This window comes from Bradyrhizobium zhanjiangense (assembly GCF_004114935.1).
In the GTDB taxonomy this organism is placed as follows: Bacteria; Pseudomonadota; Alphaproteobacteria; order Rhizobiales; family Xanthobacteraceae; genus Bradyrhizobium; species Bradyrhizobium zhanjiangense.
In genome coordinates, this window is record NZ_CP022221.1 from 8,952,506 (window position 1) to 9,010,176 (window position 57,671).

The 57,671-nt window shown below is 64.2% G+C and carries 45 protein-coding genes and 2 pseudogenes (2 of these 47 running past the window's edge); 17 read left to right on the plus strand and 30 right to left on the minus strand.

The features are described 5' to 3' along the window. Window positions 1–788, plus strand: the 3' portion of a protein-coding gene (locus XH85_RS42805; protein WP_164939758.1) for an MBL fold metallo-hydrolase. It extends 64 nt beyond the left edge of the window; the window shows 788 of its 852 coding nt (coding positions 65–852); its start codon lies off the left edge, out of view; its stop codon occupies window positions 786–788. A gap of 6 nt (window positions 789–794) precedes the next feature. Here XH85_RS42805 and XH85_RS42810 read toward each other — a convergent pair whose 3' ends face one another. Further along, window positions 795–1,748 carry an IS110 family RNA-guided transposase gene (locus tag XH85_RS42810; protein WP_128930866.1) on the minus strand — a complete coding sequence of 318 codons (954 nt, stop codon included), beginning with the start codon at window positions 1,746–1,748 and terminating at the stop codon, window positions 795–797. Between the two features lie 428 nt (window positions 1,749–2,176). Between XH85_RS42810 and XH85_RS42815 the strand changes: the two genes are divergently transcribed. The 6 genes and pseudogenes from XH85_RS42815 to XH85_RS42840 all read left to right on the plus strand — a co-directional run bounded on the left by XH85_RS42815 (window position 2,177) and on the right by XH85_RS42840 (window position 8,755). Next, window positions 2,177–3,019, plus strand: coding sequence for a fumarylacetoacetate hydrolase family protein (locus XH85_RS42815; protein WP_128936739.1), 843 nt, complete (start codon window positions 2,177–2,179; stop codon window positions 3,017–3,019). Window positions 3,020–3,163: 144 nt separating this feature from the next. Continuing rightward, window positions 3,164–3,775, plus strand: a complete 612-nt coding sequence (locus tag XH85_RS42820; protein ID WP_128937622.1) for a glutathione S-transferase family protein — start codon at window positions 3,164–3,166, stop codon at window positions 3,773–3,775. A 15-nt stretch (window positions 3,776–3,790) separates the two neighbouring features. After that, a complete protein-coding gene (locus XH85_RS42825; protein WP_128936740.1) occupies window positions 3,791–4,660 on the plus strand; it encodes an MBL fold metallo-hydrolase in 870 nt (289 codons plus the stop codon). Window positions 4,661–4,872: 212 nt separating this feature from the next. Beyond that, entirely contained in the window at window positions 4,873–6,021 is a 1,149-nt protein-coding gene (locus XH85_RS42830) for an alpha/beta hydrolase (RefSeq protein ID WP_128936741.1), read from the plus strand. Between the two features lie 65 nt (window positions 6,022–6,086). Next, window positions 6,087–7,058, plus strand: coding sequence for an iron exporter MbfA (gene mbfA, locus XH85_RS42835; protein ID WP_128936742.1), 972 nt, complete (start codon window positions 6,087–6,089; stop codon window positions 7,056–7,058). Between the two features lie 250 nt (window positions 7,059–7,308). Further along, window positions 7,309–8,755 (plus strand): annotated as a pseudogene (locus XH85_RS42840) (amidase). A 224-nt stretch (window positions 8,756–8,979) separates the two neighbouring features. Here XH85_RS42840 and XH85_RS42845 read toward each other — a convergent pair. Both XH85_RS42845 and XH85_RS42850 read right to left on the minus strand, forming a co-directional pair. Then, complete coding sequence (locus XH85_RS42845; RefSeq protein ID WP_128936743.1) at window positions 8,980–10,068, minus strand: Zn-dependent alcohol dehydrogenase; 1,089 nt, start codon at window positions 10,066–10,068, stop codon at window positions 8,980–8,982. 73 nt (window positions 10,069–10,141) lie between these two features. Next, window positions 10,142–11,926, minus strand: coding sequence for an acyl-CoA dehydrogenase family protein (locus tag XH85_RS42850; RefSeq protein ID WP_128936744.1), 1,785 nt, complete (start codon window positions 11,924–11,926; stop codon window positions 10,142–10,144). 222 nt (window positions 11,927–12,148) lie between these two features. Here XH85_RS42850 and XH85_RS42855 point away from each other — a divergent pair, with 222 nt between their 5' ends. Together XH85_RS42855 and XH85_RS42860 are read left to right on the plus strand one after the other, a co-directional pair. After that, window positions 12,149–12,850, plus strand: coding sequence for an SDR family oxidoreductase (locus tag XH85_RS42855; protein WP_128936745.1), 702 nt, complete (start codon window positions 12,149–12,151; stop codon window positions 12,848–12,850). A 156-nt stretch (window positions 12,851–13,006) separates the two neighbouring features. Then, the gene (locus XH85_RS42860) at window positions 13,007–13,837 is read left to right on the plus strand and encodes an enoyl-CoA hydratase (RefSeq protein ID WP_128936746.1); all 831 of its coding nucleotides are present in this window, start codon (window positions 13,007–13,009) and stop codon (window positions 13,835–13,837) included. Between the two features lie 96 nt (window positions 13,838–13,933). Here the strand turns inward: XH85_RS42860 and XH85_RS42865 are convergent, their stop codons facing one another. Further along, window positions 13,934–14,506 (minus strand): GNAT family N-acetyltransferase, encoded by a 573-nt coding sequence (locus XH85_RS42865; protein ID WP_128936747.1) that lies wholly within the window; start codon window positions 14,504–14,506, stop codon window positions 13,934–13,936. Window positions 14,507–14,574: 68 nt separating this feature from the next. Then, complete coding sequence (locus tag XH85_RS42870; protein ID WP_128936748.1) at window positions 14,575–14,778, minus strand: DUF1127 domain-containing protein; 204 nt, start codon at window positions 14,776–14,778, stop codon at window positions 14,575–14,577. A 110-nt stretch (window positions 14,779–14,888) separates the two neighbouring features. Here XH85_RS42870 and XH85_RS42875 point away from each other — a divergent pair, with 110 nt between their 5' ends. Next, a complete protein-coding gene (locus tag XH85_RS42875; protein ID WP_128936749.1) occupies window positions 14,889–15,788 on the plus strand; it encodes a transcriptional regulator GcvA in 900 nt (299 codons plus the stop codon). Between the two features lie 147 nt (window positions 15,789–15,935). Next, window positions 15,936–16,070 (plus strand): annotated as a pseudogene (locus tag XH85_RS42880) (citrate-proton symporter); the annotation flags it as partial. 189 nt (window positions 16,071–16,259) lie between these two features. Here XH85_RS42880 and XH85_RS42885 read toward each other — a convergent pair. The 4 genes from XH85_RS42885 to XH85_RS42905 all read right to left on the minus strand — a co-directional run bounded on the left by XH85_RS42885 (window position 16,260) and on the right by XH85_RS42905 (window position 20,422). Further along, window positions 16,260–17,428 (minus strand): IS3 family transposase gene (locus tag XH85_RS42885; RefSeq protein ID WP_128936750.1). Its coding sequence is split into 2 segments (ribosomal slippage): window positions 16,260–17,140 and window positions 17,140–17,428, totalling 1,170 coding nucleotides; the frame shifts between segments, so codons are not numbered across the junction. Window positions 17,429–17,816: 388 nt separating this feature from the next. Beyond that, window positions 17,817–18,230, minus strand: coding sequence for a Rieske (2Fe-2S) protein (locus tag XH85_RS42895; protein WP_128936751.1), 414 nt, complete (start codon window positions 18,228–18,230; stop codon window positions 17,817–17,819). Continuing rightward, window positions 18,230–19,339, minus strand: a complete 1,110-nt coding sequence (locus XH85_RS42900) for an amidohydrolase family protein (protein WP_128936752.1) — start codon at window positions 19,337–19,339, stop codon at window positions 18,230–18,232. Before XH85_RS42900 ends, XH85_RS42895 begins: the two co-directional genes overlap by 1 nt. Before the next feature lie 24 nt (window positions 19,340–19,363). Next, window positions 19,364–20,422, minus strand: a complete 1,059-nt coding sequence (locus tag XH85_RS42905) for an amidohydrolase family protein (RefSeq protein ID WP_128936753.1) — start codon at window positions 20,420–20,422, stop codon at window positions 19,364–19,366. Between the two features lie 144 nt (window positions 20,423–20,566). Here XH85_RS42905 and XH85_RS42910 point away from each other — a divergent pair, with 144 nt between their 5' ends. Beyond that, window positions 20,567–21,049 (plus strand): CinA family protein, encoded by a 483-nt coding sequence (locus tag XH85_RS42910; RefSeq protein WP_128936754.1) that lies wholly within the window; start codon window positions 20,567–20,569, stop codon window positions 21,047–21,049. A 184-nt stretch (window positions 21,050–21,233) separates the two neighbouring features. Here XH85_RS42910 and XH85_RS42915 read toward each other — a convergent pair whose 3' ends face one another. From XH85_RS42915 to XH85_RS42980, 13 genes are all read right to left on the minus strand, one after another. After that, a complete protein-coding gene (locus XH85_RS42915) occupies window positions 21,234–21,500 on the minus strand; it encodes a DUF1488 family protein (RefSeq protein WP_244551202.1) in 267 nt (88 codons plus the stop codon). A 178-nt stretch (window positions 21,501–21,678) separates the two neighbouring features. After that, complete coding sequence (locus XH85_RS42920) at window positions 21,679–22,290, minus strand: tetratricopeptide repeat protein (protein WP_128936756.1); 612 nt, start codon at window positions 22,288–22,290, stop codon at window positions 21,679–21,681. Between the two features lie 154 nt (window positions 22,291–22,444). Then, the gene (locus XH85_RS42925; protein WP_164939786.1) at window positions 22,445–23,914 is read right to left on the minus strand and encodes an AMP nucleosidase; all 1,470 of its coding nucleotides are present in this window, start codon (window positions 23,912–23,914) and stop codon (window positions 22,445–22,447) included. A gap of 161 nt (window positions 23,915–24,075) precedes the next feature. Continuing rightward, window positions 24,076–25,410: an HlyD family type I secretion periplasmic adaptor subunit gene (locus XH85_RS42930; protein WP_128936758.1), complete on the minus strand. Its 1,335-nt coding sequence runs from the start codon at window positions 25,408–25,410 to the stop codon at window positions 24,076–24,078. Beyond that, window positions 25,407–27,155 (minus strand): type I secretion system permease/ATPase, encoded by a 1,749-nt coding sequence (locus XH85_RS42935; RefSeq protein ID WP_128936759.1) that lies wholly within the window; start codon window positions 27,153–27,155, stop codon window positions 25,407–25,409. The genes XH85_RS42930 and XH85_RS42935 overlap by 4 nt, the downstream gene beginning before the upstream one ends. A gap of 254 nt (window positions 27,156–27,409) precedes the next feature. Next, window positions 27,410–27,679: a GlsB/YeaQ/YmgE family stress response membrane protein gene (locus XH85_RS42940; protein WP_091890659.1), complete on the minus strand. Its 270-nt coding sequence runs from the start codon at window positions 27,677–27,679 to the stop codon at window positions 27,410–27,412. Between the two features lie 159 nt (window positions 27,680–27,838). Further along, complete coding sequence (locus XH85_RS42945) at window positions 27,839–28,816, minus strand: ABC transporter ATP-binding protein (RefSeq protein ID WP_128936760.1); 978 nt, start codon at window positions 28,814–28,816, stop codon at window positions 27,839–27,841. Continuing rightward, window positions 28,813–30,228 carry an amidase gene (locus tag XH85_RS42950; RefSeq protein WP_128936761.1) on the minus strand — a complete coding sequence of 472 codons (1,416 nt, stop codon included), beginning with the start codon at window positions 30,226–30,228 and terminating at the stop codon, window positions 28,813–28,815. The genes XH85_RS42945 and XH85_RS42950 overlap by 4 nt, the downstream gene beginning before the upstream one ends. Then, window positions 30,225–30,422 carry a hypothetical protein gene (locus XH85_RS42955; protein WP_091890669.1) on the minus strand — a complete coding sequence of 66 codons (198 nt, stop codon included), beginning with the start codon at window positions 30,420–30,422 and terminating at the stop codon, window positions 30,225–30,227. Before XH85_RS42955 ends, XH85_RS42950 begins: the two co-directional genes overlap by 4 nt. Next, window positions 30,419–31,480, minus strand: a complete 1,062-nt coding sequence (locus tag XH85_RS42960) for an ABC transporter ATP-binding protein (protein ID WP_164939785.1) — start codon at window positions 31,478–31,480, stop codon at window positions 30,419–30,421. The genes XH85_RS42955 and XH85_RS42960 overlap by 4 nt, the downstream gene beginning before the upstream one ends. Before the next feature lie 187 nt (window positions 31,481–31,667). After that, on the minus strand, window positions 31,668–32,570 hold the full coding sequence (locus XH85_RS42970; RefSeq protein ID WP_128936763.1) for an ABC transporter permease: 903 nt from the start codon (window positions 32,568–32,570) through the stop codon (window positions 31,668–31,670). Window positions 32,571–32,780: 210 nt separating this feature from the next. Beyond that, window positions 32,781–33,734: an ABC transporter permease gene (locus XH85_RS42975; RefSeq protein ID WP_128936764.1), complete on the minus strand. Its 954-nt coding sequence runs from the start codon at window positions 33,732–33,734 to the stop codon at window positions 32,781–32,783. A gap of 194 nt (window positions 33,735–33,928) precedes the next feature. After that, the gene (locus XH85_RS42980) at window positions 33,929–35,590 is read right to left on the minus strand and encodes an ABC transporter substrate-binding protein (RefSeq protein ID WP_128936765.1); all 1,662 of its coding nucleotides are present in this window, start codon (window positions 35,588–35,590) and stop codon (window positions 33,929–33,931) included. Window positions 35,591–35,790: 200 nt separating this feature from the next. Here XH85_RS42980 and XH85_RS42985 point away from each other — a divergent pair, with 200 nt between their 5' ends. Beyond that, window positions 35,791–37,386: an ABC transporter substrate-binding protein gene (locus tag XH85_RS42985; RefSeq protein WP_128936766.1), complete on the plus strand. Its 1,596-nt coding sequence runs from the start codon at window positions 35,791–35,793 to the stop codon at window positions 37,384–37,386. A 173-nt stretch (window positions 37,387–37,559) separates the two neighbouring features. On the opposite strand, the gene XH85_RS42990 is transcribed toward XH85_RS42985, so the two are convergent. Next, on the minus strand, window positions 37,560–39,791 hold the full coding sequence (locus tag XH85_RS42990; RefSeq protein WP_128936767.1) for a CHASE2 domain-containing protein: 2,232 nt from the start codon (window positions 39,789–39,791) through the stop codon (window positions 37,560–37,562). A gap of 146 nt (window positions 39,792–39,937) precedes the next feature. Then, window positions 39,938–45,829, minus strand: a complete 5,892-nt coding sequence (locus XH85_RS42995) for a VCBS domain-containing protein (RefSeq protein ID WP_128936768.1) — start codon at window positions 45,827–45,829, stop codon at window positions 39,938–39,940. A gap of 622 nt (window positions 45,830–46,451) precedes the next feature. Here XH85_RS42995 and XH85_RS43000 point away from each other — a divergent pair. Together XH85_RS43000 and XH85_RS43005 are read left to right on the plus strand one after the other, a co-directional pair. Next, complete coding sequence (locus XH85_RS43000; protein ID WP_128936769.1) at window positions 46,452–47,183, plus strand: transglutaminase-like cysteine peptidase; 732 nt, start codon at window positions 46,452–46,454, stop codon at window positions 47,181–47,183. Between the two features lie 291 nt (window positions 47,184–47,474). Next, on the plus strand, window positions 47,475–48,590 hold the full coding sequence (locus tag XH85_RS43005) for a lysozyme inhibitor LprI family protein (protein ID WP_128936770.1): 1,116 nt from the start codon (window positions 47,475–47,477) through the stop codon (window positions 48,588–48,590). A 297-nt stretch (window positions 48,591–48,887) separates the two neighbouring features. On the opposite strand, the gene XH85_RS43010 is transcribed toward XH85_RS43005, so the two are convergent. From XH85_RS43010 to XH85_RS43035, 6 genes are all read right to left on the minus strand, one after another. Beyond that, window positions 48,888–50,087 carry an ABC transporter substrate-binding protein gene (locus XH85_RS43010; RefSeq protein ID WP_128936771.1) on the minus strand — a complete coding sequence of 400 codons (1,200 nt, stop codon included), beginning with the start codon at window positions 50,085–50,087 and terminating at the stop codon, window positions 48,888–48,890. Between the two features lie 100 nt (window positions 50,088–50,187). Beyond that, window positions 50,188–52,026, minus strand: a complete 1,839-nt coding sequence (locus XH85_RS43015) for an AMP-dependent synthetase/ligase (protein ID WP_128936772.1) — start codon at window positions 52,024–52,026, stop codon at window positions 50,188–50,190. A 78-nt stretch (window positions 52,027–52,104) separates the two neighbouring features. Further along, window positions 52,105–52,893 carry an ABC transporter ATP-binding protein gene (locus tag XH85_RS43020; RefSeq protein WP_008541389.1) on the minus strand — a complete coding sequence of 263 codons (789 nt, stop codon included), beginning with the start codon at window positions 52,891–52,893 and terminating at the stop codon, window positions 52,105–52,107. 4 nt (window positions 52,894–52,897) lie between these two features. Continuing rightward, entirely contained in the window at window positions 52,898–53,656 is a 759-nt protein-coding gene (locus XH85_RS43025; RefSeq protein ID WP_060737253.1) for an ABC transporter ATP-binding protein, read from the minus strand. Further along, window positions 53,653–54,804 carry a branched-chain amino acid ABC transporter permease gene (locus tag XH85_RS43030; RefSeq protein WP_128936773.1) on the minus strand — a complete coding sequence of 384 codons (1,152 nt, stop codon included), beginning with the start codon at window positions 54,802–54,804 and terminating at the stop codon, window positions 53,653–53,655. The genes XH85_RS43025 and XH85_RS43030 overlap by 4 nt, the downstream gene beginning before the upstream one ends. A gap of 5 nt (window positions 54,805–54,809) precedes the next feature. Beyond that, window positions 54,810–55,685, minus strand: a complete 876-nt coding sequence (locus XH85_RS43035; RefSeq protein ID WP_128936774.1) for a branched-chain amino acid ABC transporter permease — start codon at window positions 55,683–55,685, stop codon at window positions 54,810–54,812. 251 nt (window positions 55,686–55,936) lie between these two features. On the opposite strand from XH85_RS43035, the gene XH85_RS43040 reads away from it, so the two are divergent. Together XH85_RS43040 and XH85_RS43045 are read left to right on the plus strand one after the other, a co-directional pair. Next, window positions 55,937–56,683, plus strand: a complete 747-nt coding sequence (locus tag XH85_RS43040) for an ABC transporter ATP-binding protein (protein WP_128936775.1) — start codon at window positions 55,937–55,939, stop codon at window positions 56,681–56,683. Next, window positions 56,680–57,671, plus strand: partial view of a permease gene (locus tag XH85_RS43045; RefSeq protein ID WP_128936776.1) — the 5' portion only. The gene runs 535 nt beyond the window's last position; only the first 992 of its 1,527 coding nucleotides appear in the window; its start codon is at window positions 56,680–56,682; its stop codon lies off the right edge, out of view. The genes XH85_RS43040 and XH85_RS43045 overlap by 4 nt, the downstream gene beginning before the upstream one ends.

Sequence of the window (57,671 nt, forward strand, 5' to 3'; positions counted from 1 at the left end):
CCCGCTTCATCCTGCCGGCAGCGACCCACGACGAAATCCGCAAACTGCCCTGGCTGATCACGCATTTCGCCACCGAAGAAGGCCGGCTGAAGATGTCGATCCACTCGCTGGTGGTGGAGACGCCTACGCGCCGGATCGTGGTCGACACCGGCCTTGGCAACGACAAGCAGGGCCGTAGCGTCCCGACCTGGAACAATCGCAGCACTCCGTTTCTGGAGACCATGACGGCGGCGGGTTTTCCGCCTGACAGCATCGATACCGTGCTGTGCACGCATCTTCACGTCGACCATGTCGGCTGGAACACGAGGCTGGTCGACGGCCGATGGGTGCCGACCTTCCCGAAGGCGCGCTACGTCTTCGGCAGAACCGAATATGAATACTGGCGCGATTACACGGCCGAACCGGATAAGGTTGCGGTGTTCAACGATTCCGTGAAGCCGGTCGTCGATGCTGACCGGGCCGAGCTCATCCCGAGCGATCACCGGCTCTGCGAGGAAATCAAGCTGATCCCAACCCCGGGCCACAGTCCCGGGCACATGAGCGTCCTGATCGAGTCCGGTGGCGAGCAGGGGCTTCTGACCGGCGACGTTGCCCATCATCCCTGCCAGATGGCGCATCTCGACTGGTGCTCGGTCGTCGATTCCGATCCCGCTCAATCGGCGGCGACCCGGCGCGAGATGTTCTCGCGTTTTGCCGACACGCCGACGCTGGTGATCGGCGGCCATTATTCGGCCGGGCATATCAAGCGGGCGGGAGACGCGTTCAGATTTGTGGCGTGGCAATCGTAGCAACCATTAAACGCCGAGGAGTTTTTCAGTCCACGGCGTTCCGCGTTGCACGACGGTGTTGGCATAGATGAGCAGCTTGCGCGCGCATGCGATGAGAGCGGCATTGTGAGCCTTTCCGGCCGCAGTCAGGCGGGCATAGAGGGCCATGACGGCCTTATTCCAGCGGAAGGCCGCAGGCAGGGCTGCCGCAAACAGAGAGCGACGCAGGCGAGCGCGGCCGCCGGCGATACGGCGTTGGCCCTTGTACTGCCCGCTATCGTTGTCGAAGGGAGCCAGCCCGGCAAGGGCTGCGACTTCCTCCCGGCTGACACGGCCGAGTTCAGGCATGCGGACCAGGAGGGCCAGTGCCGTGCGCTCACCGATCCCGGGAATGCTCATCACGAGGTCAAGGCGGACAGCGAGATCGTGGTGAGCGCGTAGTTGCTTGGCGATGTGACGGATTTGGGAGAGCCGCCTTGCCTTCAACCGGGCAATGTCATCCAGCACGATGCGGCGTAGCCCAGGCTTATCGAGATGCTCGAGCCGGGTCTTGAAGCGCTTGATGTCGTCCTCGATCTGCTCGAGGAAGGTGAGCTGCTCGGCGAGCTCCGCCAAGCGCGGATCCGGCGCACTCCTCACCTCTTCGAGCGATGCCGCGCAGGCAGCAATCAGCGCGGCATCCAGCGTATCGTTCTTGGCGCGACGCAATCGGGAGCGGCCGAACGCCTTGACCTGGATCGGCTGCAGCACCAGCACGATGACGCCGGCCGCACGCAAATGCTCCACTACCCCACGCTCGTAACCGCCGGTCGCTTCGATCCCGACTCGCTTGACGCCAGCTTTGGTCAGCAGTTGCACCAGCTTCCGCCAACCGGGAAGGTCGTTGGCGACCTCCCAACCCTCGTCTCGACCATGAACTACAATGTCGAGCTTCGCCTTGGACGTATCGATTCCCGCTGTCGTCGTGCTAGTCTGTGCCATCTTCGTCGACCCTGCCTTGTGAAGCGAACCTGATTGTTCCGGCAACCATCCGGGTCCGATGAAGGTGCTGGCGCGATCCTGCTACGGGGCAGCCACAAACTGCTCAGGGTGGGCGCGATCCGATCGCCAGCGGCCTGCCGCGGGTTGCAGCCGCGGCAGGCCATTCCTCACGGAACACGCCGACAATATCTGATTGCGCTATTACAAGGGTGGGCAAAACGACTTGTCCGCCGTAGCTCGAAGAGCGAAGGCGGAGGCCTGCCCACCAATGCAAGCCACCGATCGAATTGGAGGGCACGGCGCTCGGCGCCTTTGCCCACCCTCCAAGGATTGGCAGCAATGCGCTCCTCTCTAGGCGGTTGAATTTCCCGCCGCCCTGTTCCATGAAGCTGTTTAACCGATCGGTCCATTCCCAGGGAGAAACGAGAATGAAGCTTGTTCGTTACGGCGAGAAGGGTGCGGAAAAGCCCGGCCTGATCGATAGATCCGGCCAGTTGCGCGACCTGTCGGCGCATGTGAAGGACCTGACCGGTGAAGCCTATTCGCCTGATACCCTGAAGAAGCTGGCAGGCCTCGACCCCGCCTCGCTGCCCGCGGTGTCGGGCAAGCCGCGGTTCGGCGCACCGGTCACCGGCATCTCGAAATTCGTCGCCATCGGCCTCAATTACAGCGACCACGCCAAGGAGACCGGCGCTGCGATCCCGAGCGAGCCGATCATCTTCATGAAGGCGAACACCTCGCTGTCCGGCCCGAACGACGCGGTCGAGAAGCCGCGCGGCTCGACCAAGCTCGACTGGGAGGTTGAGATCGCCGCGATCATCGGCACCCCCGCCAAATATGTCTCGGAAGCCGACGCGCTGAACTACGTCGCCGGCTATTGCGTCTGCAACGACGTCTCCGAGCGCAACTTTCAGACCGAGCGCCTGGGCCAGTGGACCAAGGGCAAGTCGCACGACACGTTCGGCCCGCTCGGGCCGTGGCTCGCCACCAAGGACGAGATCAAGGACGTGCAGGACCTGTCGATGTGGCTCGACGTCAACGGCCAGCGTCGCCAGACCGGCTCGACCAAGACCATGATCTTCTCCATGGCGAAGTGCGTCTCCTACGTCTCGCAGTTCATGACGCTCCTGCCCGGCGACATCATCACCACGGGCACCCCGCCCGGCGTCGGCCTCGGCATGAAGCCGCCGACCTTCCTCAATGTCGGCGACGTCGTCACGCTCGGCATCGAAGGTCTCGGCGAGCAGCGCCAGGAGATCATCGCGGCGTAAGCTGCGACGACAGCTGTTGCCACACCGTCATTGCGAGGAGCGAAGCGACGAAGCAATCCAGACTATTTCCCCGGAGACAGCCTGGATTGCTTCGCTTCGCTCGCAATGACGAAACAACTGCCGGATATTCGTCAAGGTACTCACATGAAACTCACCTTCTCCCCCGCCTCGCCCTTCGCCCGCAAGGTGCGCATCGCGGCGATCGAGCTCGGGCTGATCGACAAGATCGAGCTCGTGCCCGCAACCGTCGCGCCGGGCACGGCCAATGAGGATTATTCGCGCATCACGCCGCTGAAGAAGCTGCCGGTGCTGATCACCAATGACGGCGACGTGATTTTGGACTCCTACGTCATCGTCGAATATCTCAACGAGATCGCCGGCGGCAGCCTGATCCCCGACTACGGGCCGCGGCGCTGGAAGGCCAAGACCAACCATTCGCTGCTCAACGGCATGCTCGATTCCATGCTGCTGTGCCGCTACGAGAAGATGGTGCGGCCGCAGGGCCTGCAATGGCAGGCCTGGTCGGACGACCATTGGAACAGGACCTGGACCGGCATGGCGCGCTTCGAGAACATGCCGGAGGTGCTGAACGGCCCGTTCGACATCTCGCAGATCGGCCTCGTTTGCGTGCTCGGCTATGCCGACTTCCGCTTCGCCGATTGCGGCTGGCGCAAGGCCTATCCCAAGCTCGACGCCTTCCATCAGAAGATGCTGGAGCGGCCCTCCGTGAAAATCTCGGTGCCGCCTCCAGCGTAAATCGCAGGAGCTCTCATGAGCCTCAAATACTCGGTCGGCGATCTCACCATCCATCGCGTCATCGAGCAAGAAGTCCCCTTCTTCTCGGCGCTGGAGTTCATTCCCGGGCTGACAGCGGAGGTGCTGGCCGAGAATCGGGCCTGGATGCGGCAGGCCAAGGCACTGGACGAGCAGGACACGCTGATCCTGTGCTTCCAGTCCTACGTGGTGAAGACGCCGCATTACACCATCCTGATCGACAGCTGTATCGGCAACGACAAGCCGCGGCCGCAGCGGCCGAAATGGCACTTGAAGACCGACGACACCTATTTGCGCGGCCTCGCCGCCGCCGGGGTTTCGGCGGGCGACATCGACTTCGTGATGTGCACGCATCTGCATGCCGATCACGTCGGCTGGAACACCCGGCTCGAGAACGGCCGCTGGGTGCCGACCTTCCCCAAGGCGCGCTATGTCTTCGCCAAGCGGGAATTCGACTACTGGACCGAGAACAATGCGAAGGCGGAGGTCCCGCCCTTTGCCGATAGCGTGCTGCCGGTGGTGGAGGCGGGGCGCCACGAACTCGTCGGCGGCGATCATCAGATCGGCGATCACATCCGCATCCTGCCGACGCCCGGCCACACGCCGGGCCATGTCGCCTTCGCCATCGGACGCGGCAAGGACGATGCGGTGTTCTCCGGCGATCTCATCCACTCGCCGCTGCAGGCGCTCTATCCCGAGCTGTCGATGAAGTTCGACGTCGATCAGGCCACGGCGGCGAAAACGCGCCGCAGCTTCCTGGAGCGCTATTGCGACAGCGACACGCTGTGCTGCACCGCGCATTTCCCCTCGCCGTCGGTCGGGAAGATCAAGCGCAAGGGCAGCGGATTCGTCTGCGCGGCGGTTTGATCTAGGACGGCTCGCGCTGCGAACTCCCATCCTCCCCTGGAGGGGGAGGATGGGTTCGCATGGAGCGAAGCGGAATGCGAACCCAGGTGGGGTGACGGTCTATCCTCGTTGAACACTGCCCGTGGGGAGAGATCACCCCACCCCGCTCGCGCTGCGCGATCGACCCTCCCCCTCCAGGGGAGGGTAAGAGCTCCGCCCTCACGGAGGAAACGATGACAACGCTCCCCGACATCCCGCTTCCCGCCAGCATTCGCTCGCGTTACGTCGACGGCATCAACGGCTTGCGCGTGCATGTGCTGGAAGCCGGCTTCGAGACCAAGGGCCGGCCCTGCATCCTCCTGCTGCACGGCTTTCCCGAGCTGGCCTTCTCCTGGCGCAAGGTGATGCCGGCGCTCGCCGCCGCCGGCTATCACGTGATCGCGCCGGACCAGCGCGGCTATGGACGCACGACGGGATGGAGCGCCGAGTACGACGACGATCTCGCGCCCTTCTCGCTCTTCAACCTGGTGCGTGATGCGCTCGCCCTGGTGTCGGCTTTCGGCTACCGGCAGGTTGATGTGGTCGGGCATGATTTCGGCAGCCCGGTCGCGGCCTGGTGCGCGCTGGTGCGGCCCGACGTATTCCGTTCGGTGACGATGATGAGCGCGCCGTTCGGCGGACCGCCGCCGCTGCCCTTCAACACAGTCGACACGCCGGCAAAGCCTGCGGCCGAAGACGCAGTGCATCGCGAGCTTGCCGCGCTGCCGCGCCCGCGAAAACACTATCAATGGTACTATTCGACTCGCGCGGCCAACGGCGACATGCACCGCGCGCCCCAGGGCGTGCACGATTTCCTACGCGCCTACTATCATCACAAGAGCGCGGACTGGACCGGCAACAAGCCGCACCCGCTGGAATCGTGGTCGGCAAACGAACTGGCGAAGCTGCCGACCTATTACGTGATGGACCTGAATGAGACCATGCCTGAGACGGTGGCGAAAGAGATGCCGTCGCCGGCCGCGATCGCCGCCAACCAATGGTTGCCCGATCGCGAGCTCGCCTATTACGCCGCCGAATATGGCCGCACCGGATTCCAGGGTGGGCTGCAATGGTATCGCTGCGGTACGTCGGGCGCTTTCAATCGCGAACTGCAACTGTTCTCTGGCCGCAGCATCGACGTGCCCTCCTGCTTCATCTCGGGCAAGCAGGATTGGGGCACCTATCAGCGCCCCGGCGTGTTCGAGGCGATGCAGGCGCGCGCCTGCACGAAGATGCTCGGCTGCCATCTCGTCGACGGCGCCGGTCATTGGGTGCAGCAGGAGCAGCCTGCCGAAGTCACCCGGTTGCTGCTGGACTTCCTCGCAAAGGCCGGCACCGGCTGATTTGACCGGGGAACCGCGGCGTCCTATATCGTTTAGAATAATTCTAAACTCGTGACAGGGCCGTCGTGAAGAATTTTGCCGATCTGACCGAGCGCGAGGTGCTTGCGGTCGCGATCTCCTCCGAGGAGGAGGACAGTCGCATTTACATGACCTTCGCCGAGGACCTGAAGGAGCGCTATCCGGATTCGGCAAAGCTGTTCGAGCAGATGGCTGAGGAGGAGCGCGGCCATCGGCACATGCTACTGGAAATGTACGAGCAGCGTTTCGGCCAGCACCTGCCGCCGATCCGCCGCGAGGACGTCAAGGGCTTTTTGCGCCGCCGCCCGATCTGGCTGACCAAGAACCTGGCGCTCGATACGATCCGCAGAGAAGTCGAGACCATGGAGCTCGAGGCCGAGCGCTTTTATGCGAAGGCCGCCGAGCAGGCCGAGGACGTCAACGTCCGCCGGCTGCTCGGCGACCTCGCCGAGGCCGAGAAGAGCCACGAGAACACTGCCGCCAGACTGACGGACGAGATCCTCAAGCCCGACGTGCGCGCCAAGGAAGACCGGACGCGGCGACGGATGTTCGTGCTGCAATATGTGCAGCCGGGCCTCGCCGGGTTGATGGACGGATCGGTCTCGACGCTGGCGCCGCTGTTTGCGGCCGCCTTCGCCACGCACCAGAACTGGCAGACATTTCTGGTGGGCCTTGCCGCATCAATCGGCGCCGGCATCAGCATGGGCTTTGCGGAAGCGCTGTCCGACGACGGTTCGCTGACTGGGCGCGGCTCGCCCTGGCTGCGCGGCCTCACCTGCGGCGCAATGACGACGCTCGGCGGACTCGGCCACACCGCGCCCTATCTCGTGCCGGACAGCTGGGCGAACGCATTCTGGATCGCAACCGCAATCGCCTGCGTCGTCGTGTTCTTCGAATTGTGGGCGATCGCCTTCATCCGCGCGCGCTACATGGACACACCATTCCTCCAGGCCGTATTCCAGATCGTGCTCGGCGGCGCCATCGTGCTGGCGGTGGGGATCGTGATCGGGGCGGCGTAGTCGCCTCACCCTCCGTTGTCATCGCCCGCGAAAGCGGGCGATCCAGTACGCCGCGCCAGATATGGTGAGAGCGAGTTCTCCAACGAAGGCCTCTGGAATACTGGATCGCCCGGTCAAGCCAGGCGATGACAGCGAGTTCTTGAACTCCGTCCGCTCCGTCCCGCCCACATATCAATCGCGATCAAACAGCCGTTGCGGCATTCGGCCAAACTGCGCATCATCGTCCAACAATCAGAGCGGGAGAAGCGCCGTGGCCAAATCGGAATGGAGTTTCAAGAGTGCGGTCGAGCTGTCGGCCGCATTGAGTGCGAAGAAGGTCTCGGCGGTCGAGCTCACGCAGGATGCGATCGCCCGTATCGAGCGTCACGACGGCAAGATCAACGCGATCTGCGTCCGGGATTTCGATCGCGCGCTCGGCGCCGCGCGCGAGGCGGACGGTGCGCTGGCGCGCGGCGAAAGCAAAGCGCTGCTCGGCCTCCCCGTCACCGTGAAGGAGTCCTTCAACGTCGCAGGCCTGCCCACGACCTGGGGCTGGACGCCGCAGAAGGATTTCAAGCCGGCGGAGGACGCACTGTCGATCACCCGGGTGAAGAACGCCGGCGGCATCATCCTCGGCAAGACCAACGTTCCCGTCGGCTTGGGCGATTGGCAGAGCTACAACGAGATCTACGGCACCACGAACAATCCATTCGATCTCGACCGCACGCCTGGCGGCTCATCGGGCGGCTCGTCTGCGGCACTCGCGGCCGGCTACGGACCGCTCTCGCTCGGCTCCGACATCGGCGGCTCGCTGCGGGTGCCCGCCTTCCATTGCGGGGTCTATGCGCACAAGCCGACCTACAATCTCTGCCCGACGCGTGGCCATACGCCGCCGCCATTTCCGGCGATCCCGATGGAGCGCGACATGGCGGTGATCGGCCCGATGGCGCGGAGTGCGGCCGATCTGTCCCTGCTCCTTGAGGTGATGGCAGGCCCCGATCCGCTGGACCTCGGCATCGGATACAAGCTCGTGCTGCCGGAAGCGCGACACTACGCGCTGAAGGATTTTCGGGTACTGGTGATCGACAGCCACCCGTTGCTGCCAGCGAATGCTGACGTTCGCGGCGCGATCGAGAAGCTGGCGTGCCGATTGGCGAGCATGGGCACGCGTGTCGCACGCGAGAGCCCGCTGTTTCCGGATTTCACGGAAGCCTCGCGCCTCTACATGCGCATGCTGATGAGCTTTCTCGGCGCGTTCTTTCCGCCGGACATTCTCGCCGGCGCGCGTGTGGGGGCGGCGCAACTCTCACCTGAGGACAAGAGCCTTACGGCAGAGCGGCTGCGCGGCATGACGTACACGCATCAGGCCTGGGCTGCGCGCGCAATGGCGGCAATTGTTCAGGACATTCGATGCGGTGATCTGCCCGATCATGCCGACACCGGCCTATCCGCATGATCATTCGCCGCAGCAGGAGACGCGCCGGATCAACATCGACGGCAAGGACCATGTCTATCCGGACCAGCTTGCCTGGCCCGGCATCGCCACGCTGACGGGCCTGCCGGCAACGGCCATTCCGCTCGATCTGTCGAAGGACGGCCTGCCGGTCGGCGTGCAGATCATCGGGCCGTTCCTCGAGGACCGCACGCCGCTCAAGCTCGCCGAACTGATCGAGCGCGAGTTCGGCGGGTTCTTGCCGCCGAAGATGTTTGATGACTAGTCCTCCCCGTCATTGCGAGCCAACGGGTCCGCGCGAAGCGCGGCCCGATGACAGGCTCCGCGAAGTCACCGCGGAACGGTTCTGGATTGCTTCGTCGCAAGGGCTCCTCGCGGCGGCAGTTCGTTCACACAATTGCCGCCGCGGCGTACTGGATCGCCCGGTCGAGCCGGGCGAAGACACCTGAATTGGCGCGACAACGCCCGAACAGCCGGCAAACGCCAGCGTCAGCTATCGAACACGATCACGCTGCGCAGCGTCTTGCCGGCTTTCATGTTGGCAAAGCCCTCGTTGATCTCGTTTAGCTTCAGCTTGGCCGAGATCCAGTCCTCCAGGTGCAGCCGGCCGCGCAGGTAGAAATCGACCAGGCGCGGCATGTCGACGCGGAAATGGTTCGACCCCATCGAGGAGCCCTGGATCTTGCGCTCGCGCAGGAAGTCGAAGCCGTGCAGCTCGATCTTCTGGCCGAACGGGATCATGCCGACGATCGTCGCAGTGCCGCCCGAGGCGAGCATGGCAAAGGCCTGCTCCGCGGTCTCCTTGCGGCCGAGCACCTCGAAGGCATGATGCACGCCGCCATTGGTGAGATCGCGTACCTGCTTCACAACGTCACCGTCGGCGGGATTGATGATGTCGGTCGCTCCCAGCTTGGTCGCGAGCTGGAGTTTTGCCGGATTGGTATCGATGGCGATGATGCGGCCGGCGCCGGCGATCTGCGCGCCGTTGATCGCGGCCATGCCGACGCCGCCGCAGCCGATCACCGCCACGGTCTCGCCGGCCGTCACCTTTGCCGTGTTCACGACCGCGCCGTAGCCAGTGATGACGCCGCAACCGATCAGCGCGGCGAGGTCTAGCGGCATTTCTTTGCGGATTTTGACGATCGCGTTCTCGTGCACCAGCATCTGCTCGGCGAAGGACGACAGGTTGAGAAACTGGTGCAGCTTCTCTGGTCTGGCCCACTGCATCCGGTTGGAGACACCCGGCAGCATCTTCACCGTCGTGTCGGTGCAGAGCACGGTGCGCCCCGTCGTGCAATTGTCGCAGGTGCCGCAGAAGACCGAGAGGCAGGTGACGACGTGATCGCCGGGCTTGACGTAAGTGACGTCGGAGCCGACCTGTTCGACCACGCCGGCGGACTCGTGCCCAAGCACCGCGGGCAGCGGATGCGGATAGAGCCCCTCCATGAAGTGCAGATCGGAGTGACAGAGGCCGGCGACCGCCGTGCGGATCAGGACCTCGCGCGGGCCCGGCTTCGGCAGGCTGATGTCCTCGATGACGAGCGGCTGGTTGACTTCATAGAGGACGGCGGCCTTCATCGGTGTTTCCTCCTTGTTATAATTTCGTTGAGTGCGGGGGACTCCACCTCTCCCTACGGGAGAGGTGGAGAGCCTACGCCGCCAGAACCAGTTCGCCAACCTCGCTCATGCCGGCGTCGCGATCGCCGAGCAGCAGCGCGGCGATCTTCTGCTGCACTGGATTTTCCGTCAGCCGGAACGGATCGCTCGGCGACACCCGGTGATCGATCACGAGACGCGACAGTAACAGCCGGCGCGCGTCGCCGCGCATGTCGTGGATGCGATGCCCTTCCCAGGCCAGCGCGACGGCGCTGGTGACATGATAGAGCAGGCTGGTGGCGCGACGCGCGTCCGCCTCGTTGTCGGCCTTGCCCGCGACCTCGCGTGCGAAGCCGACCGCACGATCGACAAGACCGCGCAGATTATCGCGCCAGGCCTGCGGCACGGACGCGCTGTCGTCGAGCCGGGCATGCAGATCCGCGGCCAGCGCGGATTCCGCGCCATGACGGCCGACCGCGCGCCGCAGCGCATCGATCGCGACGATGTTTCCGGTGCCTTCCCAGACCGAGCCGAGATGGGCATCGCGCAGCAGGCGGGCGGTGGCGAACTCCTCGATATAACCGATGCCGCCGCGCACCTCGAGCGCATCGCCGCAGACCTTTCGCGCATCGCGCGTGGCGCGGAACTTCAGCGTTGGTGTGAGAATGCGCAACAGCGCCGCCGCATCCTGGCTGCCGGCCTCGGCGCGATCGAGCGCGTCCGCGGTGAGGAAACTCATCGACAGCGCCTGCTCGACCGGCAGCATGATCTTCAGCATCTGCCGGCGACCGAGCGGCAGGTCGATGATACGGTTGCCGAACACCACGCGGTTCTTCGCGACCGTCATTGCGTCGTGATAGGCGCGGCGCATCAGCGCGGCGGATTTGACGCCATTGGAGAGCCGCGACGAGTTCACCATCTCTGCCATCTGCACGAAGCCGCGATCGAGCTTGCCGACCGCATAGGCGATCGCGCCTTCGAGCTTGATCTCGCCCGAGGCCATCGAGCGCGTGCCGAGCTTGTCCTTGAGACGCACGATGCGGTAGTGGTTCTGCGCGCCGTCATCGAGGAAGCGCGGCATCAGGAACAGGCCGACACCGCGGGTGCCGGGGCCGGCGCCTTCGGGCCGCGCCAGCAGCATCACGACCTTGGCGTCGGCATTCGAGCAGAACCATTTCTCGCCATAGAGGCGCCAATGGTCGCCCTCCTGCACCGCGCGCGTGGTCAGCGTACCGACGTCGGAGCCGCCTTCCTTCTCGGTCATGAACTGGCCGCCCTGCGTCAGCTTGCTCATATCCGTCTGCGTGAGACCATCGAGATATTTGGCCTTCAGCGCCTCACTGCCGAAATTCGCCAGCAGCTTGGCGCAGCCGTCGGTGACGTTGATCGGGCAGCCCATGCCGAATTCGGTCTGGTTGAACAGAAAAGTGAAGGCGTGTTTGGCGACCACGGGATATTTGTCCGGCCAACCCATGATGCCCTTGCGGATCGAGAGCGCGTGGATGCCGAACTCACCGAACGCAACCTTCTCCAATTCGCGATAGGCTGGATGATATTCGATCCACTGCACGTCGCGGCCGAACTTGTCGCGCTGATGCAGGATGGGCGTATGCCGGTCGGCAAGCCGCGCGCATTCGTCGAGCGGGCCGCCGGCGAGTTCGCCGAGGCGATCGAGATGCGGCTCGATATGGCGGAACAGCGTGTCCGGCAGATGGATGCGCAAGAGGTCCGTCAGTGCGGGATCGGCGCGGTAGAAATTCATGCCTGACGTGTCGGGCGCCAGCAGGCCGGACGGCTCGGCCGCGACACGTGCTGGCTGCGCTGGGACCGGCTTGTGCATGATCGTCCTCTTCGTTTCCGCCCGACGGCAATTCTTTGCGCTTGCCGCTTGGAATGATGTCGATCATGCTCCAGAGGCGGATGCGGATAAAGCCGCAAATCGTCAGGGCGGCATGATCGCCGCGGGGGAGCAACTCGCCCTGCGGAATTGTGACCGCCCCGGCTGGTTGTCCGCGCGGACCATGCATAGATCAACGGCTTCCTGTCTCCGAGAGATCACGCCATGGAACACCCAAAATACAAGATCGCGCTCATCGTCGGCGCCGGCGAAGGATTGAGCGCGTCGCTGGCGCGGCTGTTTGCCGCCCAGAACATCCGCGTCGCCCTTGCCGCGCGCAAGATCGAGAAGCTGGGCGCGCTCTGCACCGAGACCGGGGCCAAGGCCTATGCCTGCAACGCCACGGAGCCTGAGGAGGTCGAGCGGCTGTTCGGCCTGGTCGAGCGCGAGATCGGCACGCCCGACCTCGTCGTCTACAACGCCAGCGGCCGCACGCGCGGACCGTTCCTCGACCTGGTCCCTGCCGAAGTCGCGCAGGCGATCGCGGTCAGCGCCTATGGCGGCTTCCTGGTGGCGCAGCAGGCGGCCAAACGCATGCTGCCGAACAAGCACGGCGCGATCCTGTTCACCGGCGCCTCCGCCAGCGTCAAGGGCTATGCGCAGTCGACGCCCTTTGCGATGGGCAAGTTCGCGCTGCGCGGGCTCGCGCAGAGCATGGCGCGCGAATTGTCGCCGCAGGGCATCCATGTCGCGCATTTCGTCATCGATGGCGCGATCCGCAGCGCGGCGCGCACCGAGCCGGCCGACAAGCCGGACTCGATGCTCGACCCCGACGCGATCGCGCAGAGCTATTGGAACGTACTGCAGCAGCCGCGCAGCGCCTGGAGCTGGGAGCTGGAGTTGCGGCCGTGGGTGGAGAATTTTTGAGACGGTGTTTTGTCACAACAATCGTCACTGCGAGCGCAGCGAAGCAATCCAGGGATATCTCTGCGGATACAGACTGGATTGCTTCGTCGCCAGCGCAAAATTGCTTCGCAATTTTGTCGCGGGCTCTTCGCAATGACGGAAGAATAAGGGAGCGACATGACGACGGAAACCACCATCGATACCGGTACCGATGAACTGCTCTGCGTGATCCGCGACCGCGTCGCTGTCATCACGCTGAATCGGCCCGAGGCGCGCAATTCACTATCGGACACGCTCACGCCAGCGCTGCGCACGATGATCCGGAGCTGCGGCGAGAACCCTGATGTCGGCGCGCTGCTGCTCACGGGCGCGGGCGAAGCATTCTGCGCCGGCGGCAACGTCAAGGGCATGGGCGCGCATCGTGATCCGAACAAGCTGGAGATGTCGCTCGACGATCGTATCGCCGATCTCCAGGAGCGGCAGCGGCTGCTCACCGGCGCGCTGGTGTCGGTGCGCAAGCCGACCATCGCCGCCCTGCCCGGCCCCGCGGTCGGCGCCGGGCTCGCCATCGCCATGGCCTGCGACATTCGCATCGCCGCGCAATCCGCCTTCGTCGCCACCGGCTACGCCCGCATCGCGCTCAGCGGTGATTACGGCATCGCCTGGCTGCTGACCCGGCTGGTCGGCACCGCACGGGCGCGCGAATTGATGTTCACCGGCGATCGTGTCGATGCTGTCAGGTGCGAGGCCATCGGCCTCGTCAACCGCGTCGTGCCCGACGACAGGCTGCAAGCGGAGGCCTTCGCGCTGGCCAAATCGCTCGCCGAAGGCCCACGCCTCGCGCTGCGCTACATGAAGGACAATCTCGACGAGGCCGTGCTGTTCGACTTCGCGACCGCCCGGGATCACGAGGCCGAACGGTTGATCCGCCTCACCACGACCGCCGATCACAAGGAGGCGGTGCAGGCCTTCATCGAGAAGCGCAAGGCGGTGTTCACGGGGAAGTAGGCGGCGCAAAAAAATGCCCGGCAGCAAGCCGGGCATCGAGTGGTGTCAGGCCGAGGCTGAGGGGCTGTCGGCCTGACGGGAAAGCGCAGCGAGGCGCTAGCTCGCACAGGGAATGTCCTTCGGTGTGACCGCGATCTTCTTGTCGAAGCGCACCAGCTTCCAATCGTCGGGATGGTTGACGAAAGCGAAGCCGGATTTGCGGGCGAGCGAGATCATGGTCTCGTTGGAGCGCAGCGTCTCGCCGAAGATGCGCTCGGCGCCGAGCGCGGCGGCGCGGCATTCGAGATTCTTCAGAAGCGCGGTGGCAATGCCGTGGCCGTGCCAGCGGTCATCGACCGACAGGCCGAACTCGAGCGTCGCGGTTTCAGGATGCAGCGCATAGCGCATTTCGGCGACGATGGTCTCGAAGCCGTCGACCATCATGGTCGCGACCACGGTGAAGCGCTCGCGCTCACCGATCTCGAGGAAATCGTGCAGCAGCCCCTTCGGCAATTCGCTGATCGCGCCGAAGAAGCGGTTGTAGCGGGAGCGGGTCGAGAGCGAGCGGAAATAGTGCTGGAGCTCTTCGGTGTCGCGCGGCTCGACGAAGCGAACGGTGACGGCCTCACCCTGCCGGGTGCGCAGCGTATCCGAATATTGCCTGAGATCTTCGAGGCGAAGCGTGCTCATGACCGGCACCGTGCGAAAAGGGGACCGCCGGCGCCCCCACACTCAGGCGGCGCCGGCCTGGCGGCCTATCAGGCCCGCCAGAAGGGTTTGTCGGCCTCATAGGCAATGTCGGACCAGGACAGGCCGACGTCCTGCAGATCCCGGGCGGTCCAGTTGGTGAGCTCGCGCCTGTTACGGTAGCGCTCGTGCCAGAGGTGGAGGGTGTCGCCGATCTGGTGGAGCAGACTTGGCGCATGATGATTTGTCATCGAATTCTGGGTCAACGTAGACATCTTCAGCTCCTGGAGCTAACTTGACCGCTAATATCAGCTCTCTGTTGCGCCGCGACAAACGACAATTTGTACCTTTTCGCATGAAATAACGTCATGTATCCTGCTGCCAGATGACTGCCAGATTGCCGTCCCTGAACGGATTGCGGGCGTTCGAGGCCGCCGCGCGCCATCTCAGCTTCACGCTGGCGGCGGCCGAGCTGAACGTGACCCAGACCGCGATCAGCCATCAGATCCGGAGGCTGGAGGAGGAGCTCGGCATCCGCCTGTTCGTCCGGCAGAACCGCGCCCTGGCGCTGACGCCGGAAGCGCGGGATTACCTCCCCGGCGTCCGCGCTGCCTTCAACGACCTGCGCCTGGCCACCGATCGGCTGCTGCGTAAGGACGACGACAAGGTTCTGACGGTGTCGACGCTGGCTTCGCTCGCCGCAAAATGGCTGCTGCCGCGGCTCACCGATTTCCAGGAACAGCATCCCGGCATCGATGTCCGCATCACCACATCGACCAGCCTCGTCGACTTCCAGCGCGACGACGTCGATGCCGCGATCCGCTACGGCCGCGGCCAGTGGCCGGGCCTGCGTGCCGACTGGCTGATGGCGGACGAGCTGTTTCCCGTGTGCAGCCCGTCACTGCTGCGCGGCGACAGGCCGCTGCGCCGGCCGGAGGACCTGCGAAACCATCCGCTGCTGCACACCTCCAACGCCAATAGCGACGACTGGCGGCTGTGGCTGACGGCGGCGGGCCTGCCGGCCGATATCGCCAGGCAGCCCGGCATCACCTTCGACATGATCTTCATGACCATCCAGGCCGCGATCGACGGCATCGGCGTCGCGATGGGCCGGACCTCCTACGTCCAGGACGACATCGCCAAGGGCCGGCTCGTGGTGCCCTTCAAGATCGCGCTGCCGGCGGATGCCGGCTTCTACCTGGTCTCGCCGGAGGGCCGCCGCGAAGCGCCGAAGCTGAGCGCTTTCCGGAACTGGATGATCGCTGCAACGCAAAATAAAGCCTGAAAAATCATCAGCTTCCCCGGGCAAATCGATTGACTCGGCTCCCACCGTGCGGGAAGGGGTGAGGCAGATTGTCGCAGCCGCATCAATCTGTCGGCTGGCCGTGAGGATGAATTCCGGCCGGCCACGCCTTTCCAAGGGGAGAACGCCATGGCTGGATCAGCCGCATCGAATCCACCCGCGATCAAGTCGCGCATCGGCGCCATCCTGCGCGCCACCTCGGGCAATTTCCTCGAGCAGTTCGACTTCTTCCTGTTCGGTTTCTATGCCGCCGCGATCGGCAAGGAGCCGGTGGCGGGGCATTGAGAGGGCGTCATTCCGGGGCGCCTTTTCTTCGCCTCTCCCCGCTTGCGGTAGGGCTATCGCATATGGCGTGGATAATGCTTCGGCATCGGCAGTGGGCTCCCTCTCCCGCTTGCGGGGGAGGGCTGGGGTGGGGGTGCCTCTGATCTTCCCCCGAAAAAGTGGACGGGTTTAAGCGGCTTTTAGCTCCATCTCGATCGGGGCGATATATCCGATCGCGGAATGGAGCCGGGTGCGGTTGTAGAGGCCCTCGATGAAGGCGAAGATATCGCGCTGGGCCTCGGCGCGGGTCTGGTAGTCGCGATGGTGAACGAGCTCGGTCTTCAGGGTATGGAAGAAGCTCTCCATCGGGGCATTGTCGTAGCAATCGGCCTTGCGGCTCATCGATGCAACGATGCCGGCGCCCGTGAGAGCGTCGCGATAGGCGTGTGAGGCATACTGCACGCCGCGATCGGAGTGGTGGATCAATCCGGCCTGCGGCCGTTGCTGCTGGATGGCCATCGTCAACGCCGCGGATGCGAGTTCGACTTGCATGTGATCCCGCATGGCCCAGCCGACGATCTTTCGACTGAAGAGATCCATGACGGCCGCCAGATACAGCCAGCCCTCCGCGGTCGGGATGTAGGTGATATCGGCGAGCCAAACGCGGTTCGGGGCTTCCGCTGTGAAGTCGCGCGCGATCAGGTTCGGGGCGATCGGCAGGTCGTGACGGCTGTCGGTGGTGCGCACCCGGCGCGGCGGCGCCGTGATGGCGCGGATACCGTGCCGGCGCATCATCCGCTCGATCCGGCCGCGGCTGGCGCCACGGCCCTGCGTCCGCAGCACGGCATGGACGCGGGGACTGCCGTAGCGTCCGCTGCTGTCGTGATGGGCCTGCCGGATCGCAGCCAGCAGCGTGGCATTGGATTTGGTCCGCTGACTCGCCGGGCGATCGCGCCAGGCGTAATAGCCGGCCGGCGAGACCTCGAGCACGGCGCACATCAATCGTACCGGATAGGCGTCGCGATGGTCCTCGATGAAGCGGAAGCTCATGTCCGGGTTCCGGCAAAGATCGCGATCGACTTTTTTAAAATGTCGCGCTCCATGCGCAGCCGTTCGTTCTCCTGGCGCAACCGGGCGATCTCCGAAGCCTGGTCCGCCGACATCGGCGTCGCCTGCGTGGTGGGGCGCCACGCCGCCGATGCCGGCTGCTGCCCGGCCTTATCCACCCAGCGCCGCAGCACCGAGTCGCGCAGCCCGAGTTCCTTGCCTACCGACGTGATCGAGCGACCGCTCGACACCACCAGCTCAACGGCCTGGCGCTTGTACTCTTCGGTAAATGACCGACGTTGACGTTCCATTCGACACCTCCGGGCTCAATGAGCCTACTACAGGTGTCCACTCATTCGGAGGAGGTTCACTCCGCGTCGGGATTGTCGAGAATTGCGGAGGCGATCCCAGTGCGGTGAGAGCCCTCACCCGCCGCGCTCGGGACGATGCTTCGCATCGCCCGGGACGCGTCGGCCTCTCCCGCAAGCGGGAGAGGCGGAGCAAACTCGCGGGTGGTCCCCGCGAAATGCATATGCGATAGCCCTACCACTTGCGGGGAGAGGCCGGAATGCGCGCAAAGCGCGGATTCCGGGTGAGGGGGACTCTCCGCGAGTCCAACTCTCACCGTCCCTGCGGAGACTCCCCCTCACCCCAACCCTCTCCCCGCAAGCGGGACGAGGGAGGGTACTGACGCTGCGGCTACAGCTCCACCACCACGTAGTCGCTCTCGATCCTGACCGGGATCGTCTCGGCGACATAGGGCCCCTTCACCACGCTAGCGCCCGGTTCGACATTGGCCGGATAAGCCTTCACGCGGAAGCGGCGGGGGTCGCAGTAGGACTGCCCGGTGCGGATGTCGAACTCCCAGCCGTGCCAGGGGCAGCGGATGATCTCGCCGAGTTTCGTATATTCGATCTCGCCTGGATCCTTCGATTGCGCGAGGCCGATCAGCGGGCCCTCGCACAACGCCGCGCCCTGATGCGGGCAGCGGTTCATCAGGCCGAAATATTCGCCCTTGATGTTGAAGATCGCGATCGGCCGCCCGTCGATCTCGAGGAATTTTCGCGTGCCCGGCGGAAGCTCGTCGACCGCGGCAATCACATGACGCGCCATCAAGCCAGTCCGTAGAGCTTGCGCGCATTGCCGAAATAGAACGCCTCGCGATTGGTCTCGCTGACGCCGGCCGGCAGCACGCGTGAGGGCTCGTCATAGTCCCAATGCGGATAGTCGGTTGCGAACAAGAGCCGGTCCCAACCGATCCAGTTGATGACGTCGAACAGATCCTCGCGCCGCTCCGGGTCTTCCATCGGCTGCGTGGTCCACCACACCTGCTCGCGGATATATTCCGACGGCGGCCGCTTCACATGCGGCACCTCGCTGCGCAGCCGCTGCCAGGCCTTGTCGAGCCGCCACGCCAGCGACGGCGCCCAGCCGAAGCCGGCCTCGATCATCACCATCTTCAGTTTCGGGAAGCGCGCGAACACGCCCTCCAACACGAGGCTCGCCAGCGCCGATTGCTGGCACTGCGAGTGCCCGACCATCTCCTCGATGTAATAGGACGGCCAGCCCGACGGCGTGATTGGATTGCCGCCGAAGCCGAAGGCGTGCACGCCGACGGGAAGGCCGGCCTCTTCTGCGGCTTGATAGATCGGCCAATAACGGCGCTGGCCGAGCGGCTCGACATTGCGGCTGAGCAGCAGCACCTGCACGAAGTTCTTGTCGCCGGCACGCTCGCGGATTTCGGCGGCGGCCGACAGCCCGTCCTCATTGCCGACGACGATGGACGCCTTCAGCCGCTTGTCCTTGCTGGTCCATTTGTCGATCTGCCAGTCGTTGATCGCCGAGCACAGAGCGGCCGAGAGCTCATGATTGCGGATACCCTGCCCGGTGTTGAGCGGATTGAGCACGCCGAGCTGCACGTTGTTGGGATCGAGCAGCTGCTTCTGCATGAAGGAGAGAGAGGAACCTTGCGGGCCGCCTTCCGGCGGATAGGCGTCGCGGCGCGAGGCGTTGGGCTGTGCCTTCGGATAGGGCGGGCCGTCCATCATGCCCTGATAGGCATGGACGCCGTAGATGTCGAGGTGATGCTGCCAGCGTTTGGCGAGGTAGGGATAGAGCTCGGTGCGGGTGGCGCGGGCCGGATGGATGTCGCAATCCGCGATCGCGGTTTTCGCAGTCAGTGGGGAAGCAGCTTCGGAGCTCTCGCGGAACTGGATATTCATCGCCTTGCCTCCTTTGGCAGCGGGCTAAGTCAGGCGGGGATAGGTCGCATGCGGATTGTCGATCATGATCTTGTGCACGAGATCGGGGGACAGACCTTCGGGCAGCGCGTCCTGGCCGTCGAACTGCCAGTGCGGATAGTCCGTGGAGAATAGGACCAATTCGTCCGACTGCATATGATCAAACAGGCGAATTAATGTCTCAGGTTCCGGCGGCGCATCAAATGGCTGTAACGAGAAGCGGATGTTGCTGCGCACAATCTCCAGCGGCGCGCGATCGACCCAGGGCGTCTCCATCCGCACCCCGCGCCAGAACTTGTGCAAGCGCCAGAGATAGGGCGCGATCCAGGAAACGCCGGACTCAAGCATCACCATTTTCAGCCGCGGATATTTGGCGAACACGCCCTCGACGATCAGGCTGGTGAGCTGGGTCTGGAACGCCTGGGCCTGACCGACATAATCTTCGATGTGATAAGAGCCCCACCCCACGGCGGTGGGCGGATTGTGGTAGGCCGAACCGGCATGGATGCCGATCGGTAATTCCAGACTTTCCGCGGCTGCATAGATCGGCCACAGCGCGCGCTTGCCGAGCGGCGTGTCACCCATGACCAGCATGAGCACCTGCACGAAGCGGCGATCCTGCGCGCAGCGCTCGATCTCGGCGATGGCCTTCTCGACGCTTTGCGTGGGAATTACAATTGAGCCGCGCAGCCGCGGATCACGATCGAGCCATTCCGTCACGAGCCAGTCGTTCAGCGCGCGGCAGAAGGCCGCCTGCATGTCCTCGGAGAACACCATCTGCACGCCGTAGAGCGGATTGCAGATCGCGAGCTTGAGCTGGAAAAGATCGAGCACATGACGCTGCATGTCCTCCAGGCTTTCGCCGGGCTTGCCGTTCTCGGGGCGCCAATCGGGCCGCGCCACGATCGGCGAGTTCTTCGGATAGGATTGTGAGACGAGATCGACCATGCCGCGCGTCGTCACCTGATCGCGCCAATAATCGTTCAGGTGCGGCAGCAGGCTAGTCAGATGCGGCACGGCGGGATGCACGTCGCAATCCACTCCGCCGGCGATCAGGGACGCCATCACGTTTCCCTTCTCACGTTTCCACGCATGTCTCTTCTTGTACCCGCCATTCAAGCAGGCCTGCCCGCCGCCCGCAACTCGGCCAAGGCTTCCGTCATATGCTAGGAAGGCTGAGCACAGTTGCGAGGATCAGAGGTGAAGGACATGAAAGAGCTCGTCGGCATTGCGGAACAGGTCGCGGCCAAGCTGATCGCGCGAAATCAGACCATTGCGGTGGCAGAATCCTCGGCCGGTGGCCTGATCTCGGCCAGTCTGCTCGCCGTGCCCGGCGCGTCCGCCTATTTCCTCGGTGGCGCCGTGGTCTACACCCGCGACGCCAGGCATGTGCTGATGGATATTTCGGACGACGGCATGAAGGGCTTTCGATCCTCATCGGAGCCCTATGCGAAACTACTTGCTGAGCGGATGCGAACGCGCTTCGGATGCGACTGGGGCCTGTCCGAAACCGGAGCCGCCGGCCCCACCGGCAACCGCTACGGCGACGCCGCCGGCCATAGCTGCATGGCGGTGGCAGGCCCTGCGGCCGAGGTGATGACGCTGGAGACGGGCAACAATGACCGGCTTGCCAACATGCAGGTGTTCGCGGCGACGGCGCTGAAATTGTTGCTGAAGAAGCTGGAGGAGTAGCAGGCCGTTTGCGTTGATGGACCGGCCGCGCCTCATCTCCGGTGTCGTCCTGGCGAAGGCCAGGACCCATTACCCCGAATGAGAGTTGTGCGGATGGCGGAGCCACAGCTTCTTCAAACAATATAAGCCGGTGGCAATGGGTCCTGGCCTTCGCCAGGACGACATTGAGGGCGCGTTGTGCGCCTTACCGCCCCAAATGCCGCATAAAGATCCGCACCACATAGCCCTGAAACCTCGGCGCTTCGTCGTAGAGGTCTGACGCGATCCGCTCGATGGTCTCGCGCAGGGACAGGAACTGCGCCTGACGTGCGCTGCTTTCGGTGCCCTGCATGCCCGCAAGCTCGTCCATCGCGGCGTCGCTGATCTGGCACTGCACCACATCGCCGTCGTTCAGCATGGTGAAGCGAAAGGCCAGCCGTTCGAGGTCATGGCCAATGATCTTGTCGCGCATGAGTGGCATCAAGTCGTCCCGGTCGAGCCCCCGCGCCGGACAATGCTGAAAATTTCTTCGCTTGTCACTATTTGTAGGGTGGGTTAGCCAAAGGCGTAACCTACCTATTGTCGCAATAGTGGATTGCGCCGAGCGGACTGCGCTTCGTACGGCCGCGGGCCTGACCCACCCTGCGTTCTCAGTAAACGAGGGCCGCGCCTGTGGGTTTTTCCAGCGCGTTCGCCAGAGACTTGTACTCCTCGCAATCGGTCCCGCAGATCGCGGCGATGCGGCTCAGGTGAAACATTGCCTGCTCGCGGTTACCCTGCTCGAGCTGCCAAAGACCATAGTACTGCCAAGTCAGCACGTGATTCGGATCGGCCTTCAGCGCGCGCTCGTACCAAATCTGCGACCGCTTGTAGTCGCCGAGCTTGCGATATGAGTAACCGATGAGATTGGCGACGTTCGGATGATCGTCGTGGCCGAGCGCCTTCAATTGCTCGATTGCGACCGCATAATCGTTGCGCTCGTAGATCGTGTCATAGGCCGTGCGGTAACCGGCCGCGAATGCGGGATCACCGATGCTCGACTGGTTGTTCGGCTTCTTGCCTTTCTGGGTTGCCTTTGGGTCGGAGCGTTTCGGGTAGGTGGGCTGCACTTTCTGATCCGAATAGGCGCCCGCATAGGGATCCGTGGAGCTGGTGCCACCACCTCCACCGCCTCCTCCACCGCCCGCGGCCAATACCGGCGAAGCGAACAGCGCCGCTGCGAACGTTCCCAGCACGACGACTCTGGTCATTGCTGTGATCATTGCTGTCTCCTGCTTCTGACTACGCGGCCCCGGATGACGTGACAACCCTGCTATGGCGGCGATATTCCGGGATGATTGCGTTCTCACGGCGACGCCGGCCTCGGGCGTGCGACAGTCTTGCTGCCAGATCCTGCCGGCAAGCGGGACGGACGCGCTACTGAAACGCGACCTCGGCAAAGCTCCTCAGCTTTCGCGAATGCAGCCGCTCCGATTCCTGCTGTTTCAGCCGCTCCAGCGCCTTCAGACCGATCTCGAGGTGTTGTCCGACGCGGCGGCGATAGAACTCGCTGGCCATGCCGGCGAGCTTGATCTCGCCATGCAGCGGCTTGTCGGAGACGCAGAGCAGCGTGCCGTAGGGGACGCGGAAGCGGTAGCCGTTGGCGGCAATCGCGGCCGATTCCATGTCGAGCGCGACCGCTCGGGATTGCGACAAGCGGCGGATCACGGCCGGCCCGGAGATCTCCCAGTTGCGGTTGTCGACGCTCGCGACGGTGCCGGTGCGCATCAGGCGCTTCAGTTCAAAACCTTCCAGGCCGGTGACGTCCTCGACCGCCTCCTCGAGCGCAACCTGCATCTCGGCCAGCGCCGGGATCGGTACCCACAGCGGCAGCTCGCGGTCGAGCACGTGATCCTCGCGCACGTAGCCGTGGGCGAGCACGTAGTCGCCCAGCCGCTGCGTGTTGCGCAGGCCGGCGCAATGGCCGAGCATCAGCCAGGCATGCGGCCGCAGCACGGCGACATGGTCGGTGACGTTGCGCGCGTTGGATGGACCGGTGCCGATATTGATCAGGGTTATGCCGCGATAGTCGGGTGCGACCAGGTGGAAGGCCGGCATCTGCGGTGCGCGCACGGGCGCCATTCCGCTGATGGCGCCGCCATTGCACGTGATCACATTGCCGGGCGCGACGAAGGCATCGAGACCAGCCTCGCCGGATTGAAGCCGCTGCTGGCAGAGCTGCGCAAAGGCGTCAACATAGAACTGGTAGTTGGTGAAGATCACGAAGTTCTGGAAATATTCGGGATCCGTGCCGGTGTAGTGGTAAAGCCGACGCAGCGAGTAGTCGACGCGGGCCGCGCGGAACAAGGATAGCGGCTCGGGCGCGCCGGGTTGAAGCTCGAAGGTGCCGTCGGCGATCGAATCGTCCATCGTGGCGAGATCAGGCACGTCGAACGCATCGCGCAGCGATCGCGTGATGGCGGAGCTCTCGCTGGTAGTGATGGCGGCCTCGATGTTGATGTCGCGGCGATAGGCGAAGTGGATCGGGATCGGCTCAGTGGACTCGCCGATCTCGACGGGCACCGCGTGGTTCTGGATCAGGAGTCCGATCTGCTCGGTGAGATAGGCACGGAACAGATCCGGCCGCGTCACGCTGGTCTCGTGCACGCCGGGGCCATGGACGAAACCGTAGGACAAGCGCGAGTCCAGCCGCGCATGCGTCGCGGTGGTGAGACGGACGAAGGGATAGTAAGCGCGAACCCGCGTCGTGACCGTTTCGCCGCCAACGTAAGCCTCGAACCGATCGCGCAGGAATTTTGTGTTGCGCTCATAAATCTCTTCGAGTCGTGCGACCGCGAGGCCGGCGTCGGAGAAAGATTCGGTGGCGATGGAGGGTGGGGATTGCATGGTCGACCGCCGGGTTGCTGTTTGCAATCGCAGTATAGCAAACTGACAGCCAAGTCGTCATTGCGAGCGCAGCGAAGCAATCCAGAAATCTCTCCGCTGAGGCAGACTGGATTGCTTCGCTGCGCTCGCAATGACGCTGGGAGATGCCGCGCTTTCGTGCGTCACTTCTCCCGGAACGCGCGCATCAGCTGGTCGTGCAGCGGCTTCATCAGATAGGACAGCATGGTGCGGTCGCCGGTCTGGACGAAGGCTTCCACGGGCATGCCCGGAATCATCTTGACGTCGCCGAGGCGGGCGACCTCTTCGGCCGGCATCGAGACGCGGATGGTGTAATAGCTCTGGCCGGTGCGCTGGTCGGTGGTGACGTCGGGCGACACGCGGCTGACGACGCCGTTGAGCTCGGGCGTGGTGCGCTGGTTGAAGGCGGACAGGCGCAACAACGTCTTCTGGCCGATCTGGAGCTTGTCGATGTCGACCGGGTTGACCTTGGCCTCGACCTGGAGATCGTCGGCCTGCGGCACGATCAGCATCAGGGCATCACCGGCGGTGACGACGCCGCCGACAGTGTGCACCGTCGATTGCAGCACCATGCCGTCCTGCGGCGCGCGGATGTCGACACGGCGGAGCTGGTCTTCGGCGGCGACCTTGCGCTCGATCAGCTCGCCGATCTTGTCGTTGGTCTCGCGCAGGTCCTTGGAGACCTCGCTGACCACGTCCTTGTCGATCTGGATGATCTGGAGCTCGGTCTCGGTGATCTTGCCCTTGGCCTGGGCGCGCGAGGCGATGTACTGCGCGCGCTCGCCGTTGAGGCGCGCCGAGTCGCGTTCGAGCTGGGTCAGGCGCGAGATCTGCACCAGGCGCTTGTCGTAGAGGTCGCGCACGCCGGTGAGCTCGTTCTGCACCAGCGCGATCTCCTGGTCCTTGGCTTTCTCCTGGGCGCTGAGACCTGCGATTTCCTCGTTGAGCTGGGTGATGCGCTCGCGCAGCTGCGCTTTCTGCCCGGTGCGGCCGTTGACGCGGACGTCGAACAGCTTGGTTTCGGCGGAGAGCAGCACCTTGACGTCAGGATCGTCGACGCGCTCGAGCAGGCTTTGCGGGAATTCGATCTTGTCGACACCGCGCTGCTCGGCCTGGAGCCGCGCCGCGCGCGCCTGCGCAGCATCGAGATTCTTGGTGACGATGGCAAGGTTGGCCTTTGTGACGGTGTCGTCGAGCCGCACCACGATGTCGCCGGCCTTGACCACGTCGCCATCGCGGGCGCGCACCTCGCCGACCACGCCGCCGGTCGGATGCTGCACTTTCTTGACGTTGGATTCGACCACGATCTGCCCCGGCGCGATCAGCGCGCCCGAGATCAGCACCGTCGAGGCCCAGCCGCCAAAACCGACGACCAGGACCAGCACGATCCCAAGCCCGAGCACCAGGTGAAACTTGATCGAATCGCGCACGGTCTTCTTTGCGGCAGGCTTCGGGCCGCCGATCGCCAACGTGCTCATGGCTTGGGTACTCCACCTTCGCTCACGATCTTGATCGGCGCCGGCGGCGTCACGCGCGGCTGGAGCACCTGGGCGAGCACCTGCTCCTTGGGACCGAAAGTCTGCATGCGGCCGTCACGCAGCACCAGGATCTGGTCGACCGCCTCGACCCCGATCGGCCGGTGCGCCACCACGACGACGATGGCGCCGCGCTCGCGCGCCGAGCGGATGGCGCGGGTCAGCGCCTCATCGCCTTCAGTGTCCAAATTGGAGTTGGGCTCGTCGAGTACGATCAGGAACGGATTGCCGTAGAGCGCGCGCGCCAGCGCAACGCGCTGCGCCTGGCCTGCGGAGAGCGCGGCGCCCTGCTCGCCGACTTGCGTGTTGTAGCCCTCGCGCATCTTGATGATCATCTCGTGCACGCCGGCCTCCTTGGCCGCGGCGATGATCGCGTCGGAGGTGGCCTCGGGATCGAACCGGCTGATGTTCTGCGCGATGGTGCCGCCGAACAATTCGACGTCCTGCGGCAGGTAGCCGATGTGGCGGCCGAGCACGTCGGACGACCATTGGTCGAGCGCCGCGCCGTCGATCCGCACCTTGCCGCGCACCGGCTGCCAGACGCCGACCAGCGCGCGGATCAGCGACGACTTGCCCGAGCCGCTCGGCCCGATCACGCCAAGGCCGTTGCCGGCGGTCAGCGCGAAGGTGATGTCCTGGACGATGAGGCGCTGGTCGCCGGGCGGCACCATGGCGACGCCTTCGACCGAGAGCCGGCTGGTGGGTGCCTGCAATTGGGTCGGCATCGCCTGCGCCGGCATCTGCTCGAGGAGCCGCGTGAGACGCTGCCAGCTCTGGCGGGCCGCGACGAAGGATTTCCAGTGCGCAATCGCCAGATCGACCGGCGCGAGCGCGCGGGCGGAGAGGATCGAGCCGGCGATGATGATGCCGGCGGTCGCCTCCTGATGGATGACGAGATAGGCACCAACCGCGAGCACGGCCGATTGCAGCATCATGCGCAGCACCTTTGCGACCGCGCCGAGACCGCCGGCGACGTCGCTCGCGCGCTGATTGCCGGCCAGATATTTTTCGTTGGCCTCGCTCCAGCGCTGATTCATGCGGCTGGCCATGCCCATGGACACCATGACTTCGGCGTTGCGGCGGCTGGCCTGGGCGAGATCGTTGCGCTGGGCGGCAAGCCCCATCGCCTCCTTCGCCGGCTGGCGGGACATGAATTCGGTGACCAGCGTCAGACCGACCAGGATGATGGCGCCGACCAGCGCGGTGATGCCGATCAGGACGTGGAAGGCGAAGCAGATGGCGAGATAGAGCGGCAGCCAGGGCAGGTCGAAGAACGCGCTTGGGCCCATGCCGCCGAGGAAGGAACGGACATTGTCGAGGTCGCGCAGCGGCTGGAGACCCTCGTTGCGGCTGCCGACCAGCAGCGGCAGTCGCACGATGGTGTCGAACACGCGCTTGTTGAGGGCCTCGTCGAGCGAAGTGCCGATCCGCCCCAGAATGCGGTTGCGGATCATGTCGAGCACGCCCTGCGCCATGTAGAGGAAGCTGGCGAGGATGATCAGGCCGACCAGGGTCGGGATGCTGCGGCTCGGCAGCACCCGGTCGTAGACCTCCAGCATGAAGATCGACCCGGTCAGATAGAGCAGGTTGATCATGCAGCTCATCAGGCCGACGCCGACGAACGCCATGCGACAAGCGCGCAAGGCGTCACCGAGCTCTGAACGGCGGACGCCAGGGATGGCTGCCATCAGTCTGATCTCTTTCGGGTGAGGGGCAATGCCCCTGATTTCAAAGGCGATTCAGGGTACTCGCCTCGGATTAACATCTGTTTTCCGGCCGTCAACGCAGTCGAATTAATCCGGGGCCCTGATGGGCCACATCTACCCCTGATAGACTTCCGCGCAAGTCCGGAATTTCACAGGCTTGCGGCTTTTTCTTGCAGGCTTTCAGGCTCTTCCCCGGAAAAGGGAGAGGCCGCAAGCTCCGATCTGCCGAACGCCGGCTAGAACCGGCCCCCGCCGCGCACCAGCCGTACCACCAGAAGCAGAATGACGGCACCAATGGCGGAATAGACGATCTCGGAGACGAGGCCGGTGCCGAGACGAATGCCGAGCTTTGGGAACAAGAGGCTTGCCACCAGGGCCCCGGCGATGCCGATCACGATGTCGCCGATGATGCCGAACCCGGCGCCCCTCACGATCTTTCCGGCCAGCCAGCCGGCGACCAGGCCGACGAACAGGATGACGAGCAAGCCTTCGTTGGAAATGTACATAAGTGAGGTCCCTCTGGCGTGAATGGCCGCATGGAACCGGAATCGGGATGAATGGGGTCTGAATGGCGTTCGTGGCTGGCCGGTTGCGGCAGTGCAGACAAAAAATGTCGAAAACAACCCCATGCACAGTAGAGCAGGCCCTGGCCGGTGCGCTCAGTATTACGACAATGCGGTGACCCGCTCCGCCAGCACGCACCTCGCCGCCCGGCCCGGTCCCACCTCCACATTCGCAGGCAGCTGCTCCAGGCAGCGCGGCTCGGCGAACTTGCAGCGGGGGGCGAAGGAGCAGTTGTGGGGTTTCTCGGCCAGCGAGGGCGGGGTGCCGGGAATGGTTTCGAGCCGCTGCCCGCGCTTGGCGCCGTGGATGGTGGAGGCAAGCAGGCCCTTGGCATAGGGATGCACCGGCGAACGGACGATGTCGCGCAGGCTCCCCTGCTCCACGATCTGGCCGGCATACATCACCGCGACGCGGTCGCAGATCTCGATGGCGACGCCGATGTCATGGGTGACGAAGATGACGGACATGCCGAACTCGCGCTGCAGCTCCCGCAGCAGCAAGAGGATCTGGATCTGCACGGTGGCATCGAGCGCGGTGGTTGGCTCGTCCGCGAGCAATATCTTGGGACGGCAGGCCAGTGCGAGTGCGATCATCGCGCGCTGGCGCATGCCGCCGGACATTTCGTGCGGATAGGCATCCAGCCGGCGCTTGGCCGAGGGGATGCGCACGACCTCGAGCATGTCGAGCGCCCTCGCCCGCCCTTCCGCAAAACTCCTGCCTTCATGGCGCACTACGCTCTCGGCAATCTGCGCGCCGATGGTGTAGACCGGATCGAGCGCGAGCGCGGGCTCCTGGAAGATCATCGAGACGGTCTGGCCGCGGAACGACGAGAGCTCCTCGTCGTTCATGGCGAGCACGTCGCGGCCCAGCACGTTGACCCTGCCCGAAATCTGCGTGCGCTTCTTCGGCAGCAGCCGCATCAGCGCACGCAACGTCACGCTCTTGCCCGAGCCGGACTCGCCGAGCAGGCCCAGCACCTCACTGTTGCCGAGCGAGAGGCTGAGATCGTTCACGGCATAGACCGTGCGCTCGCCGGTGAAGCGGATGTTGAGGCCTGAGATCTCGACGAGCTTTGTCATGACGGCAGTTTCGGCAATCGATCGTGGTAGTCGGTGACGCGCTGGAACGCGGCGCCGATGGTGAGCAAGGTGGCTTCATCGAAGGAGCGGCCGATCAGCTGCATGCCTACAGGCAGGCCGCTTCTGGTGAAGCCGGACGGCACCGTGAGCGACGGCAGGCCGAGGAAATTCACCGGGCGGGTGAACAGCGTCAGCCGCTGCAACAGCGCCGGCGCGTTCGGACCGCCGCCGACATCGCTTTCCTCGATCGTCGGCGCCGGCACCGGGGAAGCCGGTGCGATCACCGCATCCACACCCGCGGTGGCCGCGTTGTGCGCAGCGAGTGCCGGGCCGCGCCAGCGCATCGCCTCGAGATAGGTGATGGCGGGAACGGCGAGCCCGTTCTGAAGCCGCATCAGGACCTGCGCGCTGTAATCCTGCGGACGCTCGATCATCCAGCGCTTGTGGAAGGCGGCGGCTTCAGCCGCGAGCACGAGCTGGCTCGCCGAGGACAATTGCCGCTGATCCGGCAGCTCGACCGCGACGATGTCGGCGCCCTCGCGCTTGAGCACAGCGATGGTTTCGTCCAGCACCCGCGCGACCTCGCTGTCGAGATCGTCGACATAGAAGGACGCGGGCACCCCCACCTTCAGGCCCTTCAGCGAGCCCTTGGTCGCGGCGACATAGTCCGACAGCGGCTCGTGGCTACAGGTCGAATCTGCGGGGTCCGCACCGGCGATCAGCGCCAGCAGCAGCGCGCAGTCCTCGGCGGTGCGGGCGAGCGGGCCGACCGTGTCGAGCGATTGCGACAGCGGCATCGCGCCGGCGCGGCTGACCCGGCCGACGGTGGTCTTGAGACCCGTGACGCCGCAGAAATGCGCGGGCATGCGGATCGAGCCGCCGGTGTCCGAGCCGAGCGCCGCATAGGTCAGTCGCGCCGCAACCGCCGAACCGGAGCCGGACGACGAGCCGCCGGTAATGTGGGCAACGTTCCAGGGATTGCGCACCGGGCCGTAATGAGCGTTGTGCCCGGTCGGGCCATAGGCGAACTCGGCGAGGTGCAGCGTGCCGAGCCGGACCTGCCCGGCATCCTTCAACCGCTGCAAGGCGGTGGAGGTCACGGTCGGCACGTAGTCGCGGCGGATCAGCGAGCCGCAGGTCGCGACCTTGCCGGCGTCGTAATACATGTCCTTGTGCGCGAGCGGCACGCCGTGCAGCGGACCACGGACATTGCCCCTGGCGAGCTCGGCGTCGGCGGTCTCGGCCGCCTTGAGCGCGGCCTCCGCTTCAATCGACATGAAGGCATTGAGATGCGGCTGCCACTGCGCGATGCGGTGCAGCAGCGTGCGCGTCACCTCATGCGAGGACAGCTGCTTCATCGCGATCGCACGCGCGACCTCGGTGAGCGTCATCAAGGCAGGCTCGATGCTCATTTCGACACCTTCTGCGTCTGCGCGATCGGATAGAGCGCAGGCTCGAGGTCGAACGGCAGCGTGCCGGCAATGGCCGCAAAGCCTTCGAAGGCCGGGCCAATGGAATTGGAGATGCGCGTCGCGATCTCGTCATCCACGGGGACGCCGGCGATCTGCGCCATCGGCTTGATCTCTTTCGGTGTCGGTCTCGTCATGCGGTCTTCTCCCTAGGCGCACGGCTATGGCCTGAACCCGGAATCGCCATGTAGCACGCGGCCTCGTGGCCCATATTATCGAGCGCAGTGAGCTTTGGTGTCGCATTTGCGCAGAGCGGCTCCGCAAACGGACATCGGGTGTGGAAGCGGCAGCCCGAGGGCGGATCGATCGGATTGGGCGGATCGCCCGTGATCGGCGGCGTCTCGGTGCGGCTATCAGGATCGGAGGACGGCATCGCCGCCAGCAGCGCGCGCGTATAGGGATGCGCCGGCTGGTCCCAGACCTGGTCGACCGGGCCGAGCTCGACCACCTCGCCGAGATACATCACCAGCACGCGGTCGCTGATGTAGCGCACGACGTTGAGATCGTGGCTGATGAAGAGATAGGTCAGGCCGAACTCGCGCTTGAGATCGGCGAGCAGATTGAGCACCTGCGCCTCGACGGATTTGTCGAGCGCGGAGACGGCCTCGTCCAGGATCACCAGCCGCGGCGACAGCGCCAGGGCTCGCGCGATGTTGACGCGCTGGCGCTGGCCGCCGGAGATCTCGTGCGGATAGCGGCTGGCGAAGTTTTCCGGACGCAGGCCGACCTTGCCGAGCAGCTCGCGCGCCAGATTGCGCGCCGCGCCGTCGGCCATGCCGTGGACCTTGGGGCCGAAGGCGATGGATTCCTCGATCGTGAGGCGCGGATTGAGCGAGGCGTAGGAATCCTGAAACACCATCTGCATGCCGCGGCGAAGCTCGCGCAAGCTTAGCGACTGGCCGACGATCATGCCGTCATAGATGATGTCGCCGGTATCGCGCGGCATCAGATGCATCAAGAGCCGCGCGGTGGTCGACTTGCCGCAGCCGGATTCGCCGACGATGCCGACGGTCTCGCCCTTGGCGACAGAGAAGGAGACGTTGTCGACAGCGCGCACGGTGCGCTTCGCGGCGAACAGCCCGCCGCGCACGGGGAAGTGTTTTGTCAGGCCGGAGACCTGAAGCAGCGGCTGCGCAACGCCGCCGCGGTCTTCGACTTGCTCCAGCATTTCGACGGATGTGTTACTCTCGCTCATGGCCGCGGTCCTCCACCTCTCCCCACCGGGGAGAGGTCGGCGCGTAGCGTCGGGTGAGGGGGCGCGGCAAACTCGGTGGAGCGTAACCCCTCACCCGGATTGCATCTTGCGATGCAATCCGACCTCTCCCTTCGGGAGAGGTGTGGCACCAGCAACGCCATGAAAGACCGCGTCTCTCTCATCATCGTTAGTTCCTGATGTCCATGGCGCTGCGCAGGCCGTCCGAGAGCAGGTTGAAGCAGATCGAGACCGCGAAGATCATCGCACCCGGCAACGCTGCAACCCAGGGATTGACGTAGATCGCGGTGCGCAAGGTGTTGAGCATCAGGCCCCATTCCGGCTCCGGCGGCTTGGTGCCGAGGCCGAGGAAGGAAAGGCCGGCGGCCAGGATCATCGAGACCGAGATCAGGCTGGTGGCATAGACGAAGATGGCGCCGAGCACGTTGCCGAGGATGTGCACGCGCATGATGGTGAAGGCCCCCGCGCCGGAGGCGCGCGCGGCTTCGACGAAGTCCATGTTGCGCACGCCGGTGGTGACGCTCTCGGCGACGCGGGTGATCTGCGGCACGAACACGACGGTCAACGACACGATGGAATTGAGGATGCCCGCTCCCAGCGCGCCGGAGATGGCGATCGCCAGCAGCACGGAGGGAAAAGCGTAGAACACGTCGACCGTGCGCATGATCGCGGTGTTGAGCCTGCCGCCGACATAGCCGGCAACAAGACCGAGCGAGGTGCCGATGCAGAAGGCAAAGATCACCGGCAAAATGCCGATGACCAGCGACAGCCGCCCGCCATAGATCAGCCGCGCCAGCATGTCGCGGCCGAGCTCGTCGGTGCCGAGCGGATAGCCAGCGGTGCCGATGTGGCGAAGGCGGCGGATCATCGAGCCCTTGTAGGGGTCTTCGAGACCGAGCCACGGCGCGAGGATCGCGGAGAGGAAGATCAGCAGCAGCACGAGCGCGCAGGCCATACTGACCTTGTCGCGCATGATACGGCGGCCGACGGTCGCCCAATAGCCGCGCGCCCTGGTGGCGGGTGCGGCCTGAAGCGCGGCATCGGCGGTGGCGGACAATGGAAGCTCGCTCATCGGCTGGCTCCCGGTCGGTATTGATGCAATCGGTGCACGCCAAGGACGCGGTGCACCTCTCCCGCTCGCGGGAGAGGTCGCGCCGAAGGCGCGGGTGAGGGTTCTCTCCTCTTGGGGGTTCTCGATTGCGCAGACACCCTCTCCCCTACCCTCCCCCGCAGGCGGGGGAGGGAGCGCAGCTTTTGCGTGGCAGTAGCTAAACTCATCCCGCTAGCCCCGCTTGATGCGCGGGTCGATCGCGGCTTGCGCGATGTCGACCAAGAGATTGAGGAACACGAAGAACAGCGCCAGGATCAGGATCGTGCCTTGCAGCAGCGGCAGGTCGCGCTGGAAGATCGCGGAGTTGAGCAGGAAGCCCGAACCCGGCCAGGAGAACACGGTCTCGATCAGGATCGAGCCGCCGAGCATGTAACCCAGCTGGAGCCCCATCACCGCGAGCGCAGTGGGCGCGGCGTTTTTGATGACATGGCGGAACACGCCGGTTTCACGCAGGCCCTTGGCCCGCAGCGCCTCGACGAAATCCTGGCTGAGGATGTCGCCGGTGAGCGCGCGCACCGTGCGGGTGACGATGCCCATCGGGATCACCGAGGTCGTGATCGCCGGCAACACCAGATATTTCAGGTGCGCCCAGTCCCAGGTCCAGGAGTTGGAGCCGCTCGGCCCGGCGCCGACCGCGGGCAGCCAGTTCAGCTGGACCGAGAAGATGATGACGAGCAGCATGCCGAGCCAGTAATGCGGCACCGAGACGCCGGCGATCGCGAAGGAGGTCGCGACCTTGTCGATCCAGGTCTCGCGAAAATAGCCGGCGATCAGGCCGAACAGGATGCCCATGGTGAAGCCGATGATGGCCGCGGCAATCGCCAGCGTGACGGTGTTGCCGACCGCGCGCATGACCTCGGCCAGCACGGGACGCCCCGTGGCGATGGAATTGCCGAGATCGCCATGCAGCGCGCGCAGCAACCAGAGCCCGAACTGCACCGGCAGCGGCCGGTCGAAGCCGTAGGCGGCGCGCAGCTGCGCGGCGAGCTCCTGCGAGGCGTCAGCCGGCAGCACGGCCACGAGCGGATCGCCCGGCGTGATGTGCACGAGCAGAAAGCACACCAGCGCCACGCTGATGACGATCGGGACGACGTAGACGATGCGTCTGGCGATATAGGTAAGCACGTTGTTTCTTTTCTTTCCTTCTCCCCTTGTGGGAGAAGGTGGCGCGAAGCGCCGGATGAGGGGTTGTTTCCGCGGATGACATTGCAGCGATCGAGAGGTTCGCATCCGCGGAGAGAGACCCCTCACCCGGCTTCGCTAACGCGAAGCCACCCTCTCCCACAGGGGGAGAGGGTACACTGAGCACGCGGCGCGAATTATTGCTTCATCGACACCGGCGAGAAGTCGATGAACCAGCTCTTCGGCTGCACGACGCCTGTCACCTTCGGGCTCATGGCGCGAGGGCCGACGTCGTGGGCGACGTAGAGGAAGGCGGCGTCGTCGACGGAGGCCGCGTGCAGCTCGGCCAGCGCAGCGTCACGCGCAGCGGGATCGAAGGTCTGGCGCGCCTTCTTCACGAGGTCGTCGAATTTGGGGTTGTTGATGAAGCCCCAATTGTTCGACACCGGCGGCGCCATGCCCGATTGCAGGAAGCGCACCAGCGCGAAGAACGGGTCCATCGCCGCATAGGTGACGTTGGTCGCGTTCGCGCCGTTGGCTGAGGGATCCTTGGCGCCGCGGCGCCAGTTGGTGAACAGCGTGTTCCATTCGATGACGTCGAGCTGCACGTCGAAATAGCATTCGGCCAGGGCCTGCTGGAGATATTCGTTCATCGGCAATGGCTGCATCTGGCCCGAGCCGGAGGCGGAGGTCTGGGTCTTTACCGTCAGCTTCTTGTTCGGACCGAAGCCGGCCTCCTGCATCAGCTTTTGTGCAGCCGCCTTATCATACTTGATCTCGAAGCTCGGCTTGCCGCGCCAGGGATGACCGGGCTCGAAGGTGCCGGTCGCCGGCACCATCAGGCCGGCAAGCAGGCCATCCTTCAGGCCCTCGCGGTCGACACAGAGGTTCGCGGCCTTGCGCACGCGGATGTCGTTCCAGGGCGAGCCTTCGACACGCGAGAATTGCCACGGCCAGACATGCGGCTGCTCGTTGGCGTAGAGCTTGAAGCCGCGCTGCTTGAGCTCGGGCAGCGCATCCGGCGCCGGGGCCTCGACCCAATCGACCTGCCCCGAGAGCAGCGCCGCGGTGCGCGCGTTGGCTTCCGGCATCGGCAGCAGCACCATCTTGTCGACCTTGGGCACACGAGCCTTGTCCCAGTAGTTCGCGTTCTTGACCAGCTCGAGCCGTTCGCGCGGGGTGAAGCTCGCCATCTTCCACGGGCCGGTGCCCGAGGCGTCCCTGGCGAAGGCGGTCCAGGCGGCTTGCGACTTCGCCTTGGCGTCAGCGCCTTCGGCCTTATCGTAAAAGGCCTGCCACTTCGCCGGGCTCGCCATGAACAAATTGGTGAGGTTGATCGGCAGGAAGCTGTCGGGCTCCTTGGTGGTGAGCTCGACCGTCATGTCGTCGATCTTCTTCGCAGACGCCAGCGTCGGCATGCGCGAGGCCGTGACGCCGACCTGGCTGGCGTCGAATTGCGGCGCGTCCTGCTTCAAGACCTTCTCGACATTCCATACCACGGCGTCCGCATTGAACGGCGAGCCGTCATGGAAGGTCACGCCGGGACGCAGCTTGAAGACCCACTTGGTCTTGTCGGCGTCGTCGACCTTCCACTCGGTGGCAAGGCCCGGGATCACCACGCTCGCCTTGTCGGCCGAGGACAGGTCCCAGCCGGTAAGCCCGTCATACATGGTGAGGCCGGTGAAGCGGTTGCCTTCAAAACCCTGGTCGGGCTGGCCCAGCGTGCGCGGAATATCGGCGGCGGTCATGCCGATGCGCAGCACAGTTTCGGCACTGGCGACGCGCGGACATGCGGCCGCCGTGCCGAGCGCCAGGAGCGCGATCAGCGCGGCATGTGTCTTGTTTTTCTTGATAAGCATCGCCTCAATCCTTTTCCGGCTTCAATGACTATTTTTGATGCAATCGTATGCAATGGCTATGCCAAAGAGAAACTTATTCTGCCATTTGTCACTGCGACGACAAGTCCTTGTGAGGCGCGCGCGGGCGAACGCATCGCCCTGCCTATTCTGGCATCAAGATTGCAAGTTTGGTCCCGATGTCTCCTGGGAGCCTTGGGCCAATGCGTATTCGACTGTCGACCTGTCTCGCCGTGCTTGCGCTGGCGGCCTCCGCAATCTCGGCGCGCGCCGAAAGTGTCGTACGCTACGGCATCTCGATGGCGGACATTCCGCTGACGACGGGCCAGCCCGATCGCGGCGCCGGCGCTTATCAGTTCACCGCCTACACGATCTACGATCCCTTGATCGCCTGGGAGATGGACGTCGCCGATCGCCCTGGCAAGCTGGTGCCGGGGCTCGCCACCGAATGGAAGGTCGACGATGCCGACAAGACCAAATGGCGCTTCACTTTGCGCAAAGGCGTGAAGTTTCACGACGGCAGCGAGTTCAATGCCGACGCGGTGATCTGGAATCTGGACAAGGTCCTCAACGACAAGGCGCCGCAATTCGACAAGCGGCAGAGCGCGCAGGTGAAGACCCGACTGCCCTCGGTCGCGAGCTACGCCAAGATCGACGACTTCACGGTGGAGATCACAACCAAGACGGTCGATTCCTTCTTTCCCTATCAGATGCTGTGGTTCCTGGTGTCGAGCCCGGCGCAATACGACAAGCTCGGCAAGGACTGGGACAAGTTCGCCAGCCAGCCGTCGGGCACCGGACCGTTAAAACTGACGAAGCTGGTGCCGCGCGAGCTCGCGGAGCTCACCAAGAACCCCGACTACTGGAACAAGAAGCGCATTCCCAAGGCCGACAAGATCGTGCTGGTGCCAATGCCGGAGGCGCTGACGCGCACCAACGCGCTGCTTGCGGGGCAAGTCGACCTGATCGAAACGCCCGCGCCGGATGCCGTGCCGCAGCTGAAAGCCGCCGGCATGAAGCTCGTCGACAACATCACGCCGCATGTCTGGAATTATCATCTCAGCGTGCTGCCGGGCTCGCCCTGGACCGACATCCGCCTGCGCAAGGCGCTGAACCTCGCGATCGATCGCGAGGCGGTGGTCGGGCTGATGAACGGCTTGGCAAAGCCAGCCAAGGGTCAGGTCGATCCGTCCAGCCCGTGGTTCGGCAAACCGAGCTTCGAGCTGAAATACGATCTCGCCGCAGCGAAGAAGCTGGTCGAAGAGGCCGGCTACTCCAAGGCGAAGCCGCTGAAGACCACCTTCATCATCGCGCAGGGCGGCACCGGCCAGATGCTGTCGCTGCCGATGAACGAATTCCTGCAGCAGAGTTTCAAGGAGATCGGCATCGAGATCGACTTCAAGGTCGTCGAGCTCGAGACACTATATACACACTGGCGCAAGGGCGCGGCCGACGAGATGAACGCCGGCATCACCGCCAACAACATCGCCTATGTCACCTCGGATCCGCTCTACGCCATTGTCCGCTTCTTCCATTCCGGGCAGATCGCGCCTGTTGGCGTCAACTGGGGCGGCTACAAGAACCCTGAGGTCGATGCGTTGATCGACGAGGCCAAGCAGACCTTCGATTCCGCCAAACAGGACGCACTGCTGGCGCAGGCGCATGCGCTGATCGTGAACGATGCTGCGCTGGTCTGGGTGGTCCACGACACCAATCCCCACGCGCTCTCGCCGAAGATCAAGCAGTTCGTGCAGGCGCAGCACTGGTTCCAGGATTTGACGACGATCGGGGTGGAGTGAGGCGGGCCCTCAGCTTCGGCAGACATTTGGTTAGAAGGCACACTCGCGCAAAACACTCAGTCTCGTAGGGTGGGCAAAGCGTAGCGTGCCCACCATTCGACCTCGGTGAGAGCGGATGGTGGGCACGGCGCTTCGCGCCTTTGCCCACCCTACGGGAGCGGTGACGAAGGCAACTACTTCGTCAGCAGCGCGTACGCTCCCGTCCATCCTTCCGGCGGCGGCGTGAGCTGGAAATCCCTGATCCGCGCTTCATAGAGCCTGAACAGCTTTTCCAGCGTGTCGGCGTCTTCGCTGCGGCGGCCGCGCTCGATGGCGTCCAGTGCGCCCTGCCAGTCGCGATTGCGGTAGCAGCCCAGCATTTCGATGGTGATGTTGCGCAGGCGCTGGAAGGCACCCGAATGCATCACGTCTTCGCGGCCGGCGATGGCGTAGATCACCTCCGGCTCGGTCTTGCCCTTGACCATGATGAAGTCGAGCTCGAGGATCGCGAACTTGTCCTTGGCGGCGACCGCCGTCCTGGAGCCGACGATGATCGGGAAGCCGTATTCCTTGGTCTGCCCCTCAAGGCGCGAGGCCAGGTTCACACTGTCGCCGAGCACCGAGTAGTTCTTCTTCAGGTCGGAGCCCATGTTGCCGACCACGCCGATGCCGGTGTTGAGACCGATGCCGACATTAAGCGGAATGTAGACGTGGCCGCCGTCGGCGGCTTCCTGCTCGCGCTCCTTGTTGACCGCGTCGATCTGCTGCAGCATCTGGATCGCGGCCTCGCAGGCATTGACCTCGTGCTCGGCATCGTCGAGCGGCGCGTTCCAGAACGCCATGATGGCGTCGCCCATGTATTTGTCGATGTAGCCCTTGCGCTCGATGATGACGTCGGTCAGCGGCGTCAGGAAGCGGTTCATGAGCTCGATCAACCCTTGCGGATCGTCCTTGTAGCTCTCCGAGATCGTTGTGAAGCCGCGCACGTCGGAGAACATGATCGTCATCTCGCGCTCCTCGCCGCCGAGCACGAGCTTTTCCGGCGACTGCACGAGCTGCTCGACCAGCACCGGCGACATGTATTGCGCGAATTGCCCGCGGATCTGCACGCGCTGGCGCTGCTCGCGCACGAAGCTGGCAAAGATCAGCGTTAGGTAGACCGCGGTGGTCGACAGCAGCGGATAGGTGAAATCGATGAGGTAGCGGTACTGCGCGTAGAAGAACCAGGACACGCCGACCAGAATGGCAGCGAACATCGCGCCCGCAAGCACCAAGCGCACGGGGCCGAGGTTTGGCGTAAAGACGATGACGAGCAGACCGATGACCAGCGCGGCGATCAGTTCGACGCCGAGCGCATAGTTCGGCTGGGAGATCACCGCGCCGCTCAGCACGCTCTCCAGCACCTGAGCATGGATCTCGACCCCCGGCATGGTCGAGGACACCGGCGTGGTTTTGATGTCGTTGAGCCCGCCCGCGGAGGTGCCGATCAGCACCAGCTTGCCGGCGATCTTGCTCGGCGACACGCTGTTGTCGAGCACGTCGGCCGCGGAGACGTAGATCGAAGGATCCCGGCGGGCGTAATGCACCCAAAGCTGGCCGTTCTTGTCGGTCGGAATCTCTACGCCTTTGAGGCGGATCGCCCTGATACCGGTCTTGTCGGTGCGAACCAGCAGCGTCGGCGTGCCGGTGACGACGCGCAGGACCTCGAGGCTGAGCGAGGGCATGATGTTGCCCTGGGCGCGCATGATCATCGGCACGCGGCGGATCAGACCGTCGCGCTCGGTCCTGATCGAGAACAGTCCGCGACCGGCCGCGACCTTCTCGATGATCGGCACGTTGCGCAACAAGCCCGGGAATTCAAACAGGAAGCGCTCGGCGCCCTCCTCACCGACCGTCGCGACGCCAGTGAAGGGCAGCGACTTGTCGAGCTCGGACAAGACGCCTGGAAGCCCGGTCTCGCCCAGCACCACGCGCGAGCGCTTGATCGCCTCGGCGAGGATCTGGTCGTTGGTCGGCAGCTCGCGCAGCTTGGCGCGGGTGACCTCGTCGAGATAGCGCATCTGGCTCGCGACCAGATCCGGATTGAGCCGGTCGGCTTCCGAGAACACCACGTCGAAGCCGATCGCCACCGCGCCGTTGTTGGTGAGGTTCTGGATCAGATCGGCGATTCGCGTCCGCGGCCACGGCCATTGGCCGAGCTTGCCGAGGCTCTTGTCGTCGATGTCGACGATGGTGACGGGCCGCGCCGTCTTGTGGCGCGGATCGATCAACTGGAACATGTCGAAGGTGCGCAGCCGCAATTCCTGGATCGGCGGCGGGTCCCAGAGACGGGCGCCGGCAAACAGGACCAGCAGCGCGAGGCACATCAGTCGCGCAAAGCCGAACTTGCGCGCAAACCACCGCCGCAGGATTTTTAGACGTTTCATGCCGGTTGGGCTTCCTGTCCCGCCTCCTGCCGTGCGCACCGATCATGGAGCGTCTGCGCGCGATTTGCTATGCCCTGGCAGCTGAGGATTATGGATTTTTTGCCGCGGTCAAGAAAGCCGCCGGCCGTGGAGGGGCAAGGCGTTCATCAGGTGATGTGGAAGATGAAATCGCTGGCCTTGAGATTTGCCGCGATCACGTTCTTCAGCAGCAGCGACTCGTTCTCCGTGAACGGCGCGCCCTCAGGCTGTGTGACCTGCTGATGCCAAGTGATCAGCGTGTCGCCGGAGCCCTGCTGGACGATGGTGAGATTGCTAATGGAGTTGACGTCCGAGAATTGCCGCAGGTCGATCTTGTCCAGCCCCGTCGTGAAATCGGTGATGGTGTGCGAGAGGTCGGTGATGGGTTGCCCGTTCTGGTCGTACAGCACGCCCGGCGAGAACACGAACTGATCCTTGCCGGCGCCGCCGGTCAGCGTGTCGCCCGTATCGGTCGCGAAGATGACGTCCTTGCCGTCGGTGCCTTCCAGAGTGACGCCTTGGCCGGTGTCCCCCGCCTCGTTGAAGATGAAGTGGACGGTATCGAACAGGCCGGTGGTCTTGTCCGTCACCGTCAGCGTGATCTGATCATTGTCCGGCGGCGTTTGGCCCGGATCATAGGTGACCCCATCCGCGAGGGCCAAGTTGATGTCGTCGAGAGAGCCGCACGCCGCCCCCGGGGCGACACTGCTGTCCGGATCATGTGCAGTTACGGCCGTGATCTTGAACTCATCCGTCGCAGCGCCGGGATCGGTGTCGATGACCGAGAGACCGGTGATGAAGTCGGTGTTGCTCTCGTTGGCGTGCCAGACGTAGAAGCTCGTGGTGTCGATGACCGGGCCGCTGGCGTCGTCGGCGCCGGTCACGTCCACCGTGAGCGTTGCCGTGCCGGTGGCGCCATGCGCGTCCGTGGTCTGGACCGTGAAAATATCCGCATAGGACCCGTCCGACAGCGCGTTGATGGCCCCTGCATTGGGAACGTAGCTGTAGCTGCCGTCCGGGTTGACCGTCAGCGAGCCGTACAGACCCGCAACCGTCGTCGTGGCATGGTGATCCGCGTTCAGGACGGCATAGGTCAGCGTCGCCGTCTCGCCGCTATCCGCGTCGGTGCCGGCCAGTTGACCGGTAAGATCGGAGAAGGTGTCGGCAGCGGTCGTGTCCGTGAGCGGGCCGATGTGGAGATCGGCGAGTGTCGGCGCATCGTTGCTGCCGGCGATGTTGATGGTGACTACGCCGCCCGTGCCAGCGCCCTCGGCATCCGACGGAACGATCGTGTATTGCAGCGACAGCGTCTGGCCGGCGGCGAGGAAGTCGAAGGCCTGGCTGCCCGAATTGAAATTCCAGGTGAACTGGGCGTAGCTGGCCGTGCCGTCGAGGATGTCGCCGGACGGCACGATGAGATAGTTCAAAAGGTCCGCATGCGACAGCCCGCCGACGTCGCCGGTTTGCGGCACGCCGTCGAGAGAGACCTGCACCTGGCTGACCGACACCGTGACGTGATCGATCGCGTCGACGTCGGAGACCGCCAGCACGCCATGCGAAAGCTGGCCGGCATTGGTTTCCATCAGATCGGCGACGGCGCCGCCCGGGCCGGAGGTCCCGCTGGCCCAGTCTGCAGTGCCCTCGATTGCGAGGCTGTGGGCGGAGTTGACCATATTGGTGGCCGTGGTCCCGCTGCCGTCGCCGAGCTGATAATACGCGGCGAGATTCGCCTCGCTGCCGGTGAGGCCGGTGAAATCGATCGACTGGATCTGCGTCTGCGTGAGCGCAGTGGTCCAGACACTGACATCGGCGATCGAGCCGAAGAAGCCTTCCGCTCCAAAGCCCGCCGCACCTGGGTCACTCGCGGCGCCGATCATCATGTAGGACGCCGACGGATTCGACGGACTGCCGTCGATCGGGTTGACCGTCCATGACTGCGAATATTCGAGGTTTCCGTCGAGATAGAGCGTGAAGGTGCCGTTGTCGCGGGTCAGCGCGATGTTGTGCCACTGCGACGCGGTGAGCGCCACGCCGGTATCGGCGATCTGGACGCCGCCCGCGAGAATCTGCAGCTCCATAGTGCCATCGGCGTTGACGGTGCCAAGGAGACCGAAGCCGGTGGTCGAGGTGTTGCCGTTGTAGAACAGAATCTGGCCGTGATCGGGATTGGCGCCCCCGCTCCAGTTCACCCAGCCGTCCAGCGTCACGTCATCGGTGGCGACCGTCGGCACGTCGCCGACCGCGATGGTCTGGCCGTCGAAGTTCATGTAGTTCGATGTCACATAGGAGACGGCCGGCGCATCGTTGGTGCCGGTGATCGTGACGGTGACGTCCTGCGAGACTTGCGCGCCGTGATCGTCGGTAAAGGTGACGGTGTAGACCTGGGTGATGGTCTGCCCCTCCGCCAGCGACTGCAGCACGGGATCGCTATTGTCCAGCGTGAAGTGCCAGCCCAGCGTCGCGCCGTTGCTGGTGTCGGTGCTGGATTCGGACACCGGGTCGATCGTGAAGGTGCCGATATTCGTGCTGTCGTCCTCGAAGCCCGGCAGAGCCGAACTGACGGACGACGATTTGAACGACCACTGCGCCGTGTGGGTGTCGGTCAGGTCGACGTCCTGGATCGCCAGCGTGCCGCATGCCGACAGCGACGAACCCTCATCCTCGGTGACCGCGCCTGTCGCCGCGGCCGCATCGCTCGTGATCGTCGGCGCGTCGTTGACGCCGTTGATCGTGACGGTGACATCCTGGCTGACGGTGCCGCCGTGGTGGTCATCGAACGTGACGGTGTAGACCTGGGTGATGGTCTGGCCCTGCGCGAGCGATTGCAGCAGCGCGTCGTTGTTGTCGAGCGTGAAGTGCCAGCCCAGCGTAGCGCCGTTGTTGGTGTCGGTGCTGGATTCGAGCACCGACGGATCGATCGTGAACGTGCCGATGTTCGTGCTGTTGGCGTCGAACCCCGGCAGAGCCAAGCTGACGGATGACGACTTGAACACCGCCTGCGCGGTATGAGTGTCGATCAGGTCGAGGTCCTGGATCGCCAGTGTGCCGTCAATCGACAATGTCGGACCGGTGTCCTCGGTGACCTCGCCCGTTGCCGCCAAGGCATCGCTGGTCACGGTCGGCGCATCGTTGACTCCCGTGATGGTGACGGTGACGTCCTGCGTGACCGTCGCATTGTGATTGTCGGTGAAGGTGACGGTGTAGACCTGGGTGATGGTCTGACCTTCCGCCAGCGACTGCAGCATCGCATTGCTGTTGTCGAGCGTGAAGTGCCAACCCAGCGTGGCGCCGTTGTTGGTGTCGGTGTTGGATTCGAGCACCGAAGGATCGATCGTGAAGGTGCCGATATTCGTAGCGCCCTCAACAAAGCCCGGCAGATGCGCGCTCGAGGACGAGGACTTGAACACCGCCTGCGCCGTATGGGTGTCGATCAGGTCCAGATCCTGGATTGCCAGCGTGCCGTCGATCGACAGCGACAGGGCCGTGTCCTCGATGACTTTGCCCGTCGCCGCCGCGGCGCTGCTGGTCACGGTCGGCGCATCGTTGGTCCCGGTAATGGTGACCGTGACGTCCTGGGTGACCGTTCCGCCGTGATGATCGTCGACGGTAACGGTGTAGACCTGCGTGATGGTCTGGCCTTCGGCCAGCGACTGCAGCACCGGATCGTTATCGTCGAGCGTGAAGGTCCAGCCCACCGACCCTCGCGTGCTGACGCCGGGGCTCTCGCTCACCGGCAGAAGCGCGAAAGTGCCGATATGCGAGCTGCCGTCGCTGAAGCCGGGCAGATGCGCGCTCGACGTCGTCGACTTCAGGGCGAAGCTCGCGCTGTGCGTGTCCGTGAGATCAGGGTCGTTGAAGGCGATGGTACCCTCGGCCGTCAGGGGCGTCGCATCCTCCGTCACCGCGCCGGTCGGGATCGTGGAGTCTTCGACGATCGTCGGCACGTCGTTGGTGCCCTCGACATTGACGTCCGCACCGTTGATGGACACGCTGATCGGCGTGCTGACCACACCGCCGTGCCCGTCATCGACCTGCACCACATAATTGAGGGTCAGCGTCTCGCCTTCGGCGAGGAAATCGAAGAGATGGTCGGGAACGCTGTAGGTCCAGGTGGCCGAGCCGTTGTTGCTGTTTCCCGCGCCCTGCACCACGGTCAGCGGCACCTCGACGGCGGCGATCGCGGCGCGTTGCTCCGGCGTCAGCGTCGCGGTGATATCGTTGCCTTCAGCATCGAGATATTTGAACGGCTGGGTCGACGAGAGCGCCGCGCTCACGATCGGCCGGTCCGTCAGATCGACGTCGGCAAACGTGACCGTGCCCGTGATGGTGTCCAGAGCCTCGTTGCCTGTCCCGACCTTCTCGATGACGGTGCCACCCGATGTCGCGACGGTAGGCTTGTCGTTCGTCCCCGTGATCGTGATGGTGATCGGGATGAACTTGGACTCCGGGTTCACCGCGAAATTGGTATCGACGCGAACCATGTAGGTCAGCGTCAGCGTTTCGCCGGCTGCGAGGAAGTCGAAGACGTGGTCGGGGACCGTGTAGGTCCAGACCGCAGAGCCATTGTTGTTGTTGCCGCCATCGGCAACGACGTTGATCTGGATCTGCGTCGCCGCGATGTCCTGCTTCTGCAGCGCGGTGAGTGAGCCAGTAACGTCCTGCTGGCCCGCGTTCTTGTAGACGTAGTTCGGCGCCTCGGCGAGGCTCACCGACACCGTCGGCAGGTCGCCGAGGTTTTGATCGACGAAGGTGATCCGGCCGGAGACCGTGTCGTTATGCGTCGTGTCGCCCGTGGTGTCCGCGCGCTCGGTGAACTCGAACGCCGTCTTCACGTTGCCGCTGGAATCGAGACTTTGCACCAGTGGCTGGCCGGGAACACGGGTGGCCGTAGGCGTGGAGGTGTGGGGGCCGTCCTGTCCCTGCGGATTGAGATTGACGAATGTCGCGATCGCGATCGGGCCCGCCCCCGATTTGAACACCACGTCCTGGCTGATCGGCGTGATCGTGTCGGTGAAGTTCGTGGTCAGCTTGGTGTTGGTGTTGTTGTCGGTGAACTTCAGCGTGAACACATCCGTGATCAGCTTCTGCACGTCCGGCGACATCAGCGCATTGCTGATCGAGACGTTGCCGCCGCTGATCTGGATCATCTGGCCGGCCTGGTTGACCGTCGCGATCGGCAGCAGCGTGACCTTGTCGAACAGGATGTAGGAGCCCGTGGTGCCGTTCGGCTCGACCAGCACCTGGAAGCTCGCCTGCGGCTGCGGATCGCCGCCGCCGGCGGGAACGACGAAGTTGATCTGGGTCAGCACCGCGGTGCCGCGGATGCCCATGGTGGCGACCGGCGTGTCGATCTTCATGTCGCCGTGCTTGGCGGTCTCGCCGGCGACGAAGGTGATGGTGCCCGCGACCAGGCTCAGCAGCGAGGAGTTGCTCGACCCGTTGGGGTCATAGACCATCTCGTTCAGCACCATCCGTGCATTGGAGGACAGGCCGAACACGGTGCCGTCGATGAAGGTGATGCCGAGCGTCGAATCGGCGCCGGTCGAGACCACGTCGCCCTTCTCGACATTGTCGCCGTTGTTCAGGATGACCGAAACGCCATTGCGGATCGCGGTCGCGCTGCCGGAGAGTTTTGTGACGTGACCGATGACCTGGGCCGCGGCAGCGCCAGGCGCGGCCTGCGCATATTGCACATGGCCCGTGAGCGCGCTGACGATGTCGCCGCTGAGGTGGGCGCCATCGGGCGAGGCGACCGCCGCGCGCTTGTCGCCCCTAAAATAATCGTGAACGACGAACTCATGACCCTCATGGGACAGCACGAGGTCGAGACCTGCGCGCTTGAACTCGCCATTGAAGATCAGGTTGGGATCGGGAACAACGAACGCGCCATCGGGCACGTGACCATGCGCCTTGGCGATAAAGGGCTTGGCAGCAGAGAAATCGACATGGCCATCGGCGAGCGAACGGGAATCCTGGCCGTCCAAGGACATCGCGGCGTCAAATTTGCCAGCGTAATTCAATCGGGCACCGTAAAAAGGGTTAAAATCTAAGTAAGTATCGACCGCCTAAGCTTGCATAGCATTACCAAGTCCTTAGCGAAACCATCTATTGCTTGTGTGATTTCGCGTCACCGAGCCGCGCCCGGCTCGGTCGGAGCAAGTCTTCATGGAGGAAGCGGGGCAACTCGAGAAATATTTGGAAGTATAATTTCGCCTGTTTGAGCCCATTTCCGGCACTCCTACGTATTCCAATGTATAGATCTTGGAACGAATACTTGTGTCATCTCTTGTTCATGGTGCCCCGCAGCACACTGGGGCAAATACGGAGCCAAATCTGTGACCCAACTAACAGAACCCGGGAAATATCGGGCCGTTAGCCATAGGACGCGGAATCAGCGAGCGCACAACCAATAACTGCAATTGGCTCCATTTCGCGGCAGCCGGCGCTTCCCCTAGCCCCCGATTCGTAAAATTTTATGCAATCTGGGCAGGCTCGTTTCAGCCTGTTCCCCGGTTTCGGGACCCCCTGCCGGGCGCGTTAAGCAGAACAAAACGGCCCATCTCGCACTATCTCCGCGAAAGCAACAAAGCCCGGCACGTCGAGATCGAGGGGGATCTCGCGATGCCCGGAAGGGGATGTCAGATGGAGACCGCTGCTCGCTCGCGCGCTTGGCGCGCAATCCTTGTCTTGTGCGCATTGATCCTGCTCGGATCGGTCGCCGAGCTTCGCGCCGGCACGTTGCTGTCGCCGGGCGCCGGCGTCCTCGTGCGCAAATCCGCCGAGCCGTTCGGCGTGTTCGCCTTTGCCATCTCATCGGGCAGCCTGCAACGGAAATGGCTCGCGCTGAAGGACAGGCTCGACGACGACATGGTGCAGCTCGCGCTGTGCGATGGCGACCGGGACCATTGCGCATCGCCTGCGGCCCTGAAACTGCTCGCCATCGTCGACCAGGCCCGTGATCGCGACGGCCGCGCGAAGCTGGGCGAGGCCAACCGCGCCATCAACCTCGCCATCCGGGCCACCAATGACGGCACCGACGACGTCTGGAGCTCGCCGCTTGCGACTTTCCAGCGCGGCGCCGGCGATTGCGAAGACTATGCCATTGCCAAGCTCGCCGCCCTGCGGCTCGCCGGCGTTGCCGCCGAAGACCTCCGCATCGTCGTGGTGCGCGACACCCACGCCGGCGAGGCGCATGCGGTGGCCGCCGCACGGCTCGACGGCCACTGGCTGATGCTCGACAACCGCCGCATGGCAATGGTCGCGGACGACGCGACACCGATCTACCAGCCGCTTTTCGTGCTCTATCAGTCAGCCGTGATGAAGTATGTCGACGAACCCGTGCGGTTCTCGATGGCCGCCAACGAGACGCATTGAACCCGGATCCTGTAGGCGCGCGACGAGGCAACCCATACGATGTCGTCCCGGCGAAGGCCTGGACCCATACCGCGTGATCATTCGGTGGACGCAGGTAGTTGTACCAAAGGAAAGCCGAATAACCACCAATCTTCGCCAAACGTCTCCCCAGGGTTATGGGTCCCGGCCTTCGCCGGGACGACGCTGCAGAACCTTGTAGCTCGCTTCTGGAATAAGCCGTCCAGCCACAAAGCCATTCCGTCACATCGTCCGGGACGCTAGCATGGCCGCGGCTATGTGGGGGCGACTGGGATGCGGCTCATCGTGCTGATTGTGCTTGCGCTGCTGGCGTTGCCGGCCGCCCCAGCCTCCGCGCAATCCGGCCGTTCCATCGCCGACAGGCTGCCGCTGTTCGCCAAGAACAACTGCCAACAGATACGCGATCCCGGCAACCAATTGTTCTGCGGCGATGCCGAGCTTGCCGCCGCCGCCGAGAAGCTGAGCTCGGCGATCGAGGCACGGCTCGCCCGCCTGCCCGATCGCCTGCCCGCGATCGAGGAGAATGCGATCTGGAACCGGCAGCGCAACCTCAGCTGCGGCATCGTCGGCCAGACCGCGATCCGCGCCGACGATTTCGACCGGGTGAAGGCGTGCCTGCTCAAGGTCACCGAGGAGCGCGCCGCAATTGTGCGCGATCCGGATTTCGACTGTCTCGCGGCCAACACCGCGGCGGGCGCGCTGATCTGCGCGGACCCGGCGCTGGCGCTTGCCGAAGCCGAGTTGAACAGCCAGGTGCTCGGCCTGATCGGCAGGCTGGACCCGACCGCAGCGCGCTTTGCCTTCGCCGAATATGGAAGGTGGACGCGAGAGCGCGACCGCAAATGCAATCTGGTCGGCAAGGAGAACGTGCCGCTCCTGGAGCTGGAATCCGCGGAGGACTGTCTCGCCGACCATTTGAAGCGCAAGACCGATGAGATTCGCGCCGCGAGAGGCGACCCCAAGAAGGTGTTCGGCCGGCAGGTCGCGGCCCACTCGCCCGACACCGACGCGGTCGACTTCTGCGCCGCGCGGATTCACGCGGCCAATTCGTGTGGAAATTTCCTCCGCATCAACCGCGTCTACGCGCTCGACAGCCAGGTGACCGAGCAGGAGGCGCAGGTCACCGGCGAGATCGAGATGGCCGTGCTGGCGCCCTTCACCATGTGCAGCAAGGTCGCCTCCACCTGCACCGGCACCTGCTGGGACGCCAGAACCGGTCGTCCGCAGCCGAAAGCCAGCAACAAGGAGCGCGCCGGCGAGGCTTTCAATGTCACGCGCCGGCTGAGGATCCAGCGAACCTTCGCCTTCGTCAAAGCCGCCGACGGCTGGCGCTGCCGCGAAGACGAACTGGCCCCGGTGAACTCGGGCAACGCGGCTGGAGGATCGTGAACTCTTACCCTCCCCTCAAGGGCAGGGCTATCGCATATGGATTTCACGAAGATTGTCCGCGGGCTTGCTCGGCCTCTCCCGCTTGCGGGAGAGGCCGACGCGCTCGCAGAGCGCGGCGAGTGAGGGCTCTCGCCACGCAGAGACGCCCTCCACAATTCAACAATCCCAACGCGGAGACACCCCCACCCCAGCCCTCCCCCGCAAGCGGGAGAGGGAGCCCAGCGCCGATGCCGCAGCATCGTGCACGCCATATGCGATAGCCCTCCCCTCCAGGGGAGGGTGAAAGCGACACCTCAATCAAAACATCAGATTGTCCTTCACCAGCACCCAGCGGCCGCCCTTGACCTGCTGTACCTGGGTGATGGTGTTGGCAAGGTGGTCGGTCTTGGAGAACTTGGTCGGGGGCGAGTTGAATATGTCGAGGAATTTGTCGCCCGACTCCAGCGCGTCCAGCATCTTCTGACCCGTGAGATCCTTGCCCGCCTTGTTGGCGTAGAACGCAAACGTCATCACCGCATTGTAGCCGATGATGGCCTGCGTGTTGGCGTCGGTGCCAAACATCTTCTTGTAGTTGACCAGCCAGTCCTTGACCTTGCCCTTGGCGGTGTCCTCGTAAGGAATCTCGAAGCCGCTGGCTGCGTAGAGACCTTCGACGGCTTCCTTGCCGAGCATCGGCACCTCCATCACATTGGTCGGTGTCGCACCGAGGAAGGTGACCTCCCAGCCGAGCTTCTTGGCTTCGGTCATCGCCCCTATGGTCTCGCGGAGCACAGTACCGAGCAGGACGAGGTCGCAGCCATCGGACTTCATCTTGGCGATCTGCGCGCTGAAATCGGAGGCGCCGCGCTTGTAGCTCGTGATCGACGCCGGCTGCACCTTCATCGCGGTGAGCTGCTGGTTGAAGCCGTCGAGCACGTTCTTGCCGTACTCGTCATCCTGATGCATGATGCAGGGCTTCTTGAAACCCTTCCACTCCATCATGTATTTCAGCGCGGCCCGCGTGCTCTCGACGTAAGGCAAGAGGTTGTTGAACTTCAGCCGCTCCTGCGGCTTGGCCGGATCGAACTTGAAGGTGAACTCGGCCGCCGTCAGCGGGAAGAGCTGCATGACGCCGGCGTCGAACAGGATGTCCTGCGCGGCGAGCACTGTCGGCGATCCCATCGGTCCCACCATCGCGAAGATCTTGTCACGCTCGATCAGCTTTTGCGAAGCCAGCACAGCCTTTTTCGGATCATAGCCGCTGTCCTCGACGACCAGTCGAATCTTGCGGCCATTGATTCCGCCGGACGCATTGATCTCCTCGGTCGCCATCTTCATACCGTTTGCGACCGGGACGCCCCAACCCTTGATCGGACCCGACAGATCCTGGTGAGTGCCGATGACGATCTCGGATGCCGAGATGCCCTCATTGGTGACCTTGGTCTGCGCCGCGGCCGGCAGATGCGTGAGCACCACTGCGCTCACCGCAAGGCCGAACGCCCTGAACGACTTCGACATTGATATCTCCTCTCCCTGGCCCGTGTTGCGCGAAGGGCGTGGCCATCGCTCCCTCGCTGATTTCAGCGTCGCCTGGCGCACGGCGTTCCTGCCATGCGCCTCACGCCACCGCACGCTGGCGATACATCGCCTCGATCTCCGCAGCGTAGCGCTTGTTCACGAAGCCGCGCTTCAGCTTCATGGTCGGCGTCAGTTCCTCGTCCTCCGGGGTGAGCTGGCGCTCGATCAGGTAGAACTTCTTGATGGTCTCGACGCGAGCGAAATTGCCGTTGACCTGCTCGATCTCGCGCCAGATCAGGTCCTGAATCTCCGTCGCCCGGCACAGGCTGGCATAATTGGTGAACGGAATGTCGTGGTCCTGCGCGAACTTCTCGACGTTCTCCTGGTCGATCATCACGAGGCAGGTCAGATACGGCCGCTTGTCACCGATCACCACGGCGTCCGAGATGTAGGGCGAGAATTTGAGCTGGTTCTCGATCTCGGAGGGCGTGATGTTCTTGCCGCCCGAGGTGATGATGATGTCCTTCATCCGGTCGGTGATGCGGACGAAGCCTTCATTGTCGATGGTGCCGACGTCGCCGGTGTGCAGCCAGCCGCGTTGATCGATGGTCTCGGCGGTCTTCTCCGGCTGGTTCAGGTAGCCCAGGAACAGGAAGTCGCCCTTGATCAGGATCTCGCCGTCGGGCGACAGCGCGACCTCGCCCCAGGGCACGGCCGTGCCGACCGAGCCGAGCTTGATCCGTTCCGCCGGCATCATGGTGGCCACCCCGCAATTCTCGGTCTGGCCATAGACCTCGTGCATGTCGATGCCGAGCGCGAGATACCAGCGAATCAGCTCCGGGGCGATCGGCGCCGCGCCGGTGAAGGCGATGCGGCAGCGGTCGAGCCCGATCATGCGGCGAATGTTGCGGAATGCGATGCGATAGGCGAGGCGGTTGGCGAGGCGCAGCGATAGCGGCGGCGTCTTACCCTCGAGCCGGCAATCGACCATGCGGTGGCCGACACCGATGGCGCGGCGATAGACCCATTGCTGGAGCGGCGTCGCATCCTTCAGGGCGATGGTGATGGCGGAATAGAATTTTTCCCAGATGCGCGGCACTGCGAGGAAGACCGTCGGCTGCACCTCTCGCAAATTGTCCGGCACTGTCTCCGGGCTCTCGGCAAAGTTCATCACCGAGCCGAGCGCGACCGAGATGTAGTAGCCGCCGATGCGCTCGGCGACGTGGCAGAGCGGCAGAAAGATCAGCCGGTCCTCGTCTTCCTGCGCCGGGATGAAATCGTTGGCGTGGCGCATCTGATGCGTCACGCTGCGGTTGGCATGCATCGCCCCCTTGGGCGGCCCCGTCGTGCCCGACGTGTAGACGAGGATCGCGAGATCGCCGGCGCTGCGGCTGTCGATCATCTCCTGCCACAGCGCCTCGCGGCCGACCATGTGGTTGCAGCCGAGCGCACGGAACTCGTCGAGCGACATCACCATGTCGTCGGAAAAGCCGCGGAGGCCCTCCATGTCGAACACGATGATCTTCTGCAAAGTAGGACAGCGGGCCCGGCAAGCGAGGACCTTGTCGAGCTGCTCCTCGTCCTCGACGAAGATCACCTTTGTTCTGGAGTCGTTGACGAGATATTCGACCTGGGAGGATGCGTCGGTGGGATAGATGCCCGAGGAGACGCCGCCGGCGCACAGGATGCCCATGTCGGCATGGACCCATTCGGGCACGGCATTGGCGATGATGGAGCCGACGTCGCCGGGCATGAAGCCGATCGCGCGAAGCGCGTAGGCGACTTCCTTTGAGATCTCCAGCCATTGGCGCCAGCTCGTCGGCTGCCAGATACCGAATTTCTTCTCCCGGATCGCCGGCCTGTCGCCCCGCGTCTCGACGGCGCGCAGAAAGCTCTTCGCGATCGTATCAGCGACCGTCAGCACCGCCGGTCGGGCCATGCGCCTCTCCTCCTTGTCGCTTTCCCTTCCGCTGCCTGCCTTGCCGGCGGTCTATGTCTTACGGAGGGGCTGTTCCATCTAACGCCACGTTTTCTTCTTTTTCCAGCGCCGTTCGCCTCTAGCGCCCGCTTCTTTGGCGCCAAGGTAAAATTCCTGGATGTCCTGGGAATGCATCAAGCGGTCGCAGGTGTCGTTCATCACGATCCGGCCGATCTCCAGGACATAGCCGTAATGCGCGGTCTCCAGCGCCACCTTGGCGTTTTGCTCGACCAGCAGGATCGACATGCCCTGCTCCTCGTTGACGCGGCGGATGATGGTGAAGATCTCCTTCACCAGCAGCGGCGACAGGCCGAGCGACGGCTCGTCGAGCAGCAACAACGTCGGCCGGTTCATCAGGGCGCGGCCGATCGCCAGCATCTGCTGCTCGCCGCCGGAGAGCTGTCCGGCCGGCTGGTTGATGCGCTCCTTCAGGCGTGGAAAATAGCCGTAGACGCGCTCCAGATCTTCCGCGACGCCGTCGCGATCCCGGCGCGGATAGGCGCCCATCATCAGGTTCTCGCGCACCGAGAGGAACGGGAAGACTTCGCGCCCCTCCGGCACGTGGCTGAGGCCGAGCCGCACGATCCTGTCGGCTTCCATGCGCTGGATCGGCTTGCCCATGAACTCGATCGCGCCCTTCTGCGGATCGAGGATGCCCGAGATGGTCTTCAGCACCGTGGTCTTGCCGGCGCCATTGGCGCCAAGCAGCGTGACGATGCGGCCGCGCGGCACCTCCAGCGAGATGCCGCGGATCGCCATGATCGGCCCGTAATAGCTCTCGATGTTCGAGAGCTTCAGGATGGTCTCGGGTGTCGCGGTCGCATCCATCGCCTCAGGCTCCTAGATACGCGGCGACGACGTCGGGGTGCTGCTGCACCTCGGCCGGCGAGCCCATCGCGAGCACCCGGCCGTAGTTCAGCGCGATGACGCGATCGGAGACGCGATTGACCAGCGACATGTCGTGCTCGACCATCAGCACGGTGACGCCGAGCTCGTTCTTCAAGTCGCGGATCCAGAACGACATGTCGTCGGTCTCCTCGACATTGAGGCCGGAGGACGGCTCGTCGAGCAGAATCAGCTTCGGCTCCGAGCACAGCGCACGCGCCAGCTCGATCACCTTGCGCACGCCGTAGGGAAGGCCCGAGATCAGCTTGTCGCGATAGGGTTCGAGATCGAGGAATTCGATGACCTGCTCGACCCGGCGGCGGTGCACCTTCTCGTTGGCCCGCACGCTCGGCAGGAACAGCAGCTCCTGCCAGAGCTGCGTGGTGGAATGGCGGTGGCGGCCGACCAGCAGATTGGAGAGCACGGTCGCGTTCTCGAACAGCTCGATGTTCTGGAAGGTGCGGGCGATGCCGAGCTTGGCGATGTCGTAGGGCGGCTGCTCCGTGATGTCCTGGTCCTCGAAGAAGATGCGGCCCGAGGTCGGCCGGTAGATCCGCGAGATCAGATTGAAGATCGAGCTCTTGCCGGCGCCGTTGGGACCGATGATCGAGAGGATCTCGCCCTTCTCGACCGCGAACGAGACCGCATCGACGGCCTTGAGGCCTCCAAAATGCAGCGACAGGTTCTCGGCGCGGAAATAGCTCATCGGTTGCGCTCCGACTTCACGTAGATCTTCTGCCGCTTGAAGGTGGCGCGCTTGTAGAGCGGGAACAGCTGGAAGAAGAGCTTGATCTTCAGCCAGCGGCCGTAGAGCCCGAGCGGCTCGAACAGCACGAACAGCACGATAATGATGCCGTAGATCGCGCCTTTCAGGCCGTTGAGCGAGGCGAAGGCCGCGACTTTTGACTGGACGTTGCCCGCAGTCGCCGGGCTCGCACCAAATGTCGCGGTGATGCCGGCGATGATGCCGGGCATGTCATCCTTCAGATAGGTTAGGAACGGATCGATCATGACGATGAAGATCGCGCCCAGCACCGCGCCGTGCAGGCTGAAGGCACCGCCGATCAGGATCACGATGATGAATTCGATCGAGAGCTGAAGCGTGAACATCTCCGGCGAGATGAAGGAGAGCTTGTGCGCGAACAGCACGCCGGCAAGGCCGGTGATCGCCGCCGAGATCGCAAAGGACTTGACCTTGTAGAGCGCGACATTGACGCCCATGCTGCGCGCCGCCGTCTCGGAGTCGCGGATCGCGACGAAGGCGCGCCCCGTCGGCGAACGCAACAGGTTGAGCGTGCCGACGATGGTCAGCACCAGTACGGCAAGACACAGGTAATAGAAGGCCGGGCTGTCACGCGGGACCGTGACGCCGAGCAGCGACAGCGTCTTGACCCGCATGCCCTCGTTGCCGTTGGTGACGCTCTCCCAGCGTGCCAGGACCTCCTCCACGATCAAGGCAAAGGAGATGGTGGCGATGACGAGGTAGATGCCTGTCAGGCGCAGGGCGGGAAAGCCGACCAACGCACCGATGACGCCGGTCAAGGCTCCCGCGGCGAGGAAGTAGACCGGAAACGGCACGTTGTATTTCTGCAAATAGGCCGCAGTATAGGCCCCAATCGCGAGGAACGCGGCGTGGCCGAGCGAAGCCTGCCCCGTGAAGCCGGTGAGGATCAGCAGCGCCACGCCGACGGTCGCATAGATGCAGACGAAGACGAGCTGGCTCATCAGATAGCTGGAAAGCACGTAGGGCGCGATCAGCAGCAGCGCGATCAGGATGCCATAGGTGACGACGTAGCCCGAATGCGGAAACAGCTTGATGTCGTCTTCATAGTCGGTCTTGAACAGGAAGCGCATGGCGTTCAGACCTTCTTGCGGACGTGGAGGCCGAACAGGCCTTCAGGCTTCAAGAGCAGCACGGTGAGCAGCACGATGTAGGGCGCGGCGTCCTTCCAGCCTTCGGGCAAATAAAAGCCGGCCATGCTCTCGATGACGCCGATCAGCACGCCACCAACGACTGCGCCCGGGATCGACCCGAAGCCACCGAGCACGGCGGCCGGAAATGCCTTCAGGCCGAGCACGAGGCCGACATTGGAGTGGATGAAGGTGATCGGCGCCAGCAGCACACCGGCGCAGGTCGCGACCGCCGCGCTGATGGCCCATACGATCGACACCACGCGCTTGACCGGAATGCCCATGTAGTAGGCCGCCAGCATGTTCTCGGAGCTGGCGCGCATCGCGGTGCCGAGCGTGGTCTTGTTGAAGAACAGCCAGAGCAGCGTGCACAGGATCATCGTCGCCGCGATCACAGAGAGCTTGTCGTAGGCGAGCACCAGCGAGCCCATGCGCAGCACGCCCTGGCTGAACGGCGTCTCGATCTTCAGATCGTCGGTGCCCCAGATCATGCCGGCGATCGAACGCAGGAAATAGCCGAGGCCGATCGTCGCCATGATGATGGAGAATTGCGGATAGCCGAGGATCGGCCGGACCACCACGCGCTCGGCCAGCATACCGAACAGCGCCATGGCGGCCACCGCACCGGCAAAGCCGATCCAGTAGTTCAGGCCCATCATGCCGATGAAGGTGAAAGCGAAGAAGCCGCCGAGCATCATCAGATCGCCCTGGGCGAAATTGACGACCTCGGTGGCCTTGTAGACGAGCACGAAGCCGAGCGCGATCAGGCCGTAGACGCAGCCGAGCGCAACACCGCTGACCAGCTGCTGAACGAAATCCAGCATCGCCGCGCATCCTCCCGATGCAACCGGCAGCTCTTCCTGACCGCCTTGTCGCATCTTGTGTCCAGTCGCTACGCAGTCGTTTCGCTGCGTCAGCGCCATTTGTCCGAGGCCAATTCAGCCTGAACCGCCAAGCGCTGTCAACAAACGGTGACTTGCCTTTAGGATGACGGAATTTGTCGGCCGTAGATTCACGGTGCCGAAACATCTTCAAGTCATGGTCGCGGGCGATGCAAAACCGGATGGTGGACGTCATGAAGCCGGGCAGCTCGGCGCTGGAAGTCGTGGGGTTAACGAAGCGTTTTGACCGTTTGGCGGTCGATGGCCTCGATCTCACCATTCATGCCGGCGAGTTCTATGCCCTGGTCGGCCCCAACGGCGCCGGCAAGACCACCACCCTGCGCATGGTCGCGGGCCTGTTGCGGCCCGACGCCGGCAGCGTCTCGATCTTCGGCATCGATGCGCTCCAAAACCCCGGCGCCGCCAAGCAGGTGATGGCATGGGTGTCCGACGAGCCGATGATCTACGACAAGCTGACACCGCTCGAATATCTCGAGTTCGTCGCCGGTCTCTGGGGCATCGCGCCGACTAGCTCGGAACCGGTTGCGCAGGAGCTTCTCGGCTCGCTCGGTCCGCCGCACCGGCACGAACGCTGCGAGGGTTTTTCCAAGGGCATGCGCCAGAAGGTGGCACTGGCTGGCGCGCTGGTGCACCATCCCCACCTCATCATCCTCGACGAGCCGCTGACGGGGTTAGATGCCGTTTCCGCCCGCCATGTGAAGGGCCTCCTCAGCGAGCGCGTCCGCGCCGGCTGCACCGTGATCATGACCACGCATATTCTGGAGGTGGCCGAGCGCATGGCCGACCGCATCGGCGTGATCGCATCGGGCCAACTGGTCGCCGAAGGCACGCTCGACGAGCTGCGCCGGCAGAACGGCCATGACGACACCAGCCTCGAAGACCTCTTCATCGCGCTGGTGACGCTTCCGGACGCCGCATGAGTTCGGCGACCGCGCTGTCCTGGTTCGCCCGTCACGAGTTCCGGCTCGCCTGGCGCGAATGGTTCGCCATGATGACGGGCGGACGGCGCAAGCGGGCACGCGCCGCCATGATCGGCCTGCTGTTCTTCGCCGCACTCCTGCACCTGCCGGCCTGGGCCGTGATCGGCCGCTTCGCCGACCTGCAAGTGCCGCTCGACAAATCCTCGCTGATCGTGATCTCGGCAACGATCTTTCTGGCCTGGACCTTGATGCTGTCGCAGGCGATCGAATCGGTGACGCGGGTGTTTTACGCCCGCGCCGATCTCGACCTCATCATGTCCTCGCCGGCGAGGCTGGCCAATCTGTTCTCGGTGCGCATTGCTGCGATCGCGCTCACCGTCACGATGATGGCGCTGCTGTTCTCGACGCCCTTCATCGACGTGCTGGTGATCGGCGGCGGTGCGCGATGGCTGAGCGCGTTCGGCGTCGTGATCGCGATGGGCCTTTCGGCAGCTGCGATCGCGATTGCCGTCACCATTCTCCTGTTTCGGCTGATCGGCCCGGCGCGGACGCGCCTGATCGCCCAGATCCTCGCCGCGATCATCGGCGCGGGCTTCGTGATCGCGCTCCAGGTCGCCGCGATCATGTCCTACGGCACGCTATCGCGCTTCACCATCCTGACCTCGGGTCGCGTGGCCGCCCACGCGCCCGATGTCGACAGCATCTGGTGGTGGCCGGCGCGGGCGACCATGGGCGACAGCGAAGCGCTGCTGTTGCTCCTCGCGCTCGGGCTGGTGCTGCTCGGAAGCGTCATGGCGATCTTCTCACGCCGCTTTGCCGACACCGCCATCGACGCGGCGGCGTATGGCACAGCCGGCCGCGTGCGCGCCAAGGAGCGCCCCTTCCGCGGCGGATCGCGGCAGCAGGCGCTGCGGCGCAAGGAATTTTCGCTGCTCTGGCGCGATCCTTGGCTGATCTCGCAGACCCTGATGCAGCTTCTGTACCTGGT

Excerpts from the sequence above, each read along its gene's own strand:
- XH85_RS42920 (WP_128936756.1), bottom strand. The coding sequence starts at position 22,290 with ATGATCACAGCAATGACCAGAGTCGTCGTGCTGGGAACGTTCGCAGCG.
- XH85_RS42950 (WP_128936761.1), bottom strand. The coding sequence starts at position 30,228 with ATGAGCATCGAGCCTGCCTTGATGACGCTCACCGAGGTCGCGCGTGCG.
- XH85_RS42980 (WP_128936765.1), bottom strand. The coding sequence starts at position 35,590 with ATGCTTATCAAGAAAAACAAGACACATGCCGCGCTGATCGCGCTCCTG.
- XH85_RS42820 (WP_128937622.1), top strand. The coding sequence starts at position 3,164 with ATGAAACTCACCTTCTCCCCCGCCTCGCCCTTCGCCCGCAAGGTGCGC.
- XH85_RS42940 (WP_091890659.1), bottom strand. The coding sequence starts at position 27,679 with ATGTACATTTCCAACGAAGGCTTGCTCGTCATCCTGTTCGTCGGCCTG.
- XH85_RS43030 (WP_128936773.1), bottom strand. The coding sequence starts at position 54,804 with ATGCGCTTCCTGTTCAAGACCGACTATGAAGACGACATCAAGCTGTTT.
- XH85_RS42855 (WP_128936745.1), top strand. The coding sequence starts at position 12,149 with ATGGAACACCCAAAATACAAGATCGCGCTCATCGTCGGCGCCGGCGAA.
- XH85_RS42910 (WP_128936754.1), top strand. The coding sequence starts at position 20,567 with ATGAAAGAGCTCGTCGGCATTGCGGAACAGGTCGCGGCCAAGCTGATC.
- XH85_RS42955 (WP_091890669.1), bottom strand. The coding sequence starts at position 30,422 with ATGACGAGACCGACACCGAAAGAGATCAAGCCGATGGCGCAGATCGCC.
- XH85_RS42815 (WP_128936739.1), top strand. The coding sequence starts at position 2,177 with ATGAAGCTTGTTCGTTACGGCGAGAAGGGTGCGGAAAAGCCCGGCCTG.
- XH85_RS42865 (WP_128936747.1), bottom strand. The coding sequence starts at position 14,506 with ATGAGCACGCTTCGCCTCGAAGATCTCAGGCAATATTCGGATACGCTG.
- XH85_RS42960 (WP_164939785.1), bottom strand. The coding sequence starts at position 31,480 with ATGAGCGAGAGTAACACATCCGTCGAAATGCTGGAGCAAGTCGAAGAC.
- XH85_RS43040 (WP_128936775.1), top strand. The coding sequence starts at position 55,937 with ATGAAGCCGGGCAGCTCGGCGCTGGAAGTCGTGGGGTTAACGAAGCGT.
- XH85_RS42860 (WP_128936746.1), top strand. The coding sequence starts at position 13,007 with ATGACGACGGAAACCACCATCGATACCGGTACCGATGAACTGCTCTGC.
- XH85_RS42905 (WP_128936753.1), bottom strand. The coding sequence starts at position 20,422 with ATGGCGTCCCTGATCGCCGGCGGAGTGGATTGCGACGTGCATCCCGCC.
- XH85_RS42990 (WP_128936767.1), bottom strand. The coding sequence starts at position 39,791 with ATGAAACGTCTAAAAATCCTGCGGCGGTGGTTTGCGCGCAAGTTCGGC.
- XH85_RS42915 (WP_244551202.1), bottom strand. The coding sequence starts at position 21,500 with ATGCGCGACAAGATCATTGGCCATGACCTCGAACGGCTGGCCTTTCGC.
- XH85_RS42945 (WP_128936760.1), bottom strand. The coding sequence starts at position 28,816 with ATGACAAAGCTCGTCGAGATCTCAGGCCTCAACATCCGCTTCACCGGC.
- XH85_RS43015 (WP_128936772.1), bottom strand. The coding sequence starts at position 52,026 with ATGGCCCGACCGGCGGTGCTGACGGTCGCTGATACGATCGCGAAGAGC.
- XH85_RS42895 (WP_128936751.1), bottom strand. The coding sequence starts at position 18,230 with ATGGCGCGTCATGTGATTGCCGCGGTCGACGAGCTTCCGCCGGGCACG.
- XH85_RS42970 (WP_128936763.1), bottom strand. The coding sequence starts at position 32,570 with ATGAGCGAGCTTCCATTGTCCGCCACCGCCGATGCCGCGCTTCAGGCC.
- XH85_RS42930 (WP_128936758.1), bottom strand. The coding sequence starts at position 25,410 with ATGAGCACGTTGGCGATCGGCGGCCCGAAGCCTGCCGCAAAGAAGACC.
- XH85_RS42845 (WP_128936743.1), bottom strand. The coding sequence starts at position 10,068 with ATGAAGGCCGCCGTCCTCTATGAAGTCAACCAGCCGCTCGTCATCGAG.
- XH85_RS42810 (WP_128930866.1), bottom strand. The coding sequence starts at position 1,748 with ATGGCACAGACTAGCACGACGACAGCGGGAATCGATACGTCCAAGGCG.
- XH85_RS43005 (WP_128936770.1), top strand. The coding sequence starts at position 47,475 with ATGCGGCTCATCGTGCTGATTGTGCTTGCGCTGCTGGCGTTGCCGGCC.
- XH85_RS42825 (WP_128936740.1), top strand. The coding sequence starts at position 3,791 with ATGAGCCTCAAATACTCGGTCGGCGATCTCACCATCCATCGCGTCATC.
- XH85_RS42830 (WP_128936741.1), top strand. The coding sequence starts at position 4,873 with ATGACAACGCTCCCCGACATCCCGCTTCCCGCCAGCATTCGCTCGCGT.
- XH85_RS42985 (WP_128936766.1), top strand. The coding sequence starts at position 35,791 with ATGCGTATTCGACTGTCGACCTGTCTCGCCGTGCTTGCGCTGGCGGCC.
- XH85_RS42935 (WP_128936759.1), bottom strand. The coding sequence starts at position 27,155 with ATGGCAGCCATCCCTGGCGTCCGCCGTTCAGAGCTCGGTGACGCCTTG.
- XH85_RS43010 (WP_128936771.1), bottom strand. The coding sequence starts at position 50,087 with ATGTCGAAGTCGTTCAGGGCGTTCGGCCTTGCGGTGAGCGCAGTGGTG.
- XH85_RS42850 (WP_128936744.1), bottom strand. The coding sequence starts at position 11,926 with ATGCACAAGCCGGTCCCAGCGCAGCCAGCACGTGTCGCGGCCGAGCCG.
- XH85_RS43035 (WP_128936774.1), bottom strand. The coding sequence starts at position 55,685 with ATGCTGGATTTCGTTCAGCAGCTGGTCAGCGGTGTTGCGCTCGGCTGC.
- XH85_RS42870 (WP_128936748.1), bottom strand. The coding sequence starts at position 14,778 with ATGTCTACGTTGACCCAGAATTCGATGACAAATCATCATGCGCCAAGT.
- XH85_RS43025 (WP_060737253.1), bottom strand. The coding sequence starts at position 53,656 with ATGAGCTATTTCCGCGCCGAGAACCTGTCGCTGCATTTTGGAGGCCTC.
- XH85_RS42925 (WP_164939786.1), bottom strand. The coding sequence starts at position 23,914 with ATGCAATCCCCACCCTCCATCGCCACCGAATCTTTCTCCGACGCCGGC.
- XH85_RS42900 (WP_128936752.1), bottom strand. The coding sequence starts at position 19,339 with ATGAATATCCAGTTCCGCGAGAGCTCCGAAGCTGCTTCCCCACTGACT.
- XH85_RS43020 (WP_008541389.1), bottom strand. The coding sequence starts at position 52,893 with ATGGATGCGACCGCGACACCCGAGACCATCCTGAAGCTCTCGAACATC.
- XH85_RS42875 (WP_128936749.1), top strand. The coding sequence starts at position 14,889 with ATGACTGCCAGATTGCCGTCCCTGAACGGATTGCGGGCGTTCGAGGCC.
- XH85_RS43000 (WP_128936769.1), top strand. The coding sequence starts at position 46,452 with ATGGAGACCGCTGCTCGCTCGCGCGCTTGGCGCGCAATCCTTGTCTTG.